This window comes from Actinomyces sp. oral taxon 175 str. F0384, assembly GCF_000223355.1.
GTDB classification, from domain to species: domain Bacteria; phylum Actinomycetota; class Actinomycetes; order Actinomycetales; family Actinomycetaceae; genus Actinomyces; species Actinomyces oris.
Genome location: NZ_AFUR01000001.1, coordinates 288,358 through 346,028, shown reverse-complemented (window position 1 = coordinate 346,028; position 57,671 = coordinate 288,358). Strand labels below are relative to the sequence as shown.

At 69.8% G+C, this 57,671-nt stretch carries 42 protein-coding genes and 1 pseudogene (2 of these 43 only partly in view); 23 read left to right on the top strand and 20 right to left on the bottom strand.

Annotation, left to right across the window (positions count from 1 at the left end):
- From glpK to HMPREF9058_RS01260, 11 genes and pseudogenes are all read left to right on the top strand, one after another.
- A pseudogene (glpK, locus tag HMPREF9058_RS01310) lies at positions 1-1,383 on the top strand (glycerol kinase GlpK) (it extends 151 nt beyond the left edge of the window).
- A 228-nt stretch (positions 1,384-1,611) separates the two neighbouring features.
- Positions 1,612-3,675 carry a cation-translocating P-type ATPase gene (locus HMPREF9058_RS01305; protein ID WP_009405766.1) on the top strand — a complete coding sequence of 688 codons (2,064 nt, stop codon included), beginning with the start codon at positions 1,612-1,614 and terminating at the stop codon, positions 3,673-3,675.
- Between the two features lie 286 nt (positions 3,676-3,961).
- Positions 3,962-5,671, top strand: coding sequence for an L-lactate permease (locus HMPREF9058_RS01300; RefSeq protein WP_009405979.1), 1,710 nt, complete (start codon positions 3,962-3,964; stop codon positions 5,669-5,671).
- 554 nt (positions 5,672-6,225) lie between these two features.
- On the top strand, positions 6,226-7,056 hold the full coding sequence (locus tag HMPREF9058_RS01295; protein WP_009405509.1) for a (Fe-S)-binding protein: 831 nt from the start codon (positions 6,226-6,228) through the stop codon (positions 7,054-7,056).
- Positions 7,053-8,786, top strand: a complete 1,734-nt coding sequence (locus HMPREF9058_RS01290) for a LutB/LldF family L-lactate oxidation iron-sulfur protein (protein WP_043537558.1) — start codon at positions 7,053-7,055, stop codon at positions 8,784-8,786. Before HMPREF9058_RS01295 ends, HMPREF9058_RS01290 begins: the two co-directional genes overlap by 4 nt.
- Complete coding sequence (locus tag HMPREF9058_RS01285; protein WP_009405660.1) at positions 8,786-9,436, top strand: lactate utilization protein C; 651 nt, start codon at positions 8,786-8,788, stop codon at positions 9,434-9,436. Before HMPREF9058_RS01290 ends, HMPREF9058_RS01285 begins: the two co-directional genes overlap by 1 nt.
- Positions 9,437-9,709: 273 nt before the next feature.
- Positions 9,710-11,170, top strand: a complete 1,461-nt coding sequence (locus tag HMPREF9058_RS01280) for a mannitol dehydrogenase family protein (protein ID WP_254654077.1) — start codon at positions 9,710-9,712, stop codon at positions 11,168-11,170.
- 269 nt (positions 11,171-11,439) lie between these two features.
- Complete coding sequence (locus HMPREF9058_RS01275; protein ID WP_009406137.1) at positions 11,440-12,708, top strand: alpha-hydroxy acid oxidase; 1,269 nt, start codon at positions 11,440-11,442, stop codon at positions 12,706-12,708.
- Between the two features lie 373 nt (positions 12,709-13,081).
- Positions 13,082-14,665: a peptide MFS transporter gene (locus HMPREF9058_RS01270; RefSeq protein WP_175284682.1), complete on the top strand. Its 1,584-nt coding sequence runs from the start codon at positions 13,082-13,084 to the stop codon at positions 14,663-14,665.
- Positions 14,666-14,971: 306 nt separating this feature from the next.
- Complete coding sequence (locus HMPREF9058_RS01265; protein ID WP_009405982.1) at positions 14,972-16,543, top strand: peptide MFS transporter; 1,572 nt, start codon at positions 14,972-14,974, stop codon at positions 16,541-16,543.
- A 135-nt stretch (positions 16,544-16,678) separates the two neighbouring features.
- Complete coding sequence (locus HMPREF9058_RS01260) at positions 16,679-17,185, top strand: ClbS/DfsB family four-helix bundle protein (protein ID WP_009747418.1); 507 nt, start codon at positions 16,679-16,681, stop codon at positions 17,183-17,185.
- 89 nt (positions 17,186-17,274) lie between these two features.
- On the opposite strand, the gene HMPREF9058_RS01255 is transcribed toward HMPREF9058_RS01260, so the two are convergent.
- From HMPREF9058_RS01255 to HMPREF9058_RS01235, 5 genes are all read right to left on the bottom strand, one after another.
- Complete coding sequence (locus HMPREF9058_RS01255; protein WP_009747292.1) at positions 17,275-18,645, bottom strand: aspartate aminotransferase family protein; 1,371 nt, start codon at positions 18,643-18,645, stop codon at positions 17,275-17,277.
- Between the two features lie 173 nt (positions 18,646-18,818).
- The gene (locus tag HMPREF9058_RS01250; RefSeq protein WP_009405681.1) at positions 18,819-20,402 is read right to left on the bottom strand and encodes an APC family permease; all 1,584 of its coding nucleotides are present in this window, start codon (positions 20,400-20,402) and stop codon (positions 18,819-18,821) included.
- Positions 20,399-21,259, bottom strand: a complete 861-nt coding sequence (locus HMPREF9058_RS01245) for a universal stress protein (protein WP_009747480.1) — start codon at positions 21,257-21,259, stop codon at positions 20,399-20,401. Before HMPREF9058_RS01245 ends, HMPREF9058_RS01250 begins: the two co-directional genes overlap by 4 nt.
- Positions 21,260-21,289: 30 nt before the next feature.
- Positions 21,290-22,717, bottom strand: coding sequence for an aminobutyraldehyde dehydrogenase (locus tag HMPREF9058_RS01240; RefSeq protein ID WP_043537557.1), 1,428 nt, complete (start codon positions 22,715-22,717; stop codon positions 21,290-21,292).
- A 311-nt stretch (positions 22,718-23,028) separates the two neighbouring features.
- Positions 23,029-24,609: a PucR family transcriptional regulator gene (locus HMPREF9058_RS01235; protein WP_009747532.1), complete on the bottom strand. Its 1,581-nt coding sequence runs from the start codon at positions 24,607-24,609 to the stop codon at positions 23,029-23,031.
- Positions 24,610-24,801: 192 nt separating this feature from the next.
- On the opposite strand from HMPREF9058_RS01235, the gene gabT reads away from it, so the two are divergent.
- The 3 genes from gabT (at position 24,802) to HMPREF9058_RS01220 (ending at position 29,027) form a co-directional block, all read left to right on the top strand.
- Positions 24,802-26,124, top strand: coding sequence for a 4-aminobutyrate--2-oxoglutarate transaminase (gene gabT, locus HMPREF9058_RS01230; protein ID WP_009406040.1), 1,323 nt, complete (start codon positions 24,802-24,804; stop codon positions 26,122-26,124).
- An 80-nt stretch (positions 26,125-26,204) separates the two neighbouring features.
- On the top strand, positions 26,205-27,455 hold the full coding sequence (locus HMPREF9058_RS01225) for a Glu/Leu/Phe/Val dehydrogenase (RefSeq protein WP_009747628.1): 1,251 nt from the start codon (positions 26,205-26,207) through the stop codon (positions 27,453-27,455).
- Between the two features lie 39 nt (positions 27,456-27,494).
- Complete coding sequence (locus HMPREF9058_RS01220) at positions 27,495-29,027, top strand: NAD-dependent succinate-semialdehyde dehydrogenase (protein WP_009406245.1); 1,533 nt, start codon at positions 27,495-27,497, stop codon at positions 29,025-29,027.
- Positions 29,028-29,140: 113 nt separating this feature from the next.
- Here HMPREF9058_RS01220 and fepB read toward each other — a convergent pair whose 3' ends face one another.
- The 4 genes from fepB to HMPREF9058_RS01200 are packed head-to-tail and all read right to left on the bottom strand — an operon-like array spanning position 29,141 to position 33,394.
- Positions 29,141-30,244, bottom strand: coding sequence for a Fe2+-enterobactin ABC transporter substrate-binding protein (gene fepB, locus HMPREF9058_RS01215; RefSeq protein WP_009406480.1), 1,104 nt, complete (start codon positions 30,242-30,244; stop codon positions 29,141-29,143).
- Positions 30,241-31,233, bottom strand: a complete 993-nt coding sequence (locus HMPREF9058_RS01210) for an ABC transporter ATP-binding protein (RefSeq protein WP_009406239.1) — start codon at positions 31,231-31,233, stop codon at positions 30,241-30,243. The genes fepB and HMPREF9058_RS01210 overlap by 4 nt, the downstream gene beginning before the upstream one ends.
- Positions 31,230-32,348, bottom strand: a complete 1,119-nt coding sequence (locus HMPREF9058_RS01205; RefSeq protein ID WP_043537556.1) for an iron chelate uptake ABC transporter family permease subunit — start codon at positions 32,346-32,348, stop codon at positions 31,230-31,232. Before HMPREF9058_RS01205 ends, HMPREF9058_RS01210 begins: the two co-directional genes overlap by 4 nt.
- A complete protein-coding gene (locus tag HMPREF9058_RS01200; protein ID WP_009405994.1) occupies positions 32,345-33,394 on the bottom strand; it encodes an iron ABC transporter permease in 1,050 nt (349 codons plus the stop codon). Before HMPREF9058_RS01200 ends, HMPREF9058_RS01205 begins: the two co-directional genes overlap by 4 nt.
- Positions 33,395-33,581: 187 nt before the next feature.
- On the opposite strand from HMPREF9058_RS01200, the gene HMPREF9058_RS01195 reads away from it, so the two are divergent.
- From HMPREF9058_RS01195 to HMPREF9058_RS01175, 5 genes are all read left to right on the top strand, one after another.
- Positions 33,582-34,106, top strand: a complete 525-nt coding sequence (locus tag HMPREF9058_RS01195; protein ID WP_003789164.1) for a PadR family transcriptional regulator — start codon at positions 33,582-33,584, stop codon at positions 34,104-34,106.
- Positions 34,103-34,936: an ABC transporter ATP-binding protein gene (locus tag HMPREF9058_RS01190; RefSeq protein WP_009747329.1), complete on the top strand. Its 834-nt coding sequence runs from the start codon at positions 34,103-34,105 to the stop codon at positions 34,934-34,936. The genes HMPREF9058_RS01195 and HMPREF9058_RS01190 overlap by 4 nt, the downstream gene beginning before the upstream one ends.
- Positions 34,933-37,146: an FtsX-like permease family protein gene (locus tag HMPREF9058_RS01185; RefSeq protein WP_009406125.1), complete on the top strand. Its 2,214-nt coding sequence runs from the start codon at positions 34,933-34,935 to the stop codon at positions 37,144-37,146. The genes HMPREF9058_RS01190 and HMPREF9058_RS01185 overlap by 4 nt, the downstream gene beginning before the upstream one ends.
- 210 nt (positions 37,147-37,356) lie before the next feature.
- On the top strand, positions 37,357-38,094 hold the full coding sequence (locus HMPREF9058_RS01180; RefSeq protein ID WP_009406345.1) for a pentapeptide repeat-containing protein: 738 nt from the start codon (positions 37,357-37,359) through the stop codon (positions 38,092-38,094).
- Entirely contained in the window at positions 38,091-38,651 is a 561-nt protein-coding gene (locus tag HMPREF9058_RS01175; RefSeq protein WP_009747593.1) for a DivIVA domain-containing protein, read from the top strand. Before HMPREF9058_RS01180 ends, HMPREF9058_RS01175 begins: the two co-directional genes overlap by 4 nt.
- Here HMPREF9058_RS01175 and HMPREF9058_RS01170 read toward each other — a convergent pair.
- The 5 genes from HMPREF9058_RS01170 to panC all read right to left on the bottom strand — a co-directional run bounded on the left by HMPREF9058_RS01170 (position 38,648) and on the right by panC (position 44,354).
- Complete coding sequence (locus HMPREF9058_RS01170; RefSeq protein WP_043537713.1) at positions 38,648-39,181, bottom strand: RloB family protein; 534 nt, start codon at positions 39,179-39,181, stop codon at positions 38,648-38,650. The two genes, HMPREF9058_RS01175 and HMPREF9058_RS01170, sit on opposite strands and share 4 nt — an antisense overlap.
- Before the next feature lie 61 nt (positions 39,182-39,242).
- A complete protein-coding gene (locus HMPREF9058_RS01165) occupies positions 39,243-40,544 on the bottom strand; it encodes an ATP/GTP-binding protein (RefSeq protein ID WP_009747339.1) in 1,302 nt (433 codons plus the stop codon).
- Between the two features lie 146 nt (positions 40,545-40,690).
- A complete protein-coding gene (locus HMPREF9058_RS01160) occupies positions 40,691-42,364 on the bottom strand; it encodes a lysine--tRNA ligase (protein ID WP_009406004.1) in 1,674 nt (557 codons plus the stop codon).
- A gap of 249 nt (positions 42,365-42,613) precedes the next feature.
- Complete coding sequence (panD, locus tag HMPREF9058_RS01155) at positions 42,614-43,069, bottom strand: aspartate 1-decarboxylase (protein WP_009406478.1); 456 nt, start codon at positions 43,067-43,069, stop codon at positions 42,614-42,616.
- Between the two features lie 271 nt (positions 43,070-43,340).
- A complete protein-coding gene (panC, locus tag HMPREF9058_RS01150; protein WP_009406198.1) occupies positions 43,341-44,354 on the bottom strand; it encodes a pantoate--beta-alanine ligase in 1,014 nt (337 codons plus the stop codon).
- A 238-nt stretch (positions 44,355-44,592) separates the two neighbouring features.
- Between panC and HMPREF9058_RS01145 the strand changes: the two genes are divergently transcribed.
- Positions 44,593-45,573 (top strand): Rossmann-like and DUF2520 domain-containing protein, encoded by a 981-nt coding sequence (locus tag HMPREF9058_RS01145; RefSeq protein ID WP_009406056.1) that lies wholly within the window; start codon positions 44,593-44,595, stop codon positions 45,571-45,573.
- 12 nt (positions 45,574-45,585) lie between these two features.
- On the opposite strand, the gene HMPREF9058_RS01140 is transcribed toward HMPREF9058_RS01145, so the two are convergent.
- From HMPREF9058_RS01140 to folP, 5 genes are read right to left on the bottom strand one after another with little or no spacing between them, the layout of a single operon-like run.
- Entirely contained in the window at positions 45,586-47,340 is a 1,755-nt protein-coding gene (locus HMPREF9058_RS01140; protein ID WP_009406063.1) for a PH domain-containing protein, read from the bottom strand.
- Complete coding sequence (locus HMPREF9058_RS01135; RefSeq protein WP_009747374.1) at positions 47,337-47,939, bottom strand: PH domain-containing protein; 603 nt, start codon at positions 47,937-47,939, stop codon at positions 47,337-47,339. Before HMPREF9058_RS01135 ends, HMPREF9058_RS01140 begins: the two co-directional genes overlap by 4 nt.
- On the bottom strand, positions 47,936-48,436 hold the full coding sequence (locus tag HMPREF9058_RS01130; RefSeq protein WP_009747335.1) for a DUF3180 family protein: 501 nt from the start codon (positions 48,434-48,436) through the stop codon (positions 47,936-47,938). Before HMPREF9058_RS01130 ends, HMPREF9058_RS01135 begins: the two co-directional genes overlap by 4 nt.
- Positions 48,436-51,150, bottom strand: coding sequence for a 2-amino-4-hydroxy-6-hydroxymethyldihydropteridine diphosphokinase (gene folK, locus HMPREF9058_RS13945; protein WP_009405601.1), 2,715 nt, complete (start codon positions 51,148-51,150; stop codon positions 48,436-48,438). Before folK ends, HMPREF9058_RS01130 begins: the two co-directional genes overlap by 1 nt.
- A complete protein-coding gene (gene folP / locus HMPREF9058_RS01120) occupies positions 51,147-52,043 on the bottom strand; it encodes a dihydropteroate synthase (RefSeq protein ID WP_009406217.1) in 897 nt (298 codons plus the stop codon). The genes folK and folP overlap by 4 nt, the downstream gene beginning before the upstream one ends.
- 497 nt (positions 52,044-52,540) lie before the next feature.
- On the opposite strand from folP, the gene HMPREF9058_RS01115 reads away from it, so the two are divergent.
- Positions 52,541-53,386, top strand: coding sequence for an ABC transporter ATP-binding protein (locus tag HMPREF9058_RS01115; RefSeq protein WP_050798003.1), 846 nt, complete (start codon positions 52,541-52,543; stop codon positions 53,384-53,386).
- On the top strand, positions 53,386-55,872 hold the full coding sequence (locus tag HMPREF9058_RS01110) for an FtsX-like permease family protein (protein ID WP_009406003.1): 2,487 nt from the start codon (positions 53,386-53,388) through the stop codon (positions 55,870-55,872). The genes HMPREF9058_RS01115 and HMPREF9058_RS01110 overlap by 1 nt, the downstream gene beginning before the upstream one ends.
- A 44-nt stretch (positions 55,873-55,916) precedes the next feature.
- Here HMPREF9058_RS01110 and HMPREF9058_RS01105 read toward each other — a convergent pair whose 3' ends face one another.
- Positions 55,917-56,591 (bottom strand): response regulator transcription factor, encoded by a 675-nt coding sequence (locus HMPREF9058_RS01105; protein WP_003789125.1) that lies wholly within the window; start codon positions 56,589-56,591, stop codon positions 55,917-55,919.
- Positions 56,592-56,659: 68 nt separating this feature from the next.
- Here HMPREF9058_RS01105 and HMPREF9058_RS01100 point away from each other — a divergent pair, with 68 nt between their 5' ends.
- On the top strand, positions 56,660-57,671 hold the 5' portion of the coding sequence (locus HMPREF9058_RS01100; protein WP_254654022.1) for a sensor histidine kinase. Its footprint extends 185 nt past the window's final position; the window shows 1,012 of its 1,197 coding nt (coding positions 1-1,012); it begins with the start codon at positions 56,660-56,662; its stop codon lies beyond the right edge, outside the window.

Sequence of the window (57,671 nt, the reverse complement as noted above, 5' to 3'; positions counted from 1 at the left end):
CACGATGCGAACGAGATCTGGGACAACATCCGCTTCGTCGTCGGAGGGGTGCTGGCCAAGGCGCAGATCAACCGCCACGAGATCGCCTCGGTGGGCATCACCAACCAGCGCGAGAGCGCCGTCGTGTGGGACAAGAACACCGGCGAGCCCGTCTACAACGTCATCGTCTGGCAGGACACCCGCACCCAGAAGATCTGCGACCGCCTGGCCGGCGAGGACGGCCCGGACAAGTACAAGGACCGCGTGGGCCTGGGGCTGGCCACCTACTTCGCCGGCCCCAAGGTGGCCTGGATCCTGGAGAACGTGGCGGGCGCCCGCGAGCGCGCCGAGGCCGGCGACCTCCTCATGGGCACCATGGACACCTGGACGCTGTGGAACCTCACCGGCGGGGTCAACGGCGGTGTGCACGCCACTGACGTCACCAACGCCTCGCGCACGATGCTCATGAACATCGACACCCTGGACTGGAACCCGGAGATCTGCGCGGACATGGGCATCCCCGTCTCCATGCTCCCCGAGATCCGCCCCTCCTCGGGCGTCTTCGGCTACGGCCGCAAGAACGGCCTGCTGGTGGACACCCCCATCAGCGGCATCCTGGGCGACCAGCAGGCGGCCACCTTCGGGCAGGCCTGCTTCGAGAAGGGCCAGGCCAAGAACACCTACGGCACCGGCTGCTTCATGCTCATGAACACGGGCACCACCCCGGTGCGCAGTGAGAACGGGCTGCTGACCACCGTGTGCTACCAGATCGGAGACGAGCCGGCCGTCTACGCCCTGGAGGGCTCGATCGCCGTGGCCGGCTCGCTGGTGCAGTGGCTGCGCGACAACCTGGGCATCATCGCCGACTCCAAGGACATCGAGGCCCTGGCCTCCAGCGTCGAGGACAACGGCGGGGCCTACTTCGTGCCGGCCTTCTCCGGGCTGTTCGCCCCGCACTGGCGCCCCGACGCCCGCGGTGCCCTGGTGGGTCTGACCCGCTACGTCAACAAGGCGCACATCGCTCGGGCCGTGGAGGAGTCCACCGCCTACCAGACCCGCGAGGTCCTCGAGGCCATGAACGCCGACTCGGGACAGGCCCTGACCGAGCTCAAGGTCGACGGCGGCATGACCCGCGACGAGCTGCTCATGCAGTTCCAGGCCGACCAGGTGGGCGTGCCCGTGGTGCGTCCGAAGGTCGCCGAGACCACGGCGCTGGGTGCCGCCTACGCCTCCGGTATCGCGGTCGGCTTCTGGTCGGGCACCCAGGACGTCATCGACAACTGGGCCGAGGACAAGCGCTGGGAGCCGACCATGGAGGAGGCCGAGCGCGAGCGGCTCTTCCGCAACTGGAACAAGGCCGTCCAGCGCACCCTGGACTGGGTCGACGAGGACGTCGTCGAGTAGGGCCGATGTCCGACAGCGCTCAGGCGACGCTCGCCGGCACCGCCTGAGCGCCCACTGCCCCGGACGCCGCCGACGGGACCACCTCCCCATGGGCCCGTTGGCGGCGTCCTCATGCACTACTAGTCCTCTCATACACTGTTGAGGCCCGTGAATGGTCGGTAGATTCCTGGGTGGCGCTCCCTGGCCCGCCCGGGGAGTACTTCCCGTCCCCCTGTCAGGAGTCCCTGTATGACGGCCCACCCACCCGCTGCCCACGTGTCCCCACCCGCCTCCGCCCCGTCGGCCTCGACGCCGGCGCTGCCCGTCGATGATTCCGACGAGCTCTCCAACACCGGCACCCCCTCGGGTGCCCGCACGGGCGAGGGGATCCTCGAGCGGATCGAGTGGGCCGACGTCGTGCGCATCGCGGTGGTGGGCGTGGCGGCACTGGGTGCCTGGATCGCGGGCACGACCGGCGCACCCGGCTGGGCTGTGGGCGCCGTCGGGGCGGTGGTGCTGGCGGTGGGCTGCTGGCCGCTCCTGGTCGAGGCGGCCGGTGACCTGCGCGAGCGGCGCATGAGTATGGAGCTGTCGATGCTCCTGGCCATCGTGGCGGCCGCCGCCATTGGCGAGTGGGTGACCGCCCTGGCCGTGACGGTCTTCGCGCTGTGCGCCGAGGTCCTGGAGGAGCTGTCGATGGATCGGGGGCGCGACGCCCTGACCGATCTCATGTCCTTCCTGCCGCAGACCGCGCGGGTGGTGGGGGCCCCGGAGACCACTGAGTCCGCCGAGTCGGCCGAGGCCTCGCAGTCCCCCGGGGTCACTGAGGTCCCCCTGGACGAGGTCCGCCCGGGGCAGGTCATCGCCCTGAGCCCCGGGGGCCGGGTGCCGGTCGACGGCGTCGTGCGCACCGGTAGGGCCGACGTCGACCAGTCCCGGATCACCGGGGAGGCGCTGCCCGTGCAGGTCGGGCCGGGTGACCGGGTCCCGGCCGGCTCCATCACCCGTGGCGCCCTGGAGCTCGAGGTGGAGCGGGTCGGCGAGGAGTCCTCCTACGGGCGGATCGTGGCCGCGGTGCGCCACGCCCAGTCCTCGCGCGCGCCGGTCCAGCGCCTGGCTGACCGGCTGGCGGCCCGCATCGTCTACCTGGCGCTGGCGGCCGCCCTGGTCACCTTCCTGGTGACCAGGGACGTGCGCGCCACGATCTCGGTCATCATCGTGGCCGGGGCCTGCGGGGTGGCCGCGGGCACTCCCCTGGCGGTTCTGGCGGCCATCGCCCGCGCCGCCCGTTGCGGGGCCTTCGTCAAGGACGGCACCCACCTGGAGCAGCTCTCCGCGGTGGACACGGTGGTGGTGGACAAGACCGGGACCCTCACCGTCGGCGAGCCCCGGGTCGTGAGCGTCCGCCCCACCGAGGCCGCCGCCGGCGAGGGCGAGGTGCTGGCCCTGGCGGCCGCGGCCGAGTGGAACTCCGAGCACCCCATCGGCCGGGCCATCTACGCCGAGGCCGCCGTGCGCGACCTGACGGTGCCGATGCCCGGCGACGTCGCCTACTCCCCCGGGGCCGGCGTGAGCGCCCACGTCGAAGGACGCCAGATCACCGTGGGACGCTGCCGGGGACAGAAGAACCAACCGGAGCGGGACGCCTCCGACTGCGACGACGAGGCCGCCCTGAGCACTGAGTCCGACCCGGAGGCGCCGTCGGCCACCTCGGTGGTGGAGGTGCGGGCCGACGGACAGCTCCTGGGCACCATCGCCCTGGCCGACCGGCTGCGTCAGGGGGCGGCCGCCGCCGTGCGGGACCTGGGTGACATGGGCGTGGAGGTCCTCATGCTCACCGGCGACTCGGCCGCCTCTGCGCGCCACGTGGCCGGCCTGCTCGGCCTGGCCGAGGAGCAGGTGCGCGCCGACCTGCTGCCCACCGACAAGGAGGAGGTCGTCGAGTCGCTGCGCCGGGCGGGCAAGCGCGTGGCCATGGTGGGCGACGGCGTCAACGACGCCCCCGCCCTGGGCGCCGCCGATGTCGGCATCGCCATGGGCACCGGCACGGATGTGGCCCGCGAGGCCGGGGACGTGGTGCTCGTGGGCTCCGCCCCGGCCGACCTGGTCGAGACCGTGCGGGTGGCCCGCCGGGCCCGGCGCATCATCATGGTGAACTTCGTGGGCACGGTGGTGGTCGACGTCGTCGGCATGATCGCCGCCGGGCTGGGGCTGCTGGGGCCGGTGGCCGCGGCCCTCGTGCACGTCGTCTCCGAATCGGCCTTCATCCTCAACTCGGCCCGGCTGGTGCCCCGGCGCCGCCGCAGGCGCTGAGCCGTCCGGCCACCGACACCCACCGACACAGGCCGCAGCACCCGCGTCTTGAGGGCCTGGCACTGGGCGCCATGAGCTCCGGGCCGCCTCGACCGCCGCGCCCTGCGTCCCCACTTTTTCCTGGAAGAATGCGCGAAGACGGCGCACGGCCCCCGCATATAGTGCACAAGTCACCGTCTCCATGGCATGATCGTTGGGCCTTAGTACCCAGGACGCAGCAGCGCGGCTGCCAACCCAGCCCCGCTGACGACCTGGACGACCCATCAGTACTCACAGTGGAGTAACCATGACGCCAGCCGTCCTGTCAGCCCTGCCGATGCATCCGGCACCACTCGCCCCAGCATTGGCGGGACTGCCCGCCACCTTCACGCCGTCGACCACGGCAGTGGGGGGCAACGTCTACCTCACCGCCGCGGTGGGTCTGCTGCCGCTGGTGGTGTTCTTCGTCCTCATGGGCGTGTTCAAGGTGGCCACCCACTGGTGCGCCATCATCTCCCTGGTGATCGCGGCCATCACCGCGGTCACCCTGTTCCACATGCCGGTGGGCATGACGGTCATGAGCGCCACCCTGGGCATGGCCGTGGGATTCGTCCCGATCATCTACATCATCGTCGCGGCCGTGTGGCTCTACAACCTCACTGACGTCTCGGGTCGTGCCAAGGACCTCAAGGCCGTGTTCAACGCGATCGGCAAGGGTGACATGCGAGCCCAAGCCCTCATCGTGGCCTTCTCCTTCTGCGGCCTGCTCGAGGGTCTGGCCGGCTTCGGCGCCCCGGTGGCCATCGCCGCCGCCATGGTGGCGACCCTGGGCCTGCCCAAGCTCAAGTCGGCCGTCGTCGTCATGGTCGGTAACGCCATCAACGTGGGCTTCGGTGCCATGGCCATTCCCACCACGACCGCCGGCCAGCTCGGCAAGCAGGACCCGGTGAGCGTGGCCACCGCCATGGGGCACCTGACCTGGGTGTTCTGCGCCTTCATCCCGCTCCTGCTGCTGTTCATCCTCGACGGCGCGCGCGGCGTCAAGCAGCTGTGGCCGCTGGCGATCGTGGCGGGGCTGGCCACCGGGGTGGGTCACTTCTTCACCCCCTCGATCTCCTACGAGCTCACCGCCGTGCTGGCCTCCCTGCTGGGCCTGGCCGCCTCCTACATCTTGCTGCTGGTGTGGACCCCGACAACCCCTGAGGAGTACCGCTCCCAGGTGGCCGCCGACGACGCCCCCGACCGCGAGCGCGTCATCCTGGCCCTGCTGCCCTACGTCCTGGTGGTGGTCATCATCGCCACGACCAAGCTGTGGACCCTGGGCGTCAATCTCGACAAGGTCTTCGCAGCCACTAACAAGATGATCCCGTGGCCCGGCGTGCACGGGCAGCTCCTGACCGCCAAGGGCGAGGTTTCTAAAGACGCCTTCTACAAGCTCCAGACCCTGTCCAACCCGGGCACCTGGATCTTCCTGACCGCCATCATCGTCACCTTCATCTACGCGGCGCGCTCGGTGCCGGGCAAGTTCGAGATGAGCGTGGGCAAGGGCTTCGCCACGCTGGCCAAGACCTGCTACACGCTGCGCATGGCGATCCTGACGATCGCGGCCGTCATGGCTCTGGCCTACGTCATGAACTTCTCCGGCCAGACCTCCGCGATCGGTGCGGCCCTGGCCGCCACGGGCGCCGCCTACGCCTTCCTCTCCCCGGCCCTGGGCTGGGTGGGGACCGCCGTGGCCGGCTCGGCGACGAGCGCGGGCGCCCTGTTCGCCAACCTGCAGGCCACCGCCGCCCAGGGAGCCGGGCTCGATCCGAAGATCCTGCTGGCCGCCAACACCATCGGTGGCGGTCTGGGCAAGATCGTCTCCCCGCAGAACCTGGCCATCGCCTCCACCGCAGTGGATGCCCCCGGTACGGACGCCGAAATCCTCAAGAAGGCGGCCCCCTACTCCATCGGGCTGCTGCTGGTGCTGGGCACCCTGGTGTTCCTGGCCTCCCAGGTGGGGCTGGGGGTCTGAGTCCGCTCGAGCCTGACTCCTACAGACGGCGCCCCCGGGTCCTTCGCGATTCCGGGGGCGCCGTGCGTATACCCGCGCCTCCGACGTCGGATCGGGGACGTACTTCCCAGCCGAGGACTGCGTTCTCCCACCGGCGACTGCGCCCCGGCACGCGCATTCTGGAGGCAAACGCAGTCCTCGCCGCAAAAGTACGTCCTCGCAGCAAAAGTGCGTTCTCGACGGCGTCGGCCACACTCCTGCCGAGGCCTGTTCGAAGTCCATCGCAGATAAGGGCAGTAACGCATGACGCAATCCGCTTCTAGGACTTACCTCCCACACGCCACGGCCACTCCCTGCTCAGCCCACCCTCACCCCTCACAGATCCGCGCCACCTCAACGGAAAACTTGTCTCAGAGAGCGGAACCAACCGACCGGGAGTCCGTCGTTGTCAGACGAGCACCACCTCCGGGCCGTAGCCTGAGAAGCAGCCGAGGCCGCATCAGATCCTGCTTCGAAGCAGGTGAGTCCGGGCGGTCCTCGTGACAGTCTCAGCTACGACGTCGTGGAGGCATATCTTGCGAATCGCCCTTTTCGCCACCTGTCTTGCGGACACCATGTTCCCGCAGGCAGCGCAGGCAACCGTCACCATCCTGGAGCGCCTCGGCCACCAGGTCTGCTTCCCCGAGGGACAGGTCTGCTGCGGCCAGATGCACGCCAACACCGGCTACTTCAAGCAGGCCGCCAAGATCACCCGCAACCACGTGGAGACCTTCTCCCCCGTGCTCGACGGCGAGTGGGACGCCATCGTCATCCCCTCAGGCTCGTGCACCGGCGCGGCCCGCCACGAGCAGGGCCTCGTGGCCGAGCACGTGGGCGACACGGCCCTGGCCAAGCGGGTCGAGCAGATCGCCGCTCACACCTACGACCTGACCGAGCTGCTCATCGATGTCCTGGGCACCGAGGACGTGGGCGCCTACTTCCCGCACACGGTCACCTACCACCCCACCTGCCACTCGCTGCGCGTCGCCAAGGTCGCCGACCGCCCCTACCGCCTCCTCAAGGCCGTCGAGGCCCTCACCCTCATCGACCTGCCCGACGCCGAGGTCTGCTGCGGGTTCGGCGGCACCTTCTCCATGAAGAACTCCGAGACCTCCACCGCGATGCTCGCCGACAAGATGAGCAACGTGATGTCCACGCGCGCCGAGGTCCTGTGCGCAGGCGACTACTCATGCCTCATGCACATCGGCGGCGGCCTGTCCCGCGTCAACTCCGGGGTGCGCATCATGCACCTGGCCGAGATCCTGGCCTCCACCAAGGACGCGCCCTTCGAGGGCAACATCTCCTTCGCCCCCAAGCACGTCCAGCCCACCGGTAACTCCCAGCACACACAGGCGGTGGCACGATGACACAGGTATTTCTCGGCATGCCCCACACAGGCGGGTGGCGCACCGAAGTCGAGCAGCCCGAGGACACGCTGCGCTGGGGACCCACCTTCCCCGAGGGCGCGCACAAGACGCTGGCCAACACCCAGATGCGCCGCAACCTGGGCCACGCCACGCGTACCATCCGCTCCAAGCGCGCCGACCGCGTGGCCGAGATGCCCGACTGGGAGGACCTGCGCAACGCCGCGGAGGCCGTCAAGTTCGAGGTTGCCTCGCGCCTGCCCGAGCTGCTGGAGCAGTTCGAGGCCAACGTGACCGCCCGCGGCGGCATCGTCCACTGGGCGCGTGACGCCGCCGAGGCCAACCGGATCATCGCCGACATCATCGCCTCCAAGGGCGTCGACGACATCGTCAAGGTCAAGTCGATGGCCACCCAGGAGACGAACCTCAACGAGTACCTGGCCGACCGGGGCATCACCGCCCACGAGACGGACCTGGCCGAGATGATCGTCCAGCTGGCCGACGACATGCCCTCGCACATCGTGGTGCCCGCGATCCACCGCAACCGCTCCGAGGTGCGCGGCATCTTCCTGGACCGCATGGAGGACGCCCCCGCGGATCTCTCAGACGACCCCAAGGAGCTCACGGCCGCGGCCCGCTCGCACCTGCGCAACAAGTTCCTGCACGCCTCGGTGGCCGTCTCCGGCACGAATATGGGTGTGGCCGAGACCGGCACGGTCTCGATCTACGAGTCCGAGGGCAACGGGCGCATGTGCCTGACCCTGCCGGACACGCTCATCACCCTCATGGGCATCGAGAAGCTCGTGCCTCGCTTCCAGGACGTGGAGATCTTCTCCCAGCTCCTGCCGCGCTCGGCCACCGGTGAGCGCATGAACCCCTACACCTCCATGTGGACCGGTGTCACCGAGGGCGACGGCCCCAAGGAGTTCCACCTGGTGCTCATGGACAACGGGCGCACCAAGACCCTGGCCGACCCGGTGGGCCGCCAGGCCCTGGCCTGCATCCGCTGCGGGTCGTGCATGAACATCTGCCCCGTCTACCAGCACACCGGTGGGCATGCCTACGGCTCGGTCTACCCCGGCCCGATCGGCTCGATCATCACACCCCAGCTCACTCAGGGGCTGGCCGACGACGACCCGGTCCACACCCTGCCCTTCGCCTCCTCCCTGTGCGGGGCCTGCGGCGAGGTGTGCCCGGTCAAGATCGACATCCCCACGATCCTCATCCACCTGCGGGCCCGCTCCGTGGACGTCAAGCGCCGCGCGGTGCCGGACGTGTGGGACGTGGCCATGAACGTCTCGGCCCCGGTGATGTCGAAGAGCTCGCTGTGGGCGGCCGCCTCGCAGACGGTCAAGGCCTCGGCGCTGCTGGGCGGTAAGGAGGGCAAGATCGGCGCCCTGCCCTTCCCGGCCTCCCTGTGGACCGGGGCGCGCGACCTGCCGGTGGCCCCCTCGGAGACCTTCCGCCAGTGGTGGAAGCGCACTCACCCCGAAGGCGAGACCCCTCTGAGCCAGGTCGCCGGCGCCCAGAGCGGCCGCGGTCACGAGGGCGGCTTCCCGGCCGACCCGCCCCCGCCTCCTGGCAAGCCGGTGTCCGGCAGCGCGAGCGCCGACGGCGAGCCCACCCCGGCCGCGCTGGACGCACGCTCGGCCATCAACAACCCTGAGCCGATCGCCCCGGAGGCATCCGCCACCCAGGCCCCGGCCGGCTCGACCAGCGAGGAGGAGCTGTGATGGATGCGAAGTCCGCGATCCTGGCCCGCGCCCGCGACGCGATCTCGCGGTCCCAGACCCGACCGGTGGGGCCGATCCCGCGCAACTACATCCGCTCCGGGGAGAATCCCCCCGGCTCCAAGCCCGTCGTTGACGAGATGATCGAGAAGCTCGAGGACTACTCGGCCGAGGTCATCGTCGCCCCCAAGGACGCGGCGATCCTGGACGCCATTGACGAGCTGCTCGGTGAGGCTCGCTCCGTCGTCGTCCCCGCCGGGCTGCCCGAGGACTACAAGAAGGCGGCGGCCCGGGGCGGCCGCACCGTGGTGGAGGACTCCCGCGAGAAGGCCATCGCCACCCTCGACCTCAATGAGATCGACGCCGTGCTGACCTGCTCGCGTGTGGGCATCTCGATCTCGGGGACGATCGTCCTCGACGGCGAGCCGGACCAGGGCCGCCGGGCCATCTCGCTGGTTCCGGACAAGCACGTCGTGGTTCTGGAGCGCGAGACGATCATGCCGACGGTGCCGCAGGCCGTCGACGTCCTGGGCAAGCACCCCACGCGCCCGATGACGTGGATCGCCGGCGGCTCGGCGACCAGCGACATCGAGCTGGTGCGTGTCAACGGCGTGCACGGCCCGCGCAACCTGCGCGTCGTCATCGCCCACTGAGGTTCATCAAGACCGCCCTCACTCCGCGTCGCCCGATTGCTCACTGCTCGGGCGGCGCGGAGTCTTGTCGTCTCTCCCCTGCTCCCGCAAGAGTTTCACGGGGATCAGGGCGAGGGGCGGACCGTTCCGCTGAGGCCTCCCGGAGTGGACGCCCACCGGATTTCCAAGGAGGCCGGGTTGACTGAAGGCCACTGGTGGCAGCGCGGAAAGGACCTCTTCTTGACCATCTCACTGACTGAGTCGCCCCTGGCCCCCGACTACGACCGCACCGCCATGACCACCGGGATCGTCCACATCGGTGTGGGCGGCTTTCACCGCGCCCACGAGGCCGCCTACCTCGACAGGCTCATGCGTCGGCGCGCCGGGTCCGGGCCCGGCGGCGGAGCAGCCGCCGCAGCGGGCGGCTCCTGCCTGGAGTGGGGGATCTGCGGCGTCGGCCTATTGCCCGGGGACGCCCGGATGCGTGACGTGCTGGCGACTCAGGACCACCTCTACACCCTGGTGCTCAAGCATCCCGGTGGGCTGCGCGATCCAGCGGTCATCGGCTCGATCCACAACTACCTCTTCGCCCCCGACGACCCCGAGGTCGTCCTGGCCCTCCTGAGCGCGCCGACCACCCGGATCGTCTCGCTGACGGTCACCGAGGGCGGCTACAACGTTGACGATGCCACCGCCGCGTTCCGCACTGAGGCACCCGGAGCCGTCCACGACGCCGAGCACCCGGGCGAGCCGACGACCGCCTTCGGCTACATCGTTGAGGCGCTGAGGCGTCGTCGGGAGGCGGGGATCGCGCCGCTGACGGTCATGAGCTGCGACAACCTGCCCGGTAACGGGAAGGCGGCCCGCACGGCGGTGGTCTGCCAGGCAGCGATGAGCGACCCTGAGCTGGCGGACTGGATCGACGGGAACGTCGCCTTCCCCAGCTGCATGGTGGACCGCATCACCCCGCGCACCACGCGGGCCGACGTCGCCGAGCTGCAACGGGCACTCGGTGTCGAGGACGCCTGGCCGGTGGTCTGCGAACCCTTCACCCAGTGGGTGATCGAGGACGACTTCCCCGCCGGGCGGCCCCCGTGGGAGGAGGTCGGGGTGCAGATGGTCGACGACGTCGTCCCCTACGAGCTCATGAAGCTGCGTCTGCTCAACGCCTCTCACCAGGGGCTGGCCCACTGGGGGCGGCTGCTGGGGATCAAGTACGCGCACGAGGCCGCAGCCGATGCGGACATCGCCACCTGGGTAAGGGCCTATCTTGAGCGCGAGGCGCGGGCCACCCTGCGCTCGGTGCCGGGGATCGACCTGGACGACTACATCAGCACGCTCTTCAAGCGCTTCACCAACGAGGCGATCGCAGACACGCTCTCCCGCCTGGCACAGGACGCCTCCAGCCGGATGCCGAAGTTCGTCCTGGGCACGGTGCGCGACAACCTCACCGCCGGCGGGCCGATCCGTCTGGGCACGGCGATGGTGGCCGCGTGGGCACTGGGGTCGGAGGGCTACGACGAGAACGGCGGGGCGATCGTCGTCGACGATCCTCTGGCCGAGGAGCTGAGGCATCTGATGGCCGCGCAGCGGGCCGGCCACGGCACCGCCTTCATCTGCCACGAGGGGATCTTCGGAGGTCTGGCGACCAACGAGCGCTTCCGACGCACCTTCGTCGAGGAGCTCGAGGCCCTGCGACGTCAGGGGGCGCGGGCGCGTCTGCGCGCTCTGGCCGGCCGCACCCGGGCGGCCTAGCCCGGGCTGTCGGCCCTGTCGTCGTCCTGCGCTGTCGTCCCCCGACGGCGAGCGGACGCCACCGCGACGGAGAGACTGGCCCCGCACAGAAATTGCAAATCTCTCCCTCCCGTTAGACGGCTTGCTTAGGCTAACCTTGCTTCGGTGACCTTTGTCCCATAGCATGAGGTGGTTCGTAGGCCTCAGTGCCGGCCATGGGGGCCGGCCGCCTCCACGAGCACTCCGCGCCGCGCGGAGCGTCCAGAATCCGACTCACCGATGAGGTTCCTATGGTCAAGCGCCAGCTACCCAACCCGAGCGAGATCTTCGAGCTGCTCCACTTCAAGACGCCCGAGCTCAACCCCAGGCGTCGCCGCCTCGACGCCGCACTGACCACCTGGGACCTGCGCAAGATCGCCAAGCGCCGCACTCCGGCCGCGGCCTTCGACTACACCGACGGTGCCGCCGAGGGTGAGGTCTCCCTGCGCCGCGCCCGCCAGGCCTTCCGCGACATCGAGTTCCACCCCGACATCCTGCGCCCGGCCATCGACGTCGACACCTCCTGCGAAATCCTGGGCGGGCGCTCGTCCATGCCCTTCGGTATCGCGCCCACCGGTTTCACCCGCCTCATGCAGACCGAGGGCGAGGTCGCCGGGGCCGGGGCCGCCGGCGCCGCCGGGATCCCCTTCACCCTGTCCACGCTGGGCACCACCTCCATCGAGGACGTCAAGGCCGCCAACCCCCACGGGCGCAACTGGTTCCAGCTCTACGTCATGCGCCAGCGCGAGATCTCCTACGGGCTGGTCGAGCGCGCCGCGGCCGCCGGCTTCGACACCCTCATGTTCACCGTGGACACCCCCGTGGCCGGGGCCCGCCTGCGCGACAAGCGCAACGGCTTCTCCATCCCGCCCCAGATCACGGCCGGCACCGTCCTCAACGCGATCCCCCGCCCGTGGTGGTGGTTCGACTTCCTGACCACGCCCAAGCTGGAGTTCGCCTCCCTGAAGTCCACCGGCGGCACCGTGGGCGAGCTGCTCGACAACGCCATGGACCCCACCATCAGCGACGAGGACCTCAAGGTCATCCGCTCCATGTGGCCGGGCAAGATCGTCATCAAGGGTGTCCAGACGGTGGAGGACTCCAAGCGCCTCATCGACCTGGGCGTCGACGGCGTCCTGCTGTCCAACCACGGCGGGCGTCAGCTCGACCGCGCCCCCATCCCCTTCCGCCTCCTGCCCGAGGTGGTCCGAGAGGTCGGCAAGGACGCCACGATCATGGTCGACACCGGCATCATGAACGGCGCCGACGTCGTGGCCGCCGTCGCCCTGGGTGCCAAGTTCGGGCTCGTGGGCCGCGCCTACCTCTATGGCCTCATGGCCGGCGGGCGCGAGGGCGTGGACCGCATGATCGAGATCCTCTCCGACGAGGTCATCCGCACCATGAAGCTCCTGGGGGTCTCCAGCCTGGACGAGCTCGAGCCGCGCCACGTCACCCAGCTGACCCGCCTGACCCCGGTGCGCCCGAACGTCAAGGCCGCAGCCGACGCCCTGGCCCGCTGAGGGCCCCGGCCCACGCAGTCCTGCCGGCCTGCCCCTCCGCGCGTCGTCGGAGGAGTCCCCGTCATCCGCCCAGTGCGGCGGTACCCGGCGGCCCCGGAGAAGAGACCCCCTGCGGTCCTCTCCGGGGCCGCCGTCGTCTGGCCAAGAACCGGAAGCATGCCGGAAACAGGCCGGGCGCTATGGTCTGGGCACCATCACTTCTGACCTCGGCGACAGGTCTGTGCCCCCCTCGCGTCAGACGGAGCACCCGGCGCCCTGGATCACCCCTGCGGCCGGCCCCGAGTGGCCGCCGCCCCGAGGAAGGGACAGCGCCATGGCACAGTCCGAGTCCGATTCGACGTCAGGCCCGATGTCAGACTCGACATCCGCCCCAATGTCGGTCGCCGCGATGGCGGTGGACGAGCGCGAGGACAGGTTGGCCGAGCCCGGCCGCCTCATCTCCAGCCGGTGGCGGCCCCGCAGCCTGCGCACGACGCCGTCGAGGCAGGACCGGGGGCTGTTCGGACACCCCCGCGGACTGCCCTGGATGCTCAACGTGGAGATGTGGGAACGCTTCTCCTACTACGGCATGCGCGCCATCCTGCTGTACTTCATCACCGACACGGTCGCCCGCGGCGGCCTGGGCCTGAGTGAGACCAGCGGACAGGTCGTCATCGCGCTCTACGGGATGGCCGTCTACTTCCTGGCCATCCCCGGGGGCATCTTCGCCGACCGCATCATCGGGCCCTGGCTGTCCACCCTCTACGGCGGCGTGGTCATCATGGCCGGACACATCTGCCTGACCATCCCAAGCACCGTGACCTCCTGGACGGGGATCGTGCTGGTGGCCGTGGGCACCGGCTTCATCAAACCGAACCTGACGACCATCGTCGGCGGCCTCTACGACGATGATGACATCCGGCGCGACGCCGGATTCCAGCTGTTCTACATGTCCATCAACGTCGGCGCCTTCGCCTCCCCCCTGCTGACCGGCTGGCTGCGCGAGCACTACGGCTACCACGCCGGCTTCTCCTCGGCCGCCGTCGGCATGGCCTTCGCCCTGGGCGCCTTCGTCTACGGCCGCCACAAGCTCTCCGCCTTCGCCTTCACCGTCCCGAGCCCCATCCGCCCCCAGGAGCGCCGGCGACTGCTGCTGGGCTCCCTCGGCGTCCTGGTCGCCGTCGGCGCTGTAGTGGCCGCTCTCCAGGCGATCACCGGAAACCTGGTGACGACCGTCGCCACGGCGGGCCTGCTCGTGCCGGTCGGTGCGGCCGTGGCCTACTTCGTGGTCATGTTCCGTTCCCCGAAGGTCTCCGCCCCTGAGCGCACGCACCTGCGCGCCTACATCCCCCTGTGGATCGGCGCGGTCCTGTTCTTCATGATTACCGAGCAGGCGGCCGGCAAGATGGCCACCTTCGCCGACTCCAACACGGATCTGCGGCTGCCCATGTTCGGCTGGTCGATCACCGCGGAGGCCTATCAGTCGGTCAACCCCGCGGCGATCGTGATCCTGGCCCCGCTGATCGGCATGCTCTTCACCCGGAGGGCGGGCCGGTTCCCCTCCACCATCATGAAGTTCGTCATCGCGGTGCTCATCGTGGGGCTCTCGGCGCTCATGCTGGGCTACGGCTTCCAGATCTGGCCGGGTGGGGAGCACCTGTCCCCCTGGTGGTTCCTGGCACTGGTCTACGTCATCCAGACCGTCGCCGAGCTCTTCCTGACCCCGGTCGGCCTGGCCACGACGACGGCGCTGGCCCCCAAGAGCTTCGCCTCCCAGGCGATGGGGCTGTGGTGGCTCAGCGTCGCCACCGGGCAGGGCGTGGCCGGCTTCGTCATCGCCCAGACCGAGGACGCCTCCGACGCCACCTACTACTACGGCCTGGGCGTGGCCACGCTGCTCATGGCCCTGGTGCTGTTCGCCGTCGCCCCGTGGACGCAGCGGCAGATGGCCGACGTCGAGGTCGCCGCGCAGAACTAGGAGCGCCTGGACGAGCCGCACCTGGAACGCCGCGAGTTCGTAGGTTGGCCCTCGGAGTCGTAGGTTCAAGGCACGATCCCGAGGACTAACTGTACTGATCGGGAGGCGCGGCTGCCGCCGATGGGTCCCAGAGGGGGCAATGAGCGTCCCCGCCTCGCCGACCTCATGGGCCGTTTCGCTCAGCCGCCTTCACGTTCTCCCAAAATTACCTCACGACCGGGGTAGGGTGCGTGGGTACCTGTGGTTCGTGCCGGACACTGACGGTCCGGCGGCACGCCTCACCTGACCACAGGAAGGGAGAGTCTCATGTCAACGACCCCGACTCCCGTCGAGGACGATCTCGATACCGGTCGGATGATCGCCAGCCGATGGCGCCCCTCCACCCTGCGCACGACGCCGTCGAAGGAGGACCGGGGGCTGTTCGGCCACCCCCGTGGACTGCCATGGATGCTCAACGTGGAGATGTGGGAACGCTTCTCCTACTACGGCATGCGCGCCATCCTGCTGTACTTCATCACCGACACCGTGGCCGGCGGTGGCCTGGGTCTGAGTGCCAACTCCGGGCAGGTCATCCTGGCCTCCTACAGTGCGGCCGTCTACCTCCTGGCCATCCCCGGCGGCATCTTCGCCGACCGCATCATCGGACCGTGGCTGTCCACCCTCTACGGCGGCCTGGTCATCATGGCGGGCCACATCTGCCTGTCCATCCCCACGCCCGCCCTCTCGTGGACGGGGATCGTGCTGGTGGCCGTGGGCACCGGCTTCATCAAGCCGAACCTGTCCACGATCGTCGGGGGCCTCTACGATGACGACGACCCGCGGCGCGACGCCGGATTCCAGCTGTTCTACATGTCGGTCAACCTCGGATCACTGGCATCTCCGCTGGTGACCGGCTGGCTGCGTGAGCACTACGGCTACCACGCCGGCTTCTTCTCGGCCGCCGTCGGCATGGGGGTGGCCCTGATCGCCTTCATCTACGGCCGCCACAAGCTCTCCGCCTTCGCCTTCACCGTCCCCAACCCCATCCGCCCCCAGGAGCGCCAGCGGTTCGTGCTCGTCTCGCTCCTGACCGTGGTGGCCGCGGCCGCACTCGTCGCGGTCCTCAGCGCCCTGACCGGCAGCCTGCTCGACGCCATCTCCGCGACCATGCTCATCATCCCGGCAGGTGCCGCCCTGGGCTACTTCGTCCTCATGTTCCGCTCCCCCAAGGTCACGGCCCGCGAGCGCACCCACCTGCGCGCCTACATCCCCCTGTGGATCGGCGCGGTCCTGTTCTTCATGATCTCCGAGCAGGCGGCCGGCAAGATGGCCACCTTCGCCAAGGACAACACCGACGGCACTATCCCGTGGCTCGGCTGGGCCATCACCCCCGAGACCTACCAGTCCATCAACCCCGCCACGATCGTCATCCTGGCACCATTCATCGGCTGGCTCTTCACCCGGCGGGCGGGCAGGTTTCCCTCCACCATCATGAAGTTCGCGATCTCGGTGCTCATCATCGGGGGATCGGCCTTCATCCTGGGCTACGGCTTCCAGATCTGGCCGGGCGGCGCAAAGCTGTCCCCCTGGTGGTTCCTGGCGGTGGTCTTCATCATCCAGACCGTCGCCGAGCTCTTCCTGTCCCCAGTGGGCCTGTCCACGACGTCGGCGCTGGCACCCAAGAACTTCGCCTCCCAGACAATGAGTCTGTGGCTGCTGACGACGGCCACTGGTCAGGGGCTGGCCGGCTTCATCATCTCCAGGACGGAGAACATCGCAAACTCCACCTACTACTACGGCCTGGGGGCCGTGACGGTCGCCGTGGCCATCATCCTGTTCATCGTCGCCCCGTGGACGGAGCGGAAGATGGCCGACGTCGGGGTCACGGCGCAGGACTAGGCGGGGCTGGGGGCCGCGAGTTCGTAGGTTAAGTCTCGGGTTCGTAGGTTAAGGGCACGACCGCGAGGGTTAACCTACGATCGCACGCCTCCGACTGCCACCGGCGGGCCAGCGAGGACGAAGAAGGAGACCGCCGTGAAGGACTACGCCTCCGGTGAGGAGCTCATCGCGGAGATCCGCAAGCGCGCTGAGCTGTTCATCGCCGAGTTCGACGACGTCCCCGCCTCCGAACTCCACACGCTCAAGGACGGGGTGGACCGCACGCCGGCGCAGATGCTCGCCTACCAGCTGGGGTGGATGGCACTGCTGCTGGGCTGGGAACGCGATGAGCAGGCCGGATGCGAGGTGGTCACGCCCGCACCCGGCTACCGGTGGAACCGACTCGGCGATCTCTACAGCGCCTTCTACGAGCAGTGGCGTGACGCCTCCCTGCCCCGGCTTCAGGAGGCCTTTCGGGACAGGGTCGACGGCGTCGTCGCCCTCGTGGCATCGCTGAGTCGGGAGGAGCTCTTCACCTCCGGGCAGCGGGCGTGGGCCTCCTCGACGCCGTCGGCCTGGCCGGTGGCCAAGTGGATCCACATCAACACGGTGGCGCCCTTCACCTCCTTCCGCACGAGGATCCGCGCCTGTAAACGCCGCTGAGTGCCACCGAGCGCCACCGCGGGCAGGACACGATTCATGGGGGCCACCGACGTCTTCGGTGGCCCCCATGAGATCAGAGAGTGCTGACGTCACTTGGTGGTGATCGCCTCGGCAAGCTCCTCGAAGCAGCTGACGTAGGCGTCGATCGCCTCATCCGTGTGGGTCACTGACAGGGTCCACTCCTCCTCGCGGCCCGGAGTCATGAAGATCCCCCGGTTCATGTTGAACAGCCACGCGAGCTCGGACAGCTCCGCGTTCTGGTGCTCCTTGAAGGACTCGTAGTCGACGACCTTCTTGGGGGAGAAGGTGACGCACCCCTTGCCGCCGACGCCCACCGCGTAGCCCGGAAGGTTGTAGCGCTCAATGACCTCCGTGCAACCCGCGAGAATGCGATCGTTGAGGTGGTCGAGGTGGGCGTATGCCTCCGGGTTGAGGACCTTCTCGAGGTTGGCCCGCACGGCGGCCATCACCAGGGGGTTGCCGTTGTAGGTGCCGACCTGGAAGACGGTGTGGTCCTCCACCACGGACATGACTTCCTCGGTGCCTCCGATGGCGCCCGAGGGCAGACCACCACCCAGGGCCTTGGCCATGGTCACCAAGTCGGGAGTCACTCCGAAGCGCTTGGTGGCGCCGCCCGGACCGATGCACAGGCCTGTCTTGACCTCATCGAAGATCAGGACGACGCCGTGTCGCCGGGTGATCTCACGAACCTGCTCCAGATATCCCGGTTCCGGCAGCACGACACCCAGGTTCATCATGGCCGGCTCCATGATGACGCAGGCGGGCTTACGCCCCTCATCGGTCAGCCGGATGATGCGGCGCTCCATGGCCTCGGCATCGTTGAAGGGAACCGGCACCGTCATCTGGACGGTGGCGTCGGGAATGCCGCCTCCGTAGGGCAGCGAGGCCAGGTTGTCACGGTCACCGATCTTGTCGTACTCGACGCCGATCGAGACCATGACGGTGTCGTGGTGCCCGTGGTAGGAGCCGAAGATCTTCATGACCGTGTCGCGACCGGTGTAGGCGCGTGCAATACGGATCGCGTCCATCGTGGACTCCGAGCCCGAGTTCGTGTAGCGCCACTTCGGCAGCCCCCACCTGCTCGAGAGGTTCTCCGCCACCGCCAGGGCGTCCTCGGTCGGGGCGGCGAAGTGGGTGCCCTTGCCGTACCGCTCCTGAATGGCTTGGCCGATCACCGGGTGGGCGTGCCCCTGAAGCATCGATCCGAAGCCGTTGTGGAAGTCCCACATCTCGTTGCCGTCAACATCCCAGACCTTCGGCCCCTGCCCCCGTTCAAGGTAAATGGGCCAGGGCTCGCGAAGCTGGTACGAGGAGGCGACACCGCCGGAAAGGCTGTTTCTCGCGCGGTTGTACATGTCGCCGGACCCCTTGGTCCGTTCATTGAGGCGCTTGGACTCGATCTCCGTCAGCTCAGCGACTCGCTCCATGTTGATACTCATTGGTCACTCCTTCGTGGTCCGGCCTGGCGTCCACATATCGTGCGTTTGATTACCGGCGCATCGATCAGCTGTGGCCGTCGATACGATGACAATGTGATTCCTCTCAGCTCCTTCCGCCGGCCTGGCGCGGAGTGAGCTGTTGTCATGTGTGTGTTCGCTCCGGTTCACTGCCTCTATGACGCAGCACGGAGCTGGGAGGCTTCACCATCGTCCTCCTCTAAGACAGTTGCCACCTTCAACTCCTCGGTGACAGCGTCGGATCGTGCGATCACCTCCCCACGGAAGAAGGCCGGTGCTCGGACGTACTGCACAAGCATCAGTACCACGCCCAGGAGAATGAGGGCGAGGGTGAGGACGAAGACGAGACCGACGCCGAAGACCTGCGATCCCGACCCATACTCCGGGTCGAGGGAGTCCTTCAGGGTCAGGCCGAGGAGCGAGAAGAGGATGAGACCTCCCAGTCCCGGCGAGACCAGCGTGAAGAAGAAGTTCCTCACTGAGGAGAACCATTTCCCTCGAAAGTACCATACCGCGGCGAAGGCGGTGAGCCCGTAATAGAAGGCGATCATCGCCCCCAGGGTCTGAACCGTGTCCCACAGGACGGAGGTAGATACGAAGCGCAGCAGGGTATAAAAGGTCGAGGCGGCGATCGCCGAGACGACTGTTGCGCGACCAGGGGTGAGGAAGCGCGGAGAGATCTCGCCGAGTTTCTCCGGCATTGCTCCGTAATACCCCATCGACAGGAGGGTGCGGGCGGGAGAGACGAAGGTGGACTGCAAGGACGCCGCGGACGAGACCAGCACCGCCGTCGACAGGAGGATCGCGAACGGCCCCAGAACCGGTCTGGCCAAGGCGAAGAAGACATTGTCCTGGATCGCAGGATTGCCCAGTCCTATCCCATCCTCCCCCAGGCCGGCGAACATCATGGATCCGATCGTGACGAACATGTACACCGAGACAATTGTCATGACAGTGAGCACGGCGGCGCGCCCTGGAGTGGAGCTGGCGTCGTCGGCCTCCTCATTGACCGTCAGCGACACGTCCCAGCCCCAGTAGATGAACAAGGACAGGGACACGCCCGCCACGAAAGTCCCCAGCGAGTCGACGGCGAAGGGATTGAACCATTCGAGCTTCACGGGTGTCGGATTGACGGCGGTTCCGGTGAAGTAGCGGTAAATGGCCACCGCGCCGAAGCCGAGGAACACCGTCAGCTGAAACCCCACCAACCAGTACTGGAGCTTCTGGGTGGTCTGCATATCGCGGTACGCGATCCAGGTCGCCAGCGTGATGAAGACCAGGCAGGTGAGGGTATTGACCCATACGTTGTCGGAGAGATCCGCAATGGCGGAATTGCGAGTCACCTGTGCGAGCAACAGATAGAAGAAGTCGACGGCGATGGCCGCAAGGTTCGACAGGACGACGACGGTCGCCACAATCAGCCCCCATCCGTTCATCCACCCGATCCACGGACCGAAGGCACGCGTCCCCCAGGTGAAGGATGTGCCCGAGTCGGGCATCGCCGCATTGAGCTCTCGGTACCCGAAGGCGACCAGGAGCATCGGGATGAATCCGACGAGGAAGATCGCCGGTACCTGCTCGCCCACCTCTGAGGCGGTCGGCCCCAGCGCGCCGGTGAGGGTGTACGGGGGCGCGATGCAGGACACCCCGATGATGATGGCGCCGAGCAGACCGACAGAGCCCTCGGCCAGTCCCTTCTTCGACAGCCCGCCTCCGGAGCTCGTAGTAGTCGCGCTCATGTTGCACCCCCGACGTCGGCCGCGTCAGCTGGGACCGCGACCAGAGGCACGGGCAGGACACGCAGGATCTTGTTGGCGTCCGGCCCCAGGAACAGGCGCCCGCTCTGGGCCAGTCGCGCCGATCCCAGGAAGGCCAGCTCATTCCTGTTCCACTCCATGGCCAGCACGGCGGCGCTCATACTGTGAGCGTGGACGATCTGGACACGCTGATCATCCAGCCCCTTGAGATCCAGGCGTACCTCGGCGAGCAGGGCCTCGGTCCTCTCCCCGATCTCCGCGGTGTTCTGCGAGTCGCCGGTGGCCACCGTGATGAGACGCAACGGGACACCGGCTCTGTCAGCGAAGGTCCTGGCCTTGCTGAGCACCCCCCTCCACCTGCCGGACTCCCCCAGCATGACCGTGATGCGTGAGAGTCCGTCAAGAGGGGCGTGCCTCATGCCGCGCGGGGACAGGGCGACCGGAACTGTCGAGGAGTTGAGCAGGGTCTGCCCCACGGAGCCGAGGGACACTCGTCCCAGGACCCCGTGACGGCCCCCGCCGGCTACGAGCAGGTCGGCTTTGAGCTCCTCGGCCGAGGCAATGATGCCCTCGGGGAAGGAGAGGCTGTACCGCAGGTACTTGCTCACCGGCACACGGGGCCGATGCTCCTCCATGATCTCCGTCATCCAGTCGTCGACCTGCGTGGCAACGACGTCCTGGAAGGCGTGATCGGTGACATCAAGGACGTAGCGCCCTCCGCCGCCCTTGACGACGGTGACGAGATCGAGTGGGCACGAGAACGCTTCAGCGAGAGATACCCCCAGGTGGTAGGAGTCTCTGCCGCCGAGCGAATTGGTGAAAGCCGTCAGAATGCGCATGGGGGTGATCTCCTGTTAGCTTCCGGGAGGTCACAGAGCACTCATGACGTGCTTGATACGCGTGTAGTCCTCCACGCCGTAGACGGAGAGGTCCTTGCCGTAGCCGGACCGTTTGAAGCCGCCGTGCGGCATCTCCGCGACGAGGGGGATGTGGCAGTTCACCCACACGCAGCCGAAGTCCAGGTCCCTGCTGAATCGCAGGACACGCTGGTGGTCGGTCGTCCAGATGGACGAGGACAGGGCGTAGTCCACACCGTTGGCCAGGGCCAGAGCCTCGTCGTCGGAGGAGAACTCCTGAACGGTCAGGACCGGCCCGAAGACCTCCTGCTGCACGAGCGCATCGTCCTGCTTGAGCCCCGAGATGACAGTGGGCGCGTAGTAGTACCCGCTCTCGCCGACGCGGTGGCCACCGGTCAGCAGGTGGGAGTGTGCGGGCCGCTCCTCAACGATCTTCTGCACGGAGGCGAAGTGACGGGCGTTGTTCAGGGGGCCGTAGAACGCCTCCTCCTCCGGAATCGGACCGGTCCGCAAGGACTCGACGTGACGCACCAGCGCATCGGTGAACTCCTTGGCCACCGAGGCCTCGACCAGCACGCGGGTGGCGGCGGTGCAGTCCTGCCCGGCGTTGAACGTCCCTGCGGCGGCGATGCCCTCGGCAGCCGCCTCGATGTCGGCATCGGCGAAGACGACGGCGGGGGCCTTGCCTCCCAGCTCGAGGTGAACACGAGTCACGTTTCCGGCCGCCTGTTCAGCGAGATCCGAGCCTGCGCGCACTGAACCGGTGAGCGCGACCAACCCGGGCACCGGGTGGGCGCTCATGAGGCGCCCGGTCTCTCCGGTGCCGAGCACCAGGTTGAAGACCCCGGGCGGGAGGATCTCGCCGGCGATCTCGGCAAAGACGATGGCGCTCTCGGGCGTGTTGGCACTCGGCTTGAGCACCACCGTGTTGCCCGCCGCCAGAGCGGGCCCGACCTTCCAGATGAGCATCATGAAGGGGTAGTTCCACGGGACGATCTGCCCGACGACGCCGATGGGCTCACGGCGAATCTGCGAGTTCAGACCCTCGGCGTACTCGCCCGAGGCGACACCCGACTGGAGTCGTGCGGCTCCGGCGAAGAACCGCAGCTGAGAGGCCCCTGTCACGACTTCCTCCGCCCGGATCATCTCGGCGAGCTGACCGGTGTTGCGGCGCTGAGCCTCAACAAGGCGGTCGGCATTGGCCTCCAGGGCGTCGGCGAGTCGGAGCAGGAGCATCTGCCGTTCCGCCGGCGTTGTCAGCCGCCAGCTCTCAAAGGCCTTGAGGGCGGCGTCGTAGGCGGCGTCGACATCGGCGGAACCCGAGACCGGGCACTGCGCTACGACCTGTTCCGTTCGAGGATCCACGACGTCGAACGTGGCATCGGTGGCTGCCGGAATAAATTTTCCGTTGATAAAGTTGTGGAGGAGAGGAAGGCTCATGTGAATCACTCTGTTTCTTGGCTTCGGCGGGACGTCGGTGTCGAGATGAGAGTCGAGACGAGAGGTGTCGAGAGTCGAAAAAATGAGACGGCTCAGGCATCTGCTGCCCAAGCTCACGCCGGACCGGCGCAGGCCACATCGCCGCTAGCGCCCGACGCGGCACAAGTCCTGTAACAACAACGCGGGCTAAGGTCCTAGGTGACGGCGTAATAGTAAACACACACCACCAGGTATGTCGAACATCACGTTCCACACTTCAAGGAATCGCATCAAAACGCGGAAAAGTCACCCTTGTGCGAGATGACAAACCGTCACTCCACCCAAAAATGTAACGCAAACCACAAATTCGCCCGCTGCTCGGCATCCTCGATGTCGACGCCGAGCGCCCTCCTCAGGCGCACAAGACGTGCGGGGACGGAGTTGCGATGCACCCCCAGACGCTCGGCGATGCGCTGCACCGCCCCGGCCTCGCTGAGGTAGATCCTCAACAGCTCGAGCAGCTCGGGCTGATCGGCGACGCCCCCGAGGCGAGCGCGGGCGAAGGCTTGGGCCCGATCCTCGTCCAGGAGGTCCGTGACCGACGGCAGTCCCGAGGTCTCCCAGCGCACCGCCTGTCCGAGCTGCCGAGTTCCGGTGCAGACGGACAGCGCCTGCTGTGCGCCCCGCGGCAGATCAGTGACGCCGACAGGACCGCTGACGCCGATCCGCATCCGCTCCGTCCAGGGCGTGACACTGCCGTCCTCAAGAAGGGAGGGAACGCGCTCGACCTCACCGAGGATCATCAGGCGGGTCCCGCCCCGGTCCGTGCGCCACAGAAGCCGCTCCCCCACCGGAGCCCCCCGACTCTCGACGAGCAGGCGGGCCAGCACTGTGGAGAGCCCGGCAACGTCAGCACTGCCACCCTCGAGGCAGACAACCCGCCACTGATGACCACCACCGGTAGCGGGCACCGATCGCCGCTCCGGAGACGGCAGGCGGGTGAGGACGAGCTCCTGAACCTGGTCCGCCAGCGCCAGCCCCTGCGCGATGTCACCCGCCAGGAGATGCCGGGTGGAGGCCCCCACGAGCCGGAGGAGCCATCCGGTGAAGGCCTTGGAGGACTCGGCGATGAGATTCAGAAACGACCAGGCGAGATCGACCCCCAGGGTCTGAGCGCGCGTGAGCGTCTCGCGCTGAACGGTCGCCAGGTAGCGCTCGGGCTCGCCGGTGATGCCGACCGGGCGGACGACCAGCCGCATGTCGCCGAGGCCGACCGCCCCGGCTCCTCGCATCCCTGCCGGACGGATCCTGTCGATGCACTCGGCGACCTCGTCGTCGATTCCCGTCGCCTCCGGCCCGAAGGGACCGACCACGGTGCGTCCCGTGGCATCCCGCAGGGACACCTCGCCCCGGAGGATCGAGGCCAGGGCGCGCATGATCGCGCTCTGGTTGTCCTTGGCGGCTGCACGCGTCAGCTGTTGCAGGACCAGGGTCTCCTCGTCTCCCGCCCCCTCGGCACCGATCTCAGGCTCGGTGGCCTGAAGCATGGCCCCGACCTCGCGGCTGATGGAGGCGAAGGAGACCTCGAGGGGGACCTCGATGAGATTGAGACGCCCGGCCCTGCAGGCCTCGCGCAGGTCCTCGGGCACGGTGTCGAAGGCGATGCCGGTCCCCAGTCCGAGAGCCGCGACTCCCGCCTCGACCAGTGATGCCACGTACTCCCGCCACGTGGCCGCCTCCGCATCGGCCATGACGAGACCCGTGGTGAGAACGAGCTCGCCGCCCTCGAGGTAGGAGGCCGGTTGGAGGAGCTCGGTCGCGACGACCCAGGTGACCGCGGCGTGCGGTGCGGGCAGAAGCACCGCGCGAACCCCCAGGTCCGCTCCATCGATGAGATCCGACACCAACACCATGCCTGGATTCAAACACTGTTCTATGCATCACGCACAGGATTCGCGAGATATTGTGCATTGGGCTTAGGTGCTCAGACCTAGAGGCGGGCATAACCTGAGACGGAACTCATAGCCGAGCACGTTTCTACGACAACCCGGAGCGCCCTGTTCCGCGGCAGATCTCCGTCCGTCACGACACACTGTGAGGTCCATATGGCAACGCTGCCCCAGACCATTCATCTCGCCACTCCTCTGCCCGGTCCCGAGGCCCGCGCCCTCGACGAACGCGCAGGTACCGCACTCCCACGCGCCCTGACCGCCGCCATGCCGACATTCGCACGGCGTACGGACCGAGGCGTCCTGGAGGACATGGACGGCAACCGTCTCATCGACTTCGGATCCGGCATCGCGGTGACAACCGTGGGCGGTGCGGCGGCGCCCGTCGTCGCTGCGATCCAGGAGCAGGCCGAGAACCTGACGCACACCTCCTTCGCCGTCACGAGGTACGCCGGATACGTCGAGGTCGCCGAACGCCTGAACGCCCTGACCCCGGGCAGCTTCCCGAAGAAGACCGCGCTGTTCAACTCCGGGGCGGAGGCCGTCGAGAACGCCATCAAGCTCGCACGCAAGCACACCGGCCGCCAGGCAGTGGTCTGCTTCGACCACGCCTTCCACGGACGCACCTCCCTGACCATGGGACTGACGGCCAAGGTCGCCCCCTACAAGGGCGGCTTCGGCCCCTTCTCCCCTGAGCTCTACCGGGTCCCCGGCTCCTACCCGTACCGCGACGGACTGGACGGCGAGGCCGCCGCCGAGCGCACGATCAGTCAGATCGAGAAGCAGGTGGGGGCATCCTCCGTCGCCGCCGTCATCATCGAGCCCATTCAGGGCGAAGGCGGGTTCATCGTGCCGGCGCCCGGCTTCCTCACCGCGCTCCAGCGCTGGTGCCATGACAACGGCGCGGTCTTCATCGCCGATGAGATCCAGTCGGGAATCGCCCGCACCGGGGCGTGGTTCGCCTGCGACCACGAGGGAGTCGTTCCCGACCTGGTGACGACCGCCAAGGGCCTGGCCGGCGGCACCCCCTTGTCGGCGGTCACCGGTTCGGCCGAGATCATGGACTCCGCCGAACCGGGCGCCCTTGGCGGCACCTACTGCGGTAACCCTCTGGCCTGTGCCGCCGCCCTGGCGACCCTGGACATGATCGAGGAGCACGATCTCCTGGGACGGGCCCGCACGATCGGCGAGACCGGCATCCGCCTGATGGAGCAGTGGAAGGCGAAGGACCCCCGCATCGGCGAGGTCCGGGGCAAGGGCGCCATGATGGCTCTCGAGCTCGTCGACCCCGACTCGCAGAAGCCCGATGCCGCACTGACCGCCGCCGTCGCGCAGGCCGCGCGCTCACGCGGTCTGATCCTGCTCACCTGCGGCACCTACGGCAATGTCATCCGCCTCCTGCCACCGGTCACCATGCCGGACGAGCTGTTCGCCGAAGGCATGGAGATCCTCGAGCAGGCGCTCCGAGACCAGCCCTGATCCCCTCTTCCACCCACGTCTTAAGGCCGCACCGGCCCCGGATCACGCTGATCCACCCGACCGACCCAGGAGGTAGCTCCATGCCCTCGACCCCTCACCCCCTCAACGATGCACGGGCGCAGCTCGCCGAGGCGATCCAGTTCCTCGGCTTCGACGACGGAATGCGCCGCATGCTTGAGACCGCCCGTAAAGAGGTGACGGTCGCCATCCCACTGCGACGCGACGACGGCACGATGGAGCTGCATATCGGCCACCGCGTCCAGCACAACATCTCTCGCGGCCCCGCGAAGGGAGGGATCCGTTACTCCCCCAACGTGGACCTCGACGAGGTCCGAGCGCTGGCCATGTGGATGACATGGAAGTGCTCTCTTCTCGATCTGCCCTACGGCGGCGCGAAGGGAGGGGTCCAGGTGGACCCCCGGGCCCACTCGGAACGAGAGCTCGAGCGACTGACCCGCCGCTACACCTCGGAGCTGATCCCCCTGATCGGCCCCGACAAGGACATCCCGGCTCCCGATATGGGGACCGACGAGCAGACCATGGCCTGGATGATGGACACCTACTCGGTGGCCACCGGGCACACGGTTCTGGGAACCGTCACGGGCAAGCCGGTCAACCTCGGCGGGTCACAGGGGCGGGCCGCCGCCACCTCCCGCGGCGTCGTCTACTCCGTCCTCAACGCGATGGAGAGCATCGGAGTGAATCCCTCGCAGGCCACCGCGATCGTTCAGGGCTTCGGCAAAGTCGGTCGCGGCGCTGCCCGCTTCCTCCACGAGGCGGGCGTGAAGGTTCTGGCCGTGGCGGACGTCTACAGCACGATTCGCAACGACAAGGGCATCGACATCCCCGCACTCGAGGCCTTCGTGGATGAGACCGGCACCGTCGACGGGTTCCCCGGCGCGGACCCGATCCCTGCGAGCGAGCTGTTCGCCGTCGCCTGCGACGTCGTTGTTCCTGCAGCGGTCGAAGGGGTCATCACCGAGCAGACCGCGCCATTGATCGACGCCAAGCTGGTCGTTGAGGGCGCCAACGGGCCGACAACGCCCGCGGCCGACGCGATCCTGGCGGACAAGGGGATCCTGGTCGTGCCGGACATCCTCGCCAATGCCGGAGGCGTCATCGTGTCCTACTTCGAGTGGGTACAGGCCAACCAGTCCTACTGGTGGACCGAGAAGGAGGTCAATGAGCGCCTGCGCACCAGGATGGACAAGGCCTGGAACGAGGTCACAGACTTCTCCAGGGAGCACGGACTCTCGCTGCGCACCGCCGCGACGACGATGGCCGTCAAGCGCGTCGCCGAGGCCCACGTCTCCCGTGGTCTCTACCCGTGATGCGTGGCAGGCGACAGTCGATACTCAGGGAGCACAACCATGGCTGACACACGACCCGGCGCGGCAACTGACACAGCGGCGTACACCACCCTCGGAGCCCACCCGGCTCTGGCCGACTACCTGCACAGGATCCGCCCCGAGGAGGGGATGCTCCTGGGCGGGCGGATGACGGCAGCCTCCGACGGCGGAACCTTCGACGTCGTCGACCCCGCCAGCAACGCCGTATTCGCACGCTGCACGGATGCGACTCCGGTGGATGCCGCACGCGCCGTCGACGCGGCCTCCGAGGCGCTGCCTGCCTGGAGCGCCACCCCGCCCCGGCAGCGCGCGGAGCTGTTGCGGACCCTGTTCGACCTCATGGTGGGACAGGTCGAGGAGCTCGCGGTGCTCATCAGCGCCGAGAACGGCAAGTCCCTGGACGACGCCAGGGCGGAGGTCCTCTACGCGGCGGAGTTCTTCCGATGGTTCTCCGAGGAAGCCGTGCGCACCGAGGGCGGTTTCGGCTCCTCCCCGGCAGGCGGGACCCGCACGATCGTCACGCACCGCCCGATCGGGGTGGTCGCCATGATCACCCCCTGGAACTTCCCGGCGGCGATGGGGACCCGCAAGATCGCCCCGGCCCTGGCCGCCGGGTGCACGGTGGTGCTCCGTCCTGCGTCCCTCACGCCCCTGACAGCGGTGGCACTGGGACATCTGATCCAGCAGGCCGGCGTGCCCGCGGGCGTGGTGAACATCGTGCCCTCGAGCCGTTCCGCGGAGGTGTCGACGACGTGGCTGGAGGACCCCCGGGTCCGAGCGGTCTCCTTCACCGGTTCCACCCAGGTCGGTCGTGTGCTCATGAAGCAGGCGGCGGAGAAGGTCCTGGTGTCGTCCATGGAGCTCGGGGGCAACGCACCCTTCGTGGTGGCGGCCGACGCCGATATCGACGCCGCGGTGACGGGCGCTGTTCAGGCCAAGCTCCGAGGCGGGGGCGAGGCCTGCACCGCCGCCAACCGCTTCTACGTCCACCAGGACGTCGCCCAAGAGTTCACCGAGAAGTTCTCCGCCGTCGTCCGCGACCTGAGGGTGGGGCCGGCCCTGGCGGACGAGGCGAACCAGATCGGCCCCCTGGTGACACCGGCTGCCCGCGACAAGATCAACGCCCTGGTGGACGGGGCGGTGGCCGGGGGCGCCGTCGTCCACGCCGAGTCCTCCTTGCCCCAGGAGTCTCCGGGGTCGTTCGTCCCGGTGCGGGTCCTGACGAATGTCGCCCCCGACGCGGAGATCGTGCGCACCGAGATCTTCGGCCCCGTCGCCCCGATCGTCACCTGGGACGACGAGGACGAGCTGCTGACGTGGATCAACGATACGGACTACGGGCTGTCGGGCTACGTCTTCTCCCGCGACCTCGGGTGGGCGCTGCGCCTGGCCGAGCGCATGGAGGTTGGGATGGTCGGTGTCAACCGTGGGCTCGTATCCGATCCCGCCGCCCCCTTCGGGGGTGTCAAGCAGTCCGGTATCGGGCGTGAGGGCGCGCGTGAAGGGATCCGTGAGTTCCAGGAGACTCAGTACTACTCGGTCGCCTGGGGCTGAGGGGCCCGTCCCCGAGCAGTGCGCGACCGCGAGGGATGATGTCGTCAATATACGTGGTGCCCCGGGCCGAGAGCCCGGGGCACCAGCACGTTGACGCTCAGGTCGTCAGCAGTTCAGGAGGCCTTGGGGTAGGCCTTCTGGACGGCGTCGAGCATCTCGAGGGCCGAGTAGTAGTCCAACCGGAAGGACGAGGGCGGCATGTACTGCACCTTGCCTCCGGTCACCGGGGCCGCCGAGCTGAAGGTCTCGTTGGTGGTGATGGCGTTCTTCGCGGTCTCGTCTGCGGCAATGACGACCCAGTTCTCACCGGTCAGTCCCGCCTGGACGTTCTCGGGCGAGAGCTTGACGATGTCCTTGCGCTCACCCATGGACTGGTCGCCCTTGACGCTATCCGGGACGGCGGCAATGGTGAAGCCCAGGTCCTTGAGAAGCTGGGCCTGCGGGGCCTCCTCAGTGAAGGCGTTGGCGCCCTTGGTGCCGTCCCCGGGGACGGTGAAGACCGAGGTCGCCCCCTTCGGGACGGAGATGGCGCCCTTGGCCTTCTCGGCCTTGGTGGTGTAGTCCTTGACGACGGCGTCGGCCTTGGCCTGGCGGCCGGTGGCCTGCCCCAGGGTCTTGGTGACGTCCTGCCAGGAGTGCGAGCCGTAGTCGATGACGAGGACGGGCACCTCGAGCTGACGTAGGCTCTCGACGACCTTGGCGGCCGAGTCCTGTCCCGTCTTGGCCACGATGATGAGGTCGGGGTTGCTGCCCGCGACCGTCTGGGCGAGGTTGTCCTCGGTGCCGTCGATGGCCTTGACGCCCTTGTCGGTGGCCTGCTTGGACCACTGGGTGAAGAAGCCGTTGTCGTCGGTCTTCTCATCCTTCTTCTTGGCCGGCGTCGAGGCGACCACCGGGGCGTCGAGGGCCAGCAGCGATCCGGTCAGGGTCACGGAGGTGGACACGATGCTCTTGGGCTCGGCCTTGATCTCGACGTCGACGCCGTCGTCCCCCTTGATGGTGACCGGCCAGGTGACCTTGGGGGAGGCCGCGGCCGAGGCGGCGCCGGAGGCTCCGGCTGAGGCCGCCCCGGGGGCCCCTGCGGAGCCGGCGGCGGAGGAGGCGGAGGTCGAGCTGTTGGAGGAGCCGCAGGCCACCAGGCCGGTGCTCAGCACCATGGCCGCGACGGCGAGGAGGCCCTGCCTCAGGCGGCTGGAGCGCCGCGAGGATGCGTTCATCTATCTGTGTTCCTTTCTTGTCCGTCCTGCTGGGAACGAGCAGTCGGGCTGGTTCCTGCCGAGGCGGGATCGGCAGAAGACTGTGGGGCCGGAACTCCGGCGGAGTCGGTGGGAGCGGAGCGGGTCCCGGCAGGGGCAGGGCCGGCCGGCACGACCGCGCCCAGGTGACGGGGCACCACCATGGGGGTGCCGGCCACCGGGTCGGGGGCGATGACGGCCGCCAGGCCGAAGACCTCCTCGATGAGGTCCTCAGTGAGGATCTCGCGCGGGGAGCCGGTGGTGTGGATGCGGCCCTCGTGCATGACGATCATGTGCTCGGCGCAGCGCGCCGCCTGGTTGAGGTCGTGCAGGACGGCCACCACCGTGCGGCCGTCGGCATTGAGACGCCGGCACAGCTGGAGGATGTCGACCTGGTGGGCCAGATCGAGAAAGGTGGTGGGCTCATCGAGCAGGATCGTCTCGGTGCCCTGGGCCAGGGCCAGGGCGATCCACACGCGCTGGCGCTGGCCACCGCTGAGCTCGTCGACGGGGCGGGCGGCCAGCTCGGTGACCCCCACCATCTCCATGGCCTCCTCGACGGCCTGCCTGTCCTGCTGCGACCACTGGCGGAACAGGCCCTGGTGGGGGAAGCGACCGCGGGCCACGAGGTCGCGCACCAGCATGCCGCCGGGCACGGTGGCGCTCTGAGGCAGCAGGCCGACCCGGCGGGCGACCTCCTTGGTGCCCAGGCGGACGATGTCGGCGCCGTCGAGGAGAACCGCTCCTCGGGCGGGCCGGTGCAACCGAGCCAGGGCGCGCAGCAGCGTGGACTTCCCGCAGGCGTTGGGTCCCACGATGGCGGTGAAGACACCGGCGGGGATGTCGACGTCGAGGTTGCGGGAGACCACGTGGCGCTCGTAGGCGATGGTCGCGCCGCGAGCGGCCAGGCGAGCCCCGGGGACGGCCGGTCCGGTGCTGACGTTCGACTCGGTGGAGGGCAGGTCGGTCACAGGGATCTCCTTCCGCGCGCTGCCACGGTCAGCGCCACCATGAGGTAGAGGCCGCCGACGGCGTTGGTCACCACGCTCACGGGCATCGACTCGAGCACGAGCTGGCTGAGCAGGTCGGCGCCCACCATCAGAAGGCTCCCGGTCAGGCCGCTCACGAGCAGTGGGGACTGCGGGGAGCCGGTGAGGAGGCGGGCCAGGTGGGGCGCCACGAGGGCGACGAAGCCGATGGGGCCGGCCGCCATCGTCACCACCGCCACCAGCACGGTGCCCAGCAGGATGAGGACGGCGCTGGCTCGGCGGGTGGGGCTGCCCAGGATGGTGGCCACCTGCTCCCCCAGGGACAGAACCTGCAGGTGGCGGGAGGCCAGCAGGATGAGGGCGACGGTGACCCCGATGGCCAGGCAGGTCGGGGCCACCACCGGCCACCGGGCGGCCCCGAGGGTGCCGGTGATGGCCTTGAGGGCGCCCAGGCCCTCGTCGTCGTCGACCCGTACCAGCAGCCAGCGGTTGACGGAGACGAGCATGGAGCTGACGGCGATCCCCACGAGGATGAAGCGCAGGCCGGTGAATCCGCCGCGCAGGGAGACGAGGTAGGTCACCGTGCCGACGGCGGCCCCGCCGATGAAGGAGGCCAGGGAGGCCGAGAGCATGGAGCCGGGCAGGAGGAGGATGCTGACGAGGATCCCGGTCTGCGCGCCCGTGCTGAAGCCGATGAGGTCGGGCGAGCCCAGGGGGTTGCGGGTGATGGTCTGGAAGAGGGCGCCGGCCACGCCCAGGGCCAGGCCGGCCACGAGCCCCAGCACGATCCGGGGCAGCTTCCACTTCACGACGACGACCTGGACGATCTTGCGCCCCTGCCCCTGGAGCGCCTCGATGACCTCCTGGGTGGTGACGGGGAACTTCCCCAACCGCAGGGAGACCACGGCCACGGCGAGGCTGAGCACCAGCAGTATGAGGCCGACGATGACGTGGCGCGGGGTGATGAGCACCGACCGGCGGCCGACGACGATCCACAGGCGTCCGGCGTCGGTCCCCACGTGGAGGCTGCGTCGCGGGTCGGTGCTGGCGGGGAGACGCGGTGGAGAGACGGCGCGGCCCGGTCTGATTCCCCTCATGAGGCCCGGTCCTTCATCCGCAGGACCATGAGCAGCAGGACGGGTGAGCCTACGAAGGCCGTCAGCAGACCGACCTGCATCTCACCGGGACGGGCCAGGACGCGCCCCAGGACGTCGGCGGCCAGGACGACGACGGGGCCGCCCAGCGCACACAGGGCCACGATCCAGCCCCGGTGGGGTCCCATGAGCCAGGAGGCCGTCAGCGGCGCCATGAGCCCAACGAACCCGATCGGGCCGGCCACCGTCGTGGCGGTGGCGCACAGGAGCGTGACGACGACCAGGCTCAGGCTCCGCACGAGGGCGACCCGGGTGCCCAGCGCGGCTGCGACGTCGTCGCCCAGGGCGATGTTGTCCAGGGCGCCGGCCAGCAGGATGGCCGCACCGGTCCCCGCCACCACGAGGGCCGCCACGGGCAGCAGGGGGATGTCGGTGCGGGTCAGGGAGCCGACCTCCCAGTCGATGAAGGTGCGGAACAGGTTCGGCATCGTCAGCACGACACCCCGGATGACCGCCCCGGCGAAGGCCGAGAAGGCGACACCGATGAGCACCAGGCGCACCGGCGAGGAGCTCGAGGCGCCAATCATGCCGATGACCTGGACCAGTGCGGTCGCCACCAGGGCTCCTCCCGCGGCCAGGGCCAGCTGGTCGGAGATCGGGAGCACGCCGAGCACGGCGGTTCCCAGGACGATGCCCAGCGAGGCGCCGGCGTTGACACCGAGCAGCCCGGGCTCGGCCAGGGGGTTGCGGGTGACGGCCTGCATCACCGCGCCGGCCACCGCCAGGGCGGTTCCGACGAGCACACCGATGATGGTGCGCTGCACGCGCAGGACGTTGATGTTGTAGCTGACGTTGGAGGCGTCGGGGTGGAGCAGGTAGTGGGCGACCTGGCCGGCGGGGATCCTGGAGGAGCCGACGAACAGGGAGGCCAGGACGCACAGGGCCAGCAGGATGGCCGCGGTCAGGAGGATGGCCGGGCGGCGTGCGGCCAAGCGAGCCCACTGTCTGAGAACGGGGGCGAAGACGGTCCCCGAGTACCCGATCGGCATCTACTCTCCCCACACCCGAAGTACAAAGGTCAACCTAACCTAAGATGCCGGCCAGGGTCTGTCAAACACAGGCTGGCCTGTTGGTTTATTCGCCGCGAGACCCCCACCCAACAGCAAGGACATGCTCGTGCATATCCTCCTCACGGAGTATGTCGCGCGCGTATACACTCAGCGTATAGTCGCGGCCATGGAATCGAAACTCACTCTTCTTGGGCTGCTCAGCGCCGGGCCTGGGCACGGATACGACCTCAAACGCTCCTGGGACCACTGGTTCGCCGCCTCCAAGCCGCTGGCCTACGGCCAGGTCTACGCCACGCTCGCCCGCCTGGTGCGCGACGGGCTCATCACTCAGATCGAGACTGAGCCCGGAGCCGGCCCGGAGCGCAAGCGCTACGAGGTCACCGACGCCGGGCGCCAGAGCGTCGAGCAGTGGCTGCTGACCCCGGTCACCCCGGCCGGAGACGTCCAGGCCGACATCTTCGCCAAGACCGTCATCGCCCTCATGCTCGACGACGACGCCGGACGCCTCCTCGACCTTCAGCGCGCCGAGCACATGGCGCGTATGCGCGAGCTGACCCGCCTCAAGCAGGACGGAGACCTGCGCACGGTGCTGCTGGCCGACCACGCCCTGTTCCACATCGAGGCCGACCTGCGCTGGATGGAGACCACCGCGGCCCGCCTGAGCGAGCTGCGTGAGGAGGTGCGCTCATGAACGCCACCCCTGTCACCACCGCCGCCACCACTGGCGTCACCACCGCACCCGGTCAGGGCCAGGCAGGCCTGCCGGGCGAGGTCATCATGCGCGCCCGCGGCCTGGAGATGAGCTTCGGGCAGACCCACGCGCTGCGCGGCGTCGACCTGGACGTCGCGGCCGGTGAGGTCCTGGCCGTCACCGGCCCATCGGGCTCGGGCAAGTCCACCCTCCTGCACGTCATGGCCGGGGTGCTCGTGCCCGACGCCGGGCGCGTCGACTACCACGGAGCCGACACGACCCAGGACATCGCGGCCCTCGACGAGGCGGCCCGCAGCCGCCTGCGCCTGAAAGAGTTCGGCTTCATCTTCCAGTTCGGTCAGCTCCTGCCGGACCTCTCCGCCCTGGACAACGTCACCATCCCCCTGCTCCTGGCGGGCACCCCGCGTCGGCGGGCGCTGGCCCAGGCCCGCGAGACCCTGGGCGAGCTGGGGCTCAGCGAGCACCTGGACAAGCGCCCCACCCAGCTCTCGGGCGGGCAGGCGCAGCGGGCCGCCGTCGCGCGAGCACTGGTGACCAACCCGCGTCTGCTCTTCGCCGACGAGCCCACCGGCTCCCTGGACTCCCTGGCCGCCGAGCGGACCATGGAGGTGCTGCTGAACTCGGTGCACTCCCGAGGCGCCGCCCTGGTCATCATCACCCATGACGCGCGCGTCGCCGCCTACGCCGACCGGGAGGTCACCGTGCGCGACGGTCGCATCAGTCCCGGGGCCACGCACACCGCAGCCGGCCCGAGCCGGCCGGGGCACGCCGAGCCGGGAAGCCCGGGCAGTGAGAGGAGCCGGTCATGAGCCGCATCGCCCTGACCCGGCTGCTCGTCGCCAACGACCGCTCCGCCCGGCGCCGCCTGGCCGGGATCGTCGCCGGCGTCATGGTGGGAGTGACCCTGTTCCTCATGCTGCTGGCCGCCGCCCAGGCCTTCCCCGAGCGCAGCATGCGCTCGAGCTGGGCGTCCACCGCCCTCATACCCGGCATCCCAGGGCAGTCGAACCACACCGACCTCCGGCCCGACCATGCCCTCACCGCCGGCGAGCTGGCCGTCGCCAGCAACTTCGACGTCGTCGGAAACCAGTCGATCACCGTCCTGAGGGTGGCCCTGCCGGAGTCGGGCACCACCTCGGTGAGGATCCCGGGCTCCGACATCGTCCCCAAGCGGGGCGAGTACCTGGCCTCCCCCGCCCTGGCCAAGCGCATCGCTTCCCTTCCCGCCGACCAGCTCGGCGACCGCTACGGCAAGCAGGTAGGGGTCCTGTCCCCCGAGGCCGTCGAGGGACCGGACTCGCTGGTGGCCGTCGTCGGGACGGACCTGGGGACCGTGGCCGCCTCCGACTTCTACATCCCGCCCCAGGTGGTCACCTCCTTCCAGGGCATCCCCTACGAGAACGAGGCGTACCGGATCGCCACGATCGTCGGCGCCATCGCGGTGCTCGTACCCGCGCTGCTGCTCGTCGGGATCGTCACGGATCTGGGGGCGGCGCAGCGGGCCGAGCGCTTCGCCACGCTGCGCCTCATCGGGGCCACGCCCCAGCAGGTCGCCCGCACCGCGGCCCTGGAGATCGGGGCCACCACCTTCGTCGGCGCCCTGGCGGGCGTGGCCCTCTACCTGGCCCTGATCCCACTGGCCGCGCAGATCACGCTGAAGTCAAGTCGTTTCTACTACTCCGACCTGCTGCGCTCACCGGTCAACGCGGTCCTCGCCGTCGTCGTGACCACGGCGGGGGCGGCGGCCGTGGCCTGGTGGCGCACACGACGGGCCGACCTCGGGCCGCTGGGCGGCTCCCGTGAGCGCGCTGAGCGCCGCCCCCGCCTCATCTCGCTGGCGCCCGTGATCCTGGGGACCGCGGGACTGGTCAGCACCCCGACGGTGGCCCACCAGAACTCCGATCTGACCATCTACCTGCTGCCGGTCTCCTTCCTGTGCACGATGCTGGGGCTGCTGTGGGCCGGGCCGGTCCTGACCTGGTGGGTAGCGCGAGGCGGCAGGGCCCTGGCCCATTCCGCGGCGCAGGTCATCGGCTTCAACCGGATCACTCAGCACCCCCGGGCGGTCTTCCGGGCGGTGGCGGGCGTGGTCGTCGCCGTCTACGCCATGACGGTGTTCGCCGTCGCCATCACGGTGGCCGCCGGGACCCGTGACGTCACCCAGGGTGGCGGGCACCTGAGCCCCACATCGCTCGAGGCGACACCGGCGGTCAGCGACGAGGGCGCCCTGAACAGCGCCGTCGACCAGCTCGCCGCCGTGCCCGGGGTGACGACGGTTGCCGTGGGGAGGATCAGCGGGGGCAGCAAGCAGGACAGCCGCGTCATCCTCGAGGCCGACAAGGCCGAGGCCCTCGGGGCGCCGCACGTGGAGTCCCCGGATGGCGCGGTGAGCATCAGCACCCGCTGGCTGTACGAGAACGCGGCGGCCTCGCCGTCGCCGGTCAGCGCCGAGGAGCTGGCGAGTGCCCGTGAGCACGGCGCGCCCATCGTCCTGGTGGGAACCGACCCGGCCAGCCCCGGGGCCGTCGAGCGAGCCCGCACCGCTCTGGCCACCTCGGGCCTGGCCCTGGGGACCGCCCCAACCTCACCCAGCTCGATCCAGGCCCTCCAGGACACCGCCATGGAGAACCAGTTCGCCCAGCTGGGCTACATCGGCATCCTCATCGCCGCGGGCATCTCCGCGGTCTCGCTGGGGGTCTCGACGGTGGCGGCGCTGCTGGGGCGCCGGCGGGTCCTGGGTCTGCTACGGCTGGTCGGCATGCCTGCGGCGACGCTGCGCTCCATGGTGTCCTACGAGACGATGCTGCCGGCGGTCACCGCCCTGGCCATGAGCATCGGTCTGGGATGGCTGACCGCATGGGCACTGGTCGGCGGGGTGTCGGGGCGCCACATCAACTGGCCGGGCGGCGGCTACTGGCTGGCGCTGGGGGCGTGCCTGGCGCTGGTGGTGGTGGCGACCCTGGCCAGCGCCCGCTACGGCCGGCGCATGCTGGCCGGCACCACCGTCCGATTCGAGTAGGAACGCACCGACGTGTCCAAATCGGTGACAAAGGCCGCGATCAGCCTCAGTCGAAGACAATGAAACCGCATGATTTCGCGGCTCTTCTCGGCGGAGTGACGGCCTGTGAGCTCCTTTGTTTCCGAAATGGACACCTACCCCTCCTGCGCACCCGGGCACCGGGGAGAACAACCCCCGGTGCCCGGAGCCGATCTGCGATAGAACAGGACCATGACCGCAGGACGGACCGACACGGCCGCAGGCTCGTCTGCCGCGGCCTGCCCGAGGCCGCCGGCCCTCACGGCACCGGACCTCAGTCGCCTGCGCGACGGCGAGGCCGATGAGCTCACCGCCGGCGAGATGGTCGAGGACCTGGAGCTGGTCGAGGCAGACCTGAGCGGCGGCGACCTGTCGGCACTCACGCTGCTCAGCTGCCGGTTCTCGGAGGTCTTCGCCAATGACACCGACCTGGCCGCGGCGCGGCTGGTCGACTGCCGCCTGGAGCGCCTGAGCGCCACCTATCTTCATAGCCCGCGCTCCACCTGGCGCACGGTGGAGCTGGTCGACTCCCGTATCGGGGCCTGGGAGCTCTACGACGCCGATGTCGAGTCACTCCTCATCGAGGACTGCCGCCTGGGCTTCACCAACCTCGCCGGAACCACTGTGCGCGACCTCCTCATCCGGGCCACCCGGATCGACGAGCTGGACCTGAGCGGCATCGTCGCCCAGCGGATCCGCTTCGAGGACTGCCAGGTGGGCACGCTGCGCCTGCACGGCGGGAGCCTGAGCGACGTCGACCTGCGCGGACTGGAGATGAGAACAGTCAGCGGTGTCGGTTCCCTGGCCGGAGCGACCGTCAGCAGCGGGCAGCTCAGCGAGCTTGCGCCGCTCCTGGCGCAGCACCTGGGGCTGCGGGTCACGGATCAGGATCACGCACAGAATGCGACAACAAGGAGTAAACGCGCATGACGCTGCTGACAGCCGACGATGTTCTCACCGTGAAGTTCGAGGTCTCCTCGTTCAAGGAGGGCTACAAACAGGATGAGGTCGACGTCTTCCTCGACGACGTGACCACCACGATACGGGAGTTCGAGGAGCGACTCGGCACGTCACAGGAATCCTCGGGCCCCTCGCACCGGAAGGCCGAGATCCTGCTGACCGCCGAGGGCGTCAGGAACATCCGGTTCTCGACTACCCGGTGGTCGGGTTACCGCATGGACCAGGTTGATGCCTTCCTCGTCCAGGTGCTTGCAACCATGGAGGCCCTTGAGGCGCAGGCGCGCACCAGTTCCTTCGCCGGCCAGCCCAGTGCCGGTGCCGGCGCTGCCTATGGCGGCGGAGCCTATGGCATGAGCCCGGCCCAGACCGGCTACGCCCCGGGCGGCACCGACGGAACCGGTGATGCCCAGTACGCCGAGGCGATTGCGCAACGCGACCAGTACATCGCCCAGCTCCAGCAGGAGAACGCCTACCTTCGCGCCGAGCTCGAGTCCGCCCAGCGCCGCCTCGGGACGACCGGGTACTAGAGGAGACCGAGGCTGCGGAGCAGGTGGGGCATCGTTGTCGATGGGCAAGGCCCCTGAGTATCGGGCTCGGGGAGGCCGTCTGTCGGCAGATGGCACCTGGCCGCGGCCTGCACTCCCCTGTCCCAGGGGAAGTCGTCCGGAAGCATCTTGGCGTCCTTACTGCTCAGGCCCGTCAGCTCCCGGTAGTGCGCCTGAGCGTCTGCCTGGTTCTGGTAGTTCTTCACGGGAGCGTAGTGGGCGTTGAGCCAGACCTCGAAGCAGGGCACGGAAACAACACCGTGCACAACGGTCCGCTTGCTGCTCAGCCTTCGGCATTTGGCCAGAAAGTCATGACGGTCCCGGCCATCGTGGTCGACGACGATCCACACCTCCTCGTATTCGCTGAGGTCTGACCGAGGGCCGCCAAGCTGCTTGACGACAGTGAGCGGATCACCCTTGATGACCTTCACCTTGGCTGAGATCCCGTCATGGTTCACACGTCGGCAGAGTTGACGTAGATACGCATCCTCGGTGACCCGCCCGTTGGTCACGAGGAGAACGGTGCGCCGTTCGACCCGTTGGCTGCGCCGTTTCCTTCTCGGTGGCGTCATCTCACTTCGCCTCCGCCGATGTTGAGAGGTACCGGCGGAGGTTGGAGGTGTCCACCCGAGGGATAGCGCCGAAGGCACCGGCGAGGTAGCGGCGCTGCTTGTTCGTACCCTTGCGGTTGGAAGGGAAGTCCGCGAGCGAGAAGAGCTCACTGGCGCCGAAGGGGGACTTCTCCGTCAGCCACACCTCGCCTGCCTCCAGGAGCTGGACGGGGGAATTGTCCAGGAGCGCCGTGTCATGGGTCGTGAAGAGGATCTGAGCGCCCAGGGTATTGAGGTCCGGATCCTTGAACATGTCCACCAGCGTGGCGGTCAGCGTCGGATGGAGACTCGCATCGAGCTCGTCAATGCACAGCACCTGGCCCAGCCGCAAGGCGTCGATGGCGGGACCGACAGTTGCCAACCAGGTGAGAGTTCCTTGACTCTGCTGATCAATATTCAATCGATACTCCTCCCCATTGGCCCCACGGTGCCGGAAGACGAGGTGCCGCTGGAGCTCCTTGAGCACCTCAGGGGGAACCTCAGGCTCCTCGTCCTCACTCCAGGGAAGAAGACGCAGGATATCAAGCACCTTCTGAGGAACCTCTTGCTCCTCGAGTTCGAGTCCGACGACACCTAGGTCGGCAGCCTGAGCAATGGAGTTCGCAATAGCAGTCCACTGCTCGGGGTCCTCTGCGAGACGACTCATCACCCACCGCAGACGCGAACTGCGCTCCTCATCACTGTGGTGGATGAAGCGCATGGATCGCAGGCTGCGCGCGATCGGGGCGAGCGTGGTGTGCTCGTACCTCAGAGCCACGGCGAGAAAGAGGTCCTTGGGCGTCGTAATCCGACCGACCTCGATCGTGGCGCCCTTGAGGGTGGCACCAGCCTCGATCGCGGGCTTGTCATCCTCGGGCCCCTGGGTGCGCACGAAGACCTTGCGCCAGCGCTGTCCCGCAGCCCAGAGCTCCTCACGCGAGATTCCCCAGCGATGCGCCTCGACACTGTAGCTGTAGCGCTCGTTGTCGTGAGTGAAACCGACGGTAAAGCGGGACGGCTGTGCCGCGTGATCGCGATCGAGATTGAAGGGCTGATACAGGATGTCCCGCTGACCCCCGATGGCGTGGAGGAGGCAGTCAAGCGCATCCAGGAGGGTCGACTTACCTGAAGCGTTAGCGCCGAAGATCGCCGCCACACGCCACGTCTGCTCCTGCCAGGAGGAGCCGCCGCGCGGCGTCAGAGTCTTAAGCGACCCCCGAGTGAGATCGAGGGTCACCTCCTCTGCGTAGCAGCAGTAGTTCGCCACGGTGAAGTCCAGCAACATACCGCCACCGTAGTGCGAACAACTCGTTTTGGGAAGTTTTTTCCCAAAACTCAAAGTTCATAGCCCTGACCTCACCATTCGAGCGCCGAGATCGAGCCCCACAGGCCTGCCACGGCAAGGCGCTGGCCGCGGAGGCAGAGTACGGTTCAGCCCCGCTTGACCAGCGGGAAGGTGATGGTCTCGCGGATGCCCTGGCCAGTGAGCACCATGAGGAGTCGGTCGATGCCCATGCCCATGCCGCCGCTGGGCGGGAAGCCCTGCTCCATGGCCACCAGGAAGTCCTCATCCAGGATCATGGCCTCGGGGTCGCCCTTGGCGGCCGCCAGGGCCTGGGCCTCGAAGCGCTCGCGCTGAACCACGGGGTCGGCGAGCTCGGAGTAGGCGGTGGCGGTCTCGAAGCCGCGCACGTAGAGGTCCCACTTCTCAGTCAGGCCCGGCTTGCTGCGGTGGTAGCGGGTCAGCGGCGAGGTGTCCTCGGGGAAGTCGTAGACGAAGGTGGGCGCCCACAGCTTGTTGCCGACGAGCTCCTCGAAGATGTCCTCCACGACCTTGCCGGCCACGGCGTAGTCGTCGATCTCCAGGCCGATCTTCTCGGCGTGGGCGACCAGCTGCTCGCGCGGGGTCTCCACGGTGATCTCCTCACCGAGGGCCTCGGAGACGGAGGTGTAGAGGTCGATCTTGTCCCACTCGCCCGACAGGTCGTACTCGGTGCCGTCGGCCAACGTGACGACCTCCCCGCCCTCGGGCAGGTCGAAGGCGTCCCGGGCCGCCTGCTGGACGAGGTTGCGGGTCAGCTCGGCCATGCCGTCGTAGTCGGAGTAGGCCTCGTAGGCCTCCAGGGCCGTGAACTCCGGGGAGTGGGAGGAGTCGGCGCCCTCGTTGCGGAAGTTGCGGTTGATCTCGAAGACGCGGTCGACGCCGCCGACCACGGCGCGCTTGAGGTAGATCTCCGTGGCGATGCGCAGGTAGAGATCCATGTCGAAGGCATTCATGTGGGTGATGAACGGGCGCGCGGCCGCCCCGCCGTGAATGACCTGCAGCATGGGGGTCTCCAGCTCCAGGTAGTCGCGGCGGAAGAAGTTCTCGCGGATGGAGCGCACGACGGCGGCGCGGGTGCGCACCATGTCGCGGGCGGCGGGCCGGGTGAGCAGGTCGAGCTCACGACGGCGCACGCGCTGCTCCTCCGAGAGCGTCACCGCCTCGCCGGCCTCGTTGGTCCAGGTCTTGGGCAGGGGGCGCAGCGCCTTGGAGGCGATCCGCCAAGCGGGGACTTCGACGTCGTCGTCCCCGGCGGAGGCGGCCTCGGCGCCCTCGCGCAGGACCGGCTCGGCCATGACGGACAGCTCGCCGCGGCGCGAGGAGATGACGCGGCCGTGGACGAAGAGGTGGTCGCCCAGGTCGACGTCGGCCTTGAAGGCCGCGAGCGCGGTGTGGCCCTCGGCGGGCAGGGCCTTGGCCGAGAGCATGGCCTGCAGGGTGGTGCCGGCCCCGTCCTGGAGGGTGACGAAGCACAGGCGGCCGGTGTTGCGCAGGAAGACGACGCGGCCGGCCACACCGACGACGTCGTCGGTCTCCTGCCCGGCCTCGAGGTGGGCGTAGCCCTCGCGCACGGCGGCGATGGTGGTGGTGACGGGCACGGAGACCGGGTAGGGGTCCCAGCCCTCGCTGCGCAGGCGCTCGCGCTTGCCGGCGCGGACCTCGAACTGCTCGCCCGGGCCCGGGTCGGTCTTGGGCTGCTTGGGCTGGTCCGCCTTCGGCGACTGGGCGCCGGCGGCGTCGGTGGCGGTCGGGTCGGGGCTGGGGGTGCTCTCGTCTGTCACGTGAAGGAGTCTAACGGCGCCGGCCCTCCCCGGTTGCTCCCCGGGGCCTGACGACGCCCGATCCACATCCGATCCTGGTCACACCGGGCAGCCGTTCCTCCGGTCAGATCCAGGTGGGCACGACGGCGGCCCCGGTCACGGCTTCCTCTCCCTTCCTGTCGCGGCGCACGGACACGCAGTACTCGGCCGGGAACCAGGCGGAGCCCAGGGCCTCACCCTTGGCCGGAACCCGGCTCAGGCGCGGCCCGGTCAGGCGCGGGCCTCGGCCAGGGGGATGCCGGTGGGCCGCAGGCCCTGGAGGCGGGCGACGTCGGAGTCGGCCGGGATCTGGCCGGGGTCGGTGCCCCGCTCCACGATCCGGTTGGCCTCGTCGACGAAGACGACCCGGGGCAGATAGGTGCGGGCCTCGGCGTCGGACATCTGGGAGTAGGCGATGAGGATGACGACGTCTCCGGGGCCGACCAGGTGGGCGGCGGCACCGTTGACGCAAATCTCGCCCGCGCCGCGCTCGCCGGGGATGACGTAGGTGGACAGGCGGTTGCCATTGGTGCAGTTGCAGATGTCGACGCGTTCGCCGGGCAGCAGGTCGGCGGCCTCGAGCAGGTCGATGTCCACCGTGATGGAGCCGACGTAGTCGAGGTCGGCCTGGGTCACGGTGGCGCGGTGAATCTTGGACGTCATCATCGTCCGGGTGCGGGAACTCATCGCCGCACAGCGTAGACGGCGCCGGGCCCGGCGCACTGTACGGTGCGGCACAGGGTGAGCGACCTGACAGGAACGGTCGGACCTGAGTGGGACCGGCCCCGGCCCAACGGTTCTCGAGAACACGCCATAGGGCGCCGGGTCTGTTGCTTGAGGGTGCGTCCTCGGCGACTCGTGTGCGTCCTCGCGCGGGGCCGAACCCGGTCCACGGCGACTGGCCCCGCGCAAGCACCCGGGCGAGCCGGGCCCCCAGAGCGAGCCTGAGCGGCCCTGCTCAGGGGCGCAGGTCGATGAGGGTGTTGTCGATAAGGCGGGTGCTGCCCACACGCGCGGCAACGGCCAGCAGCCCCATGGCGGGCAGCCCCTCCCCCTTGTCCTCCCCCGCGGGCTCGCTGCGCGGCAGGCCGAGGCCGGCACCCGCCAGGTCCTCGAAGCTGTCCGGGGCGACGAGGGCCACGTAGTCGATCTCAACACCGTCGGCCGCCTCCAGGGAGGCCAGGGCGGCCTGGCGGATGGCGGCGGGGTCGGGTCGGGAGCCGGTGGCCTGCGCAGCGGCGTCCCGGCCGGCCTGGAGTGCGCGGGACAGGGCCAGGGCCTGGTGGCGCTGCTCGGGGCTGAGGTAGGCGTTGCGCGAGCTCATGGCCAGGCCATCGCTCTCGCGGCGGATGTCAACCGGCACGATCTCCAGCGGGACGGCGAGGTCGCGCACCATGGACTCGATGATCGCCAGCTGCTGGGCGTCCTTGCGGCCGAACAGCGCCCAGCGCGGGGCGGTCAGGTGCATGAGGGTGAGCACCACCTGGCACACGCCGGCGAAGTGGGTGGGGCGGGTACGGCCCTCCAGGACGGTGGCGATGGGGCCGGGGTCGATGCGCACCGCCGGCTGCCCGCAGGGGTAGATGACCTCCGGGGTGGGGGCGAAGGCGATGAGCCGTCCCACGCCGAGGGTGCCGTCGGCGCCGGTGAGGGTGCGGGCCAGTCCGGCCAGGTCGCCCTCGAGGTCGCGCGGGTAGGCGTCGAGGTCCTCGGTGGGGGCGAACTGCAGGGGGTTGACGAAGATGGTGACCACGACGGTGCCGGTCGGCCCGACACGACGGGCGGCCTCGCGCACGAGGTCGAAGTGGCCCTCGTGGAGGGCGCCCATCGTCATGACGACCGCCCGGGGGTCCGGGGCCTCGGCCAGGGCGGCGGCGAGGTCGGCGCGACTGCGGGCGAGGACGGTTGCGGCGCCGGCGGATCGGGGGGCGGGAACGGGCGTCGGTGCGGGTTCAGTGCTCACGTGCCCCACGCTAGTCGCCCCACCCGGACCGGTGACCCGCGCAGGAAGGTGAAAGTGTCCACGGTGGCGACTTTTCCGAGCCGAATCCGAGCACCGAAGTCCTCTCGATTCACGTTTCCGCAGGTCATCGGGGTCGCCTTGAACGACGGGCCGCCTGCGGCCGGCGAAAAAGTCGCCAAAATTGACAGATTCGCCTTGATGGCTCACTCCAGGCCGGGGCAGGTGGCAGGCATGAGAGCATCGGGGCATGAGCGACATCGATGGCACGGGCCCAGGTACAGGCGGCGAGCACGCGGGCCGGGCCCCGGCCGCCCCTGCCAGCCCGAGCAGGCCGGGCCGGCTGGGCGTTGGCATCATCTCCGCCGGGCGCGTCGGGGCGGTCCTGGGCTGCGCGCTGCGGGCGGTGGAGCACCAGGTCGTCGGCGTCCACGCGGTCTCGGAGGAGTCGCGCGAGCGCGCCGAGATGCTGCTTCCCGGCGTGCCGGTCCTGGAGGTCGAGGAGATCGTCGAGCGCGCCGAGCTGGTCCTATTGGCCGTCCCCGACGACGCCCTCGGGCCGCTCGTCCAGGGCTTGGCGGACCTGGGCCGCTGGCAGCCGGGCCAGCTGGTGGCCCACACCTCGGGGCGCTACGGCGCCGCCGTGCTCGCCCCGGCTCAGCGCTGCGGGGCAATCCCACTGGCGATCCACCCGGCGATGACCTTCTCCGGGTTCTCCACGGATGTGGCCCGGCTCGTCGACTGCCCGATGGCTGTGACTGCGCCCGCGGCGGTGCTGCCGATCGCGCAGGCGCTGGTGGTCGAGCTCGGCGGGGAGCCCTTCGTCCTGGAGGAGTCGGCGCGACCGATCTACCACGCAGCCCTCGCCCACGGCGCCAACCACCTGCTGACCGTGGTGACGCAGGCCGTCCGAGTGCTGGCGGCCGCCGGGGTCGAGGACGGTGCGGCCACTCTCGGCCCCCTGCTCACGGCGGCCCTGGACCGAGCCCTGCACGAGGGCGAGGCAGGCCTGACCGGCCCGGTCTCGAGGGGTGACGTCGGGACGGTGGCCGCCCACCTGGAGGCACTCTCCACGCTGCGTGACAGCCAGGGGCGGGGCCTCGACGACGTGGTCGCCTCCTACCGGCAGCTGGCCGCGGCCACCACCGAGCGATGCGAGGCCACCGGGCGCCTGACCGCCGAGCAGGCCCTCCACCTGCGCGAGATCCTGGGCCCGGAGCGCCCGGAGTGACTCGAGGGCTGACTACGAGAGCCCGGCAGGCTGCGTGGCGGCGACGGCGCGCGCGAGCCACCGGTCGAGCTGCTCGGCGCGGGCCCGGTGCAGCGCCCGCTGGCTGATCCGCGCCGCCAGAGCCTTGGCGTCGGCGGCATCGAGGTTGGTGATCGAGGCGGGGACCTCCTGGGCGACCATGTCGAGTCTGAGGGAGGCCAGGCCCCGCCGGCGCGCCAGCGGCCCCTGGCGCACGCGCAGGGACTGGATGCGCTCGTAGGGGAAGACGGCCACTCGCCGTCGCCAGCGGCCGTGGCGAATGATAACGCAGGTGTCGGTGAGGGCGATGGCCGCGCGCCGCCAGGTCAGGGGGCGGAAGAGCCGTCCGCGGCGGCTGATGCGCACGAAGCCGCGCTCGGCCGAGCCCGCCGGGGCCTGCGGGTCACCGACACCGTCATCGTCGCGGCCGATGAGGGCCTGGGCGAGCAGTCTGTCGGGGTCGGGAACCCCCAGGTCGGGGACCACGAGCCACAGCGCGCGCAGGGCGGTGTCGCGCACCCCCACGGGCAGGAGCAGGTTGCTGGTCTGCCGGTTCTGGCCGTCCTGGGACCGGTCCTCGCGGCCGGCCACGGTGACGTTCACCTTCCACCAGTCCTTGCCGCGCCACAGGATCGGCTGAGCGATCCCGACGCCGTGGACCCGTCCGGGCGGCAGCGTGCGGGAGGTGTCGGAGGTGAGCCCGTAACGCATGCGGATGCCGCTGGGGGTGGCGGCGGCCTGGAAGTTCCAGGCGCTGTTGAACCGGGACCACACCAGGGAAACCGCACCGGCGACCGTGCTGATGAAGGTGGTCGCGAGCGCGAGCACCCCGCCGCTGGGCGGGTCATCGACGACGTAGGCGATAATGCCGACCACGATCACAACGGTCGGCAGGATCAGAGACAAGTAGAGGGAAACGCTGCGCAGCAGGGACCCGAAGAGCACAGAGCCTTCGACGCTGTAGAGCGGGTACTCCTGGAAGTGGGAGGCCTGCAGCGGCGTGGCGCGCTGCTCGGGGGCGGTCTGAGAGCCGGCGGCCCCTTCCGGCGCGAGGCCCTCGGGACTGACGGCGGACGTGGCGTTATCGATGCCGCCGGTGTCGCGGCCCACTGCACTCGCCCCAACGGCGCCACCCTCTGCAGCGGGGCCGGGCAGGTCGATCTGTCCGGCGGCCAGGTCGAGGATGCGGTCGCGCAGGGTCTGAAGCTCGCGGGTGGTGAGGAATCCGATGACGACCCGCGAGTCCCGGCCCCCGGCGACCTCGACGGTCAGCTGCCCCAGACCGAAGATGCGCCCGAGCAGGGGGTGGACGACGTCGACCGACTGGATGCGCGGCAGACGGGCCGTGCGCAGCTTGCGGCTGAGGATGCCCGAGCGCAGGTAGACGCCGTCGGCATCCACGGCGTAGGCGCGCCGCCACCAGCTGAGCAGCCCGAGCCCCACCCACAGGGCGATGAACGCGATCAGGCCGAGCAGGTAGTAGCCGATCCCCCCGCCCAGGGTGAAGCCGTGCTCGGAGATGAAGCGGTAGGCGCGCACCAGCTCGTCGAGGTTCTGGACCGTGACGAAGGCCAGGATACCGGTGACGATCTTCCAGCCCTCCAGCACCGGCGTGACGAGGCTGACCCGGTGCCAGGTGACGTTCTCGGGCAGGGGGAGGTCGCGGGAGGCGGCGGACCCGTTCTCCCCCGGCGCCTCCGTCCTCGCCTTGCGGGCGGCCTCCAGCCGGCTCTCCCAGCTGGGGCTCACAGCCCGGCCATCCTCTCCTCACCGCGCTGGGACAGGACCTGGCGCAGGCGCTCGGCCTCGGCCACCGGTAGCCCGTTGATCGTGGCGTCGGTGCTGGCCGAGGCCGTGTGGAGCTTGACCTCGGCGATGCCCAGCCAGCGGGCCAGCGGCCCCTGGGAGGTGTCCACGAACTGCATGCGCCCGTAGGGGGTGACGGTGATGGAGCGGAACATGACGCCGTGGCGCCACAGGAGGTGGTTGTCGGCCAGGGCGTAGCCCATGGCCCGCACCTGGCGCGGAATGAGCCAGAGCTGCCAGAGGAACAGCGCTGCGAAGACCCCCGCCGGGATGAAGTATCCGGAGGAGACGAGCACCCCGGGGATGGCGAAGCCGATGATGACGACGGCGCAGAGGAGACCGACCCCCAGGATGCGGGCGGTGATGAGGCGGTGGGAGACCGGGTGGAAGACGACGCCGTCGGGGGCGAAGGGGTCGGCGCCGGCGGGTCGCGCAGCCGGCTCACCGGCGCGGACGGGTGCCGGGGCGCGGCCAGCGGGGGCGGCGGACGCGGCGGGGCTGGTACCGGGCATGGCGCCGGGACCTGTTCCGGGACTGGTCATGCGGGGGCTCCTGGTCCTTCGGGGGCCCGCCCGGCGGGACCGGCCGAGCCGTCGTCGTCGCCGTCACCGGAGATGGAGCACCACTGCTCGACGACGAAGCCGACGACGCACCACAGGAGGCAGGCGATCAGGCAGCCGGTCGAGGTCCAGGCCAGGTGGGTCATGGCAGGCGAGCGCGGCGTCACCAGCGCCAGGATGATCCCGCCGCCGTAGACGCCGCCGAGCACCGCCCCCACGATGGCGGAGGCCTGGGCGGCGGCCGCCGTGGTGGCGGCACCGGTCGGGGTGATCCAGGTGCGCTCGCGCGCACGCAGCCGCCTGACCGCCAGACCGGCCACCAGGACGATGCCCGCAATGACCAGCGCGGTCACCGCCCCCCAGGGGGAGAGGACCGGGACCCAGCCGACGTGGCGCAGCAGGAGGTCACCGACCACCCAGGAGGTCACCGCGGCGGCGATGAACCAGGTGACGGCACTGGTCCAGCGGGTGCGCCGCATCAGACGTCCTGACGGGGACCTGTCCCCTGGGCGCCACCACCGATGACGTCATTCCACTGGAGCGGGGACTTCCAGGCGTCCCCAGCGGCCTCATCCTGCTGGCCGTGGGAGACCCCGTCCGGCCCGGCTGAGAGACCGGGGGCGTAGGAGCCCTGCGGTCCGGCCGCCTCGGGGGCCGAGGCCGCCTGGTAGGGCGAGTCGACCTGCGGGGCCTGCTCGGCCCAGGAGCCCGCCCCGTTGGAGGTGTCGAACGGCAGCTGCCCGAAGGGGGAGGACTCGGCCTGCCCCTGGTCACCGAGGGGCTGCGCGGGGGCCGGCTCCGGGGCGGCCGATGAGGCCTCGGCGATGCTGCCGGCGTAGTCGGCGGCCAGGGAGGCGTCGGCCACGGAGGACTCATCCCGGGTGGCGTCGTAGACCAGGCCCGGCTCGGAGCCTGCGGCGTCCTGCTCCACCGGCGGCTCCACGTAGGGGCCGGTGGGCTTGTCCGGCAGGGACTCGGAGTCGAGCCAGTCGAAGGCCAGCCAGCGCAGGCCACCGCGGTCGGGGGCGTTCTCGGCGAGCTCGGACACGGAGCGCCCGGCCAGCTCGGCGAAGGGGTCGGCCTGGCTCCACGGCACGAGGACGAAGGCGCGCTCGGCGGCACGCGGGTGCGGCAGGGACAGGGCCGGGTCGGAGGAGGTGACGCCCTCGACCTCGATGAGGTCGACGTCCAGGGTGCGCACGCCCCACGGCTCGGTGCGCACGCGCCCGGCCGCGATCTCCAGGGTCTGGCAGACCTCGAGCAGCTCGCGCGGGGCGAGGGTCGTCATGGCCGTGACCACCGTGTTGAGGTAGTCGGGCTGGGGCTCGGCGCCCTCGGCGACGACGGCGATCGTGCGGGCCAGCGGCGCCACCTGCGTGACCTCGATGCCCTCGGTGGCCTTGAGGCTCTGGACGGCCGTGCGCAGGGAGTCCACGACTCCGCCGACGTTCGCACCTAGGCCGAAGACGACGCCCACGGGGCGGGTGGGCCGCGTGGAGAGCGGGTCGACCGGAGCGGCGGGAGCCACCGGGGCCTCAGGTGCGGCGGGGGCGCCCAGGAAGTCGGGCTGCGCCGACGGCGCGGCATACGAGTCCTCAGCGGGCTGGGAGAAGTCCTCGGAGACGGAGGGCTGGGAGTAGGAGGGCTCGGAGTAGGCCGGGGCCACGTCCTCCTGGCCCGCGGCCCCGGGGAGCTCACCGGGGCCGGCGAAGGGGCTGGGCCCGGGCTCGCCCAGGGGCTGGGAGGCCGGGACGGAGGAGGCGCCCATGAGGCCGTCGGCGCCGGCGGTGCCGGAGGCGGTGGCGTCCCCGCCCAGTGCGGGGAAGGCGAAGCCGGACGCGTCGGCGCCCGCCGCCTCGGGGGCGGTGTCCCCGGCCTCACCGACCTGGCTGGAGGCGGCCCCGCTGTAGGAGCCGGACTCGTCGAAGGCGACGGGCCCGCCCAGAAGGTCCGCGGAGCCCTCGACGGCGGGAGCGGACTGGTCCTCGCCCTCCTCGGAGGAGGCGACATGGCGGCCCTCGTGGGGCAGCTGGACAGCAAGGCCGTCGACGGCGGGAGCCGGTTCGGACGAGGCCGCTGCGGAGGCGTCAGCAGCCACCTCCTCGGCATAGCTGAGGGCACTGGGCTCCGGCTCGCTGGGGGCGGGCGCCGCACCCAGCGCCTCGGCCGCCAGGCTCACGAACCCGTCGGCGCCGGCGGTCCTGCCGGCGGAGGCTGCGGTGGGGGCGCTGGTCGAGGGGGCATCCAGCGCGCTCGACGCGGAGTAGGAATCGGCAGACTCACCGGCGGACTCACCGGAGGGCAGGCCGGTGGCCTCCGGGGCCTCGGGTGCCTCCGGGGTCCAGGCGGGGGCCGCTGAGGCGGAGGAGTCGGCGCTCTCGGTGGCCCAGTCCGGCACCCACGGCTGGGTCGACTCGGCGCTCCCACCGGGATTGCCGGGCTCGGTCGGCATCGGCGTGGGGACCGAGGGCGCGGCGGCCGCGAAGGGCGAGCGGGCCGGAGCCTCCATCGGCGAGGCCGGCGAGGGCGTCGGGGTGATGGGGGCCTCGGAGGCCAAGGCGGCCGGAGCGGCGTCGCCGCCTGTGAAGGAGGCGCCCGAGAAGTCGGGGACCTCCGAGACGATGGGTGCCGCGGGGGCGGCGGGGGGCTCGTAGGCGGGCGCCGCTGGGGAGGCTGCAGCCACCGGGGAGGCCGAGGAGGAGGGGGAGGCGTAGGGCTGGGCGGAGACGGCCACCGGCGCCTCGGCCTGTGCGGCCCAGGCGGCCTGGCTGGTGGCGGGGGCTCCGCCGTGGCCGGCTGCGGCGTCGGCCACTCGGTGGATGGTCACCGAGACGTCCTCGAAGGCGACGTCGAGGGGGGCCTCGGGCTTGTGCACGGTGACCTCGGCGGCCACGACGCGAGGGAAGGACAGGACCCGCTCGGCGATCCGGTCCGCCAGGGACTCGATGAGGTTGACCGGCTCCCCCTCGATGATGCTCACGATGCCGTTGGCCACGCGGGAGTAGTCAACGGCGTCGGTCACCGAGTCGGTGACGGCGGCCACGGCGGTGCCGCGCTGCCCCAGGTCGAGGATGACGTCGACCGTGAAGAGCTGGCCCTCCTCGCGTTCGAAGGGCAGGACGCCGTGGTGGCCACGGGCGGACAGGCCGATGAGGCTGATCCGGTCGGTGGTCGCGGAGACGGTGGTGCTCACTGGTGTTCCTTCCAGAGGGAGGCGGTGCGGACGGCGGCCCGGTTGGCCGGGACCTCGTGGACTCTGACGGCCCAGGCGCCGGCGGCGGCGGCCAGGGCGGTGGTGGCGGCGGTGACGGCGTCGCGCTGGACGGGGGTGGCCTCGGCCTCAGCGGCCTGGGCGAGGAAGCGCTTGCGGGAGGAGCCGACCAGGAGGGGCCGGCCCAGGTCGGCGATGAGGCGGGAGGTGGCCGCCAGCAGCTCCCAGGACTGGGCGTGGGTCTTGGCGAAGCCGAGGCCGGGGTCCAGGACCACCTGGGAGCGGTCCACCCCGGCGGCGTCCAGCTCGGCCAGGCGCTCACGCAGCTCGGCCTCGACTCCGGCGACGACGCCGCCGGGGTAGTCGGTGAGCCGGTCCATGGTCTCGGGGTCGCCGCGCCAGTGCTGGCAGACGTAGACGACGCCGGTGCGGGCGATGAGGCCATGCATGGCGGGGTCGGCCAGGCCCCCGGAGACGTCGTTGATGATGTGGGCGCCGGCGTCGATGGCGGCCTCGGCGGTGGCGGCGTGGATGGTGTCCACCGAGACGATGGCGCTGCCGGAGGCGCCGGCCCCGTCGGCACTGCCTGCCCCGTCGGCGAGGAGCGCGCGCACCACGGGCAGGACCCGGGAGATCTCGGTGTCGACGTCGACCCTCTGGGCGCCGGGGCGGGTGGACTCCCCGCCGACGTCGATGATGTCGGCGCCCTGGGCGATGAGCTCGCGAGCATGGGCGACGGCCGCCTCGGGGTCGGCCCAGCGGCCGCCGTCGGAGAAGGAGTCGGGGGTGACGTTGAGGACGCCCATGAGGAGCGTCCGGTCGCGGGGCACGAACCCCGGCAGGGGGGCCGGGGCGGCGGCGGGAAGATTCGTCACGGGGTCAGGCTAACGGTTGGCCCGCCGCAGCGGGAGGACCGAAACATCTTCAGCCCACCTCACACTGAGAGCCGGGACACGATCCGGCGGGGTCAGGGCACCTCACTTCGACCAAAACTTCATAGAAGACGCGGAGCCGTGTCGTTTATGAAGTTTTGGTCGAAGTGAGTGGGGACAACGTTCGAAGTACGGCTGAGCGGCCGCCGTCACCCAAAAGGCGGAGACGCCGGCCGCAGTCCGTCCCTTCGACGCATTCCGGCGCAATGGCGCCATTTCTAGGCTTCATCACGTCACCAGGGCGGTGCGGGACGCAGCGCGATGCCAGCGACCGGCTCCGCCCGCCACCCGAGTCAGCCACCGAGAAGGGTCATGAGATGACGTATCCGCCCCAGCCGCAGGCCTTCGGCCACCCCGCCCATCGCGCGCCGATCCCCCAGGCGACACCGGCCGCCCCGGGAGCGCCGACGGCGCCCACCACTCCTGCCGCCTCCGCACCGATGCGGGTCGTCGAGGCCCGCGGTCTGACCAAGGTCTACGGCGAGGGCGAGGCCCGGGTCGTCGCCCTGGACTCGGCGAGCCTGGTGGTGGGACGCGGCGAGTTCGTGGCCATCATGGGCCCCTCAGGGTCAGGCAAGTCCACCCTCCTGCACTGCCTGGCGGGCCTGGACACCCCCACCTCCGGGAGCGTCCTCATCGCCGGACAGGACCTGTCCGGCATGAAGGACAAGCAGCTCACCGCCGTGCGCCGCGACCGCCTCGGCTTCATCTTCCAGTCCTTCAACCTGCTGCCCACCCTGAGCGCCGAGGAGAACATCCTCCTGCCCCAGCGCCTGGCCCACCGCAAGCCGGACCGGGACTGGTACGACGCCGTCATTTCCACCCTGGGCATCGGCGACCGCCTGTCCCACCGCCCCCACGAGCTCTCCGGCGGCCAGCAGCAGCGCGTGGCCGTGGCCCGCGCCCTCGTGGGCCGCCCCGAGGTGGTCTTCGCCGACGAGCCCACCGGGGCACTGGACACCGCCTCGGCCGCCGCCCTGCTGGAGACCCTGGCCGGCATGTGCGAGCGCCTGGGTCAGACGGTTGTCATGGTCACCCACGACGAGCAGGCAGCGGCCACTACCAACCGCATCATCCGCCTGCGCGACGGGCGCATCACCGGGGTCGAGGCCGTGCGCCGCCCGACCGGCGGCCACGCCGCCCCGGCCTCCGCAGCTGCTCCGACCGCCGCGCCCGGTGCCCGTCGCGCCGCGGGCCCCTCCCCCGCTTCCGGTCCGGCTCCGGCTTCCGGTCCGGTGCCCGGCCCCACCACCACCGGCCCGACTCCCCGGACGGAGGCCCGCTGATGCCCTCGCTGCTCGACCTCCGGCGAACCGCCGCCGCCCTCGTGGCCGTGGCCATGAGCGCCGCCCTCATCGCCTTCGCCTTCATCATCTCCGACTCCGCCCGCACCCAGATGCAGACCGGCGCGCGCCTGTCCGTGGGGGACGCGAGCGTCGTCGTACAGGAAGGTCGTCGGGCAAACAGCACGGAAGGCCCTCTCGACGACTCCCTTGTCCAGAAGATCTCCGCCCTCGACGGGGTCGCCTCCGTGCGGGGCCGCCACTGGAGCGTCCTCGCCCTCGACCTGCCCAAGCAGCTGCGCAATGCCACCCACATCGCCGTCAGCGCGCAAGACGTTCCGACCCTCAGCCGGTTCACCACCCTGAGCAGCGGCCGCCTGCCCACCGCCTCCGGCGAGGTCGCCATCAGCACGCTACTGGCCGAGCAGCAGGGCCTCAGCGTCGGCAACACGATCCGCCTCACCACGAACGACGCCGATGACAACGCCGAGGCTCCGCACAGCGCACCCACGGTCGTCGGCATCGTCTCCCCCGGTCCCGACACCGAGGTGGAGGGAATCGGAGCGGTCTACGCCACCACCGACCAGCTCAAGGCGATGGGAGCCAACACCAGCTACCACCAGCTCTACGTCACCGCGAAGCCGGGAACCGACACCGCCGCCTTGACGTCCGCGGTGGAGCAGACGGCCCACGCCGTCCAGCCCCACGCCTTGGTTCAGGACAGGGAGACCGTCATCTCCCAGCGCTCCGAGAACCAGCAGGGCGGCACGATGATCGCCGCCATCCTCAACATCCTGGCACCGGTGTGCGCGATGGTCGCCATCATCGTCATCGCCACCACCTTCAGCACCCTCGTGGCGCGCCAGACGCGCACGATCGGGCTCATGCGCTGCATCGGCACCACCCGCCGTCAGGTGATGCTCGCCGTCCTGCGCACCGGGCTCATCACCGGCCTGCTCGGGTCCGTCCTGGGCACGGCCGCGGGAACCGGGATCGCCGCCGCCGTCATCTCCTCGGGGCGCTTCGCGGACCTCAAGGCCGATCAGCTGACCATCTCCCCGGTGTCGCTGGCCCTGACCATCGCCCTGGGCACGCTGGTCACCCTCATCGCGGTCCTGCGCCCGGCCCGCAAGGCCACCCGCATCTCCCCGCTCGTGGCCCTCACCGGGCAGGTGGCCAGCGTCAAGCAGGCCGGCCGCGCCAGGGTGTGGGCGGCCGTCGCCGGGGTCGTCGTCGCCGGCGCCGGCGCGGCCGTGATCGCCCTCGGCATTCAGATCTCCGACATCTACGTCACCGCCGGCGGCAGCGCCGTCGTTGTCCTCGGCACGGTCCTCGGTCTGCCGGCTCTGGTGACCGCCATCATCAGCCTCATCGGCCGTGTCAGCAGCGGCACGCGGCTGCCGGTGCTGCACCTGGCCACGCGCAACCTGGCCCGCAACTCCGGCCGATCCGCCGCGGCCGCCGCCACGCTCTTCGTCTGCGTCCTGGTGGGGTCGGCGCTCTTCGTGGGCCTGTCCTCCCTGAACGCCTCCTTCGAGAGCATCCTCGGCCACAGCTCCCCCGTGGACGCCCGAGTCTTCGGGGTCACGCCGCAGACCGATACCGCTCGCCTGACGCAGCAGATCAAGGCGGTCGACGGCGTCAAGGACGTCACCTACGTCCCGACGCTCGAGCTGACTCAGGCCGTTGACGGACAGACCGACAGAATCGTCGTCGACGTCATCGACACCAAGGCCATCGCCCCCATAGTGCGCACGACGAACGGCCTGGAGGACCTTGATGACAGCACCCTCATCGTGGGCGAGCTCTACGACATTCCGGACGGTTCCAAGGTGACCCTGACCGGCGCCGCCGGCAGCGTCGAGCTGACGGCCCGCGTTCGCGAGGGCTGGGGCGGTGTCATCACCCCGGCGACGGCGCAGCGCCTCAACGGGGACGCCCCCACCGACACCACCATGTGGGTGCGCTCCACCGGAAGCACCATGACGCCGGCCACCGAGCACGCCCTCCATGCCGCCGTCCGGGGCCAGGAGCTCATGGTGAGCGGGAACGCCGCCGGTGTCGAGCTGATGTCGGCCCAGATCATGAAGATGGCCCTCATCGTCTGCCTGGTTCTGGGTGCCGCCCTGGTCATCGCCCTGTCCGGGCTGGCCAACATCACGGACGTCTCGGTCCTGGAGCGGGTCCGCGAGATCGGGGTCCTGCGCGCCACCGGCAGCTCCCGCCAGGAGATCCGCCGCCTCATCGTCACCGAGGGGGTCCTCGTGGCGGCCGTGGGTGGGGGCCTGGGGCTCCTCGTCGGCACGGCGCTGGGTGTCTCCGAAACGCTCGCGATGGCCAAGTCCGCCGAGGGCATGACGGTGCACGTCCCCTCCCTCTGGCTGCTCGCCCTGTTCGCCGTGACGCTGGCCGTGGGCCTGGCGGCCTCGGTGCGCCCGGCCGGCCGGGCCGCCTCGGTGCCGCCGGTCAGGGCCCTGTCCGAGGAGTGAGGAGACCGGCGGTGAGGGCTGCTCCAGTGACCGGGACGGCGGACTCAGGCCCCCTGGGTCTTGTGGACGGCGACGACGAGCTTAAGTCGGGACGGGACGTCGTACTTCTTCATGAGGTGAGAGACGTGGGTCTTGACCGTGGACTCGGCGACGACGAGCTGCTCGGCGATCTCGGCATTGGAGTAGCCCTCGCACAGGAGGGTGAGGACCGCCTGCTCGGCCTCGGTGACGTCGGGGGCCTGGGCCGTCTGCGGGGAGCGCAGGTGGCGGGTGACGAGCCGGGAGGTGGCGGCCGGGGAGATCGTGGTCCCGCCCGCACTGGCGGCGATGACGGCGCGGATGATCTCCTCGGGCGAGGCGTCCTTGAGCAGGAAGCCGTTGGCGTGCTGGGCGAGCGCAGCCACCATCGCCTCGTCGTCGTCGAAGGAGGTCAGCACGACGACGGCCGTGCGGGGCCACTGGCGGCGCACCCGGGTGAGCAGCTCCAGGCCGTCCATCTCGGGCATGCGCACGTCGGTGAGCAGGACGTCCACGCGGATCTTGTGGAGGAAGGCCAGGGCGTCGGCGGCGCGGGAGAAGGTGCTGGTCACCTCGATGCGCTCATCGGAGCTGAGGTAGGCCCGCAGTGCCTGGAGGACGAAGGGGTCGTCATCGACGATGGCCACGCGCAGGACCTGCGAGGGAGCAGCCGGAGCATCAGTCACGTTGGGAACCGTCATGGAGGGATATTATCCGGATCAGCTCAGGGGAAGGTGGTGAGACGGTGTCAGCTGTTGCGGCGAATCTGATGCAGCCCACGCGGTACACGACGTGGCGGCCGACCTGGCGGCTGCACCTGGCGCACACCTTCCTGGCCGCGCTGATTACTCTGTTCTCGGTCACGGCGGCGTGGCCGCTGTACACGTCCATGATCGTCTTCGAGGTCGTCGGGGGCCTGGCGCTGGCTCTGTGCAGCCGCTTCCCCTGGCCGGGGGCCCTGCTGGGCGGCGCGATGGCGTGGGCCGGCACATTGATGATGACTGATGTGCCCATCTCCCCGGGCATCATTCCCTGGCTGTGCACGGCGGTCCTCGTGGCGCGCGGGTTTCCGCGGATGCCCGCCTACAGCCTGGTGGTCTTCTCGCTCGTGCTCTCGATCGCCGACGCCCGGTGGGGCGAGACCAGTGAGGGCTGGGTCTCGCTGCTGGCGTGGTGGGTGGTGGTCGGGGGCGGCGCCATCACTCTGGCCGAGCTCATCCGCAGCCCACGCGACCAGGCCGAGCACTCCTTGCACACCTACCGCGAGAGCATGGAGCGCCAGCGCCTCCTGGTGGTCACCGAGCTGCATGACACCGTGGTGCGCGACCTGACCCACGCGGTGATGACGGCCGAGCAGGCCCGACTCGCGCACCCCCAGGACGCGGCGCTGGCGCCCGAACTGGACGCGATGACGGTGGCGGTGCGCGCGGCGGTGGAGCAGATGCGGCACGCGCTGCGCGCCATGAGCGACATCCGCGGGGGCGAGCGGTTGGACATCGAGGCGACCTCCGCGCCGCGCCCCCTGGAGGCGGTCATCGCCGATGCCGCGGCCATCCTGGGACAGCGGGGGGCGCACCTGGAGGTCCAGGGCCTGGAGCTGCTCGGGATCCCGGTGATTCCGCCGGGCGTGCGCCTCCAGCTGCTGCGGGTGCTGGGCGAGCTGGTGTCGAACATGTCCAAGTACACGGCTCCGCAGGGGCGGGCGAGGCTGGTCATCGAGTCCGACGGGCGCTCCCTGGAGGCGATGGCAAGCAATGACGTCGGTTTTCCGGGGCAGGTGG

What these genes read in the sequence shown, in the direction of transcription:
- HMPREF9058_RS01305 (WP_009405766.1), top strand. Translation starts at nt 1,612, where the DNA reads ATGACGGCCCACCCACCCGCTGCCCACGTGTCCCCACCCGCCTCCGCC.
- HMPREF9058_RS01300 (WP_009405979.1), top strand. Translation starts at nt 3,962, where the DNA reads ATGACGCCAGCCGTCCTGTCAGCCCTGCCGATGCATCCGGCACCACTC.
- HMPREF9058_RS01290 (WP_043537558.1), top strand. Translation starts at nt 7,053, where the DNA reads ATGACACAGGTATTTCTCGGCATGCCCCACACAGGCGGGTGGCGCACC.
- HMPREF9058_RS01285 (WP_009405660.1), top strand. Translation starts at nt 8,786, where the DNA reads ATGGATGCGAAGTCCGCGATCCTGGCCCGCGCCCGCGACGCGATCTCG.
- HMPREF9058_RS01280 (WP_254654077.1), top strand. Translation starts at nt 9,710, where the DNA reads ATGACCACCGGGATCGTCCACATCGGTGTGGGCGGCTTTCACCGCGCC.
- HMPREF9058_RS01275 (WP_009406137.1), top strand. Translation starts at nt 11,440, where the DNA reads ATGGTCAAGCGCCAGCTACCCAACCCGAGCGAGATCTTCGAGCTGCTC.
- HMPREF9058_RS01270 (WP_175284682.1), top strand. Translation starts at nt 13,082, where the DNA reads ATGTCGGTCGCCGCGATGGCGGTGGACGAGCGCGAGGACAGGTTGGCC.
- HMPREF9058_RS01265 (WP_009405982.1), top strand. Translation starts at nt 14,972, where the DNA reads ATGTCAACGACCCCGACTCCCGTCGAGGACGATCTCGATACCGGTCGG.
- HMPREF9058_RS01255 (WP_009747292.1), bottom strand. Translation starts at nt 18,645, where the DNA reads ATGAGTATCAACATGGAGCGAGTCGCTGAGCTGACGGAGATCGAGTCC.
- HMPREF9058_RS01250 (WP_009405681.1), bottom strand. Translation starts at nt 20,402, where the DNA reads ATGAGCGCGACTACTACGAGCTCCGGAGGCGGGCTGTCGAAGAAGGGA.
- HMPREF9058_RS01245 (WP_009747480.1), bottom strand. Translation starts at nt 21,259, where the DNA reads ATGCGCATTCTGACGGCTTTCACCAATTCGCTCGGCGGCAGAGACTCC.
- HMPREF9058_RS01240 (WP_043537557.1), bottom strand. Translation starts at nt 22,717, where the DNA reads ATGAGCCTTCCTCTCCTCCACAACTTTATCAACGGAAAATTTATTCCG.
- HMPREF9058_RS01235 (WP_009747532.1), bottom strand. Translation starts at nt 24,609, where the DNA reads ATGGTGTTGGTGTCGGATCTCATCGATGGAGCGGACCTGGGGGTTCGC.
- gabT (WP_009406040.1), top strand. Translation starts at nt 24,802, where the DNA reads ATGGCAACGCTGCCCCAGACCATTCATCTCGCCACTCCTCTGCCCGGT.
- HMPREF9058_RS01225 (WP_009747628.1), top strand. Translation starts at nt 26,205, where the DNA reads ATGCCCTCGACCCCTCACCCCCTCAACGATGCACGGGCGCAGCTCGCC.
- HMPREF9058_RS01220 (WP_009406245.1), top strand. Translation starts at nt 27,495, where the DNA reads ATGGCTGACACACGACCCGGCGCGGCAACTGACACAGCGGCGTACACC.
- fepB (WP_009406480.1), bottom strand. Translation starts at nt 30,244, where the DNA reads ATGAACGCATCCTCGCGGCGCTCCAGCCGCCTGAGGCAGGGCCTCCTC.
- HMPREF9058_RS01205 (WP_043537556.1), bottom strand. Translation starts at nt 32,348, where the DNA reads ATGAGGGGAATCAGACCGGGCCGCGCCGTCTCTCCACCGCGTCTCCCC.
- HMPREF9058_RS01200 (WP_009405994.1), bottom strand. Translation starts at nt 33,394, where the DNA reads ATGCCGATCGGGTACTCGGGGACCGTCTTCGCCCCCGTTCTCAGACAG.
- HMPREF9058_RS01195 (WP_003789164.1), top strand. Translation starts at nt 33,582, where the DNA reads ATGGAATCGAAACTCACTCTTCTTGGGCTGCTCAGCGCCGGGCCTGGG.
- HMPREF9058_RS01190 (WP_009747329.1), top strand. Translation starts at nt 34,103, where the DNA reads ATGAACGCCACCCCTGTCACCACCGCCGCCACCACTGGCGTCACCACC.
- HMPREF9058_RS01185 (WP_009406125.1), top strand. Translation starts at nt 34,933, where the DNA reads ATGAGCCGCATCGCCCTGACCCGGCTGCTCGTCGCCAACGACCGCTCC.
- HMPREF9058_RS01180 (WP_009406345.1), top strand. Translation starts at nt 37,357, where the DNA reads ATGACCGCAGGACGGACCGACACGGCCGCAGGCTCGTCTGCCGCGGCC.
- HMPREF9058_RS01175 (WP_009747593.1), top strand. Translation starts at nt 38,091, where the DNA reads ATGACGCTGCTGACAGCCGACGATGTTCTCACCGTGAAGTTCGAGGTC.
- HMPREF9058_RS01165 (WP_009747339.1), bottom strand. Translation starts at nt 40,544, where the DNA reads ATGTTGCTGGACTTCACCGTGGCGAACTACTGCTGCTACGCAGAGGAG.
- panD (WP_009406478.1), bottom strand. Translation starts at nt 43,069, where the DNA reads ATGAGTTCCCGCACCCGGACGATGATGACGTCCAAGATTCACCGCGCC.
- HMPREF9058_RS01145 (WP_009406056.1), top strand. Translation starts at nt 44,593, where the DNA reads ATGAGCGACATCGATGGCACGGGCCCAGGTACAGGCGGCGAGCACGCG.
- HMPREF9058_RS01135 (WP_009747374.1), bottom strand. Translation starts at nt 47,939, where the DNA reads ATGACCAGTCCCGGAACAGGTCCCGGCGCCATGCCCGGTACCAGCCCC.
- HMPREF9058_RS01130 (WP_009747335.1), bottom strand. Translation starts at nt 48,436, where the DNA reads ATGCGGCGCACCCGCTGGACCAGTGCCGTCACCTGGTTCATCGCCGCC.
- HMPREF9058_RS01115 (WP_050798003.1), top strand. Translation starts at nt 52,541, where the DNA reads ATGCGGGTCGTCGAGGCCCGCGGTCTGACCAAGGTCTACGGCGAGGGC.
- HMPREF9058_RS01110 (WP_009406003.1), top strand. Translation starts at nt 53,386, where the DNA reads ATGCCCTCGCTGCTCGACCTCCGGCGAACCGCCGCCGCCCTCGTGGCC.
- HMPREF9058_RS01105 (WP_003789125.1), bottom strand. Translation starts at nt 56,591, where the DNA reads ATGACGGTTCCCAACGTGACTGATGCTCCGGCTGCTCCCTCGCAGGTC.